At 70.2% G+C, this 53,647-nt stretch carries 66 protein-coding genes (2 of these 66 only partly in view); 59 read left to right on the top strand and 7 right to left on the bottom strand.

The annotated features are described in order from the left end of the window. On the bottom strand, window positions 1–544 hold the 5' portion of the coding sequence (locus ACZZ97_RS12580; protein ID WP_463473357.1) for a hypothetical protein. It extends 254 nt beyond the left edge of the window; only the first 544 of its 798 coding nucleotides appear in the window; its start codon is at window positions 542–544; its stop codon lies off the left edge, out of view. A 471-nt stretch (window positions 545–1,015) separates the two neighbouring features. Between ACZZ97_RS12580 and ACZZ97_RS12575 the strand changes: the two genes are divergently transcribed. From ACZZ97_RS12575 to map, 31 genes are all read left to right on the top strand, one after another. Beyond that, window positions 1,016–1,570 carry a DUF6121 family protein gene (locus ACZZ97_RS12575; protein WP_463473356.1) on the top strand — a complete coding sequence of 185 codons (555 nt, stop codon included), beginning with the start codon at window positions 1,016–1,018 and terminating at the stop codon, window positions 1,568–1,570. 334 nt (window positions 1,571–1,904) lie between these two features. Further along, entirely contained in the window at window positions 1,905–2,279 is a 375-nt protein-coding gene (gene rpsL, locus ACZZ97_RS12570; protein ID WP_043593380.1) for a 30S ribosomal protein S12, read from the top strand. After that, entirely contained in the window at window positions 2,279–2,749 is a 471-nt protein-coding gene (gene rpsG / locus ACZZ97_RS12565) for a 30S ribosomal protein S7 (RefSeq protein WP_123547680.1), read from the top strand. Before rpsL ends, rpsG begins: the two co-directional genes overlap by 1 nt. Before the next feature lie 84 nt (window positions 2,750–2,833). Continuing rightward, a complete protein-coding gene (gene fusA, locus ACZZ97_RS12560; protein WP_314104269.1) occupies window positions 2,834–4,948 on the top strand; it encodes an elongation factor G in 2,115 nt (704 codons plus the stop codon). Between the two features lie 126 nt (window positions 4,949–5,074). Beyond that, window positions 5,075–6,268, top strand: a complete 1,194-nt coding sequence (gene tuf, locus ACZZ97_RS12555) for an elongation factor Tu (RefSeq protein WP_209561712.1) — start codon at window positions 5,075–5,077, stop codon at window positions 6,266–6,268. A gap of 169 nt (window positions 6,269–6,437) precedes the next feature. Beyond that, window positions 6,438–6,650, top strand: a complete 213-nt coding sequence (locus ACZZ97_RS12550) for an Rv0909 family putative TA system antitoxin (RefSeq protein ID WP_314101689.1) — start codon at window positions 6,438–6,440, stop codon at window positions 6,648–6,650. A gap of 94 nt (window positions 6,651–6,744) precedes the next feature. Continuing rightward, the gene (locus tag ACZZ97_RS12545; RefSeq protein WP_314101687.1) at window positions 6,745–7,719 is read left to right on the top strand and encodes a DNA topoisomerase IB; all 975 of its coding nucleotides are present in this window, start codon (window positions 6,745–6,747) and stop codon (window positions 7,717–7,719) included. A gap of 115 nt (window positions 7,720–7,834) precedes the next feature. Next, a complete protein-coding gene (locus ACZZ97_RS12540) occupies window positions 7,835–8,665 on the top strand; it encodes a DarT ssDNA thymidine ADP-ribosyltransferase family protein (RefSeq protein WP_314101685.1) in 831 nt (276 codons plus the stop codon). A gap of 450 nt (window positions 8,666–9,115) precedes the next feature. Further along, a complete protein-coding gene (gene rpsJ, locus ACZZ97_RS12535; protein ID WP_043593369.1) occupies window positions 9,116–9,424 on the top strand; it encodes a 30S ribosomal protein S10 in 309 nt (102 codons plus the stop codon). A 17-nt stretch (window positions 9,425–9,441) separates the two neighbouring features. Then, window positions 9,442–10,092 (top strand): 50S ribosomal protein L3, encoded by a 651-nt coding sequence (gene rplC, locus ACZZ97_RS12530; protein ID WP_191330343.1) that lies wholly within the window; start codon window positions 9,442–9,444, stop codon window positions 10,090–10,092. Between the two features lie 3 nt (window positions 10,093–10,095). Next, window positions 10,096–10,758, top strand: coding sequence for a 50S ribosomal protein L4 (rplD, locus tag ACZZ97_RS12525; protein WP_123547686.1), 663 nt, complete (start codon window positions 10,096–10,098; stop codon window positions 10,756–10,758). Further along, window positions 10,755–11,054, top strand: coding sequence for a 50S ribosomal protein L23 (gene rplW, locus ACZZ97_RS12520; RefSeq protein ID WP_123547687.1), 300 nt, complete (start codon window positions 10,755–10,757; stop codon window positions 11,052–11,054). Before rplD ends, rplW begins: the two co-directional genes overlap by 4 nt. A 19-nt stretch (window positions 11,055–11,073) precedes the next feature. After that, window positions 11,074–11,913: a 50S ribosomal protein L2 gene (gene rplB, locus ACZZ97_RS12515; protein WP_123547688.1), complete on the top strand. Its 840-nt coding sequence runs from the start codon at window positions 11,074–11,076 to the stop codon at window positions 11,911–11,913. A gap of 12 nt (window positions 11,914–11,925) precedes the next feature. Continuing rightward, window positions 11,926–12,207: a 30S ribosomal protein S19 gene (gene rpsS / locus ACZZ97_RS12510; RefSeq protein ID WP_463473355.1), complete on the top strand. Its 282-nt coding sequence runs from the start codon at window positions 11,926–11,928 to the stop codon at window positions 12,205–12,207. A gap of 24 nt (window positions 12,208–12,231) precedes the next feature. Then, the gene (gene rplV / locus ACZZ97_RS12505; protein ID WP_123547690.1) at window positions 12,232–12,624 is read left to right on the top strand and encodes a 50S ribosomal protein L22; all 393 of its coding nucleotides are present in this window, start codon (window positions 12,232–12,234) and stop codon (window positions 12,622–12,624) included. Further along, entirely contained in the window at window positions 12,624–13,403 is a 780-nt protein-coding gene (gene rpsC / locus ACZZ97_RS12500; protein WP_123547691.1) for a 30S ribosomal protein S3, read from the top strand. The genes rplV and rpsC overlap by 1 nt, the downstream gene beginning before the upstream one ends. 2 nt (window positions 13,404–13,405) lie before the next feature. Further along, window positions 13,406–13,825 carry a 50S ribosomal protein L16 gene (gene rplP, locus ACZZ97_RS12495; protein WP_043593355.1) on the top strand — a complete coding sequence of 140 codons (420 nt, stop codon included), beginning with the start codon at window positions 13,406–13,408 and terminating at the stop codon, window positions 13,823–13,825. After that, window positions 13,825–14,157 (top strand): 50S ribosomal protein L29, encoded by a 333-nt coding sequence (rpmC, locus tag ACZZ97_RS12490; protein ID WP_123547692.1) that lies wholly within the window; start codon window positions 13,825–13,827, stop codon window positions 14,155–14,157. Before rplP ends, rpmC begins: the two co-directional genes overlap by 1 nt. Then, the gene (gene rpsQ, locus ACZZ97_RS12485) at window positions 14,157–14,453 is read left to right on the top strand and encodes a 30S ribosomal protein S17 (protein WP_133738229.1); all 297 of its coding nucleotides are present in this window, start codon (window positions 14,157–14,159) and stop codon (window positions 14,451–14,453) included. Before rpmC ends, rpsQ begins: the two co-directional genes overlap by 1 nt. Window positions 14,454–14,487: 34 nt before the next feature. Further along, the gene (gene rplN, locus ACZZ97_RS12480) at window positions 14,488–14,856 is read left to right on the top strand and encodes a 50S ribosomal protein L14 (RefSeq protein WP_043593350.1); all 369 of its coding nucleotides are present in this window, start codon (window positions 14,488–14,490) and stop codon (window positions 14,854–14,856) included. 3 nt (window positions 14,857–14,859) lie between these two features. Then, on the top strand, window positions 14,860–15,219 hold the full coding sequence (gene rplX, locus ACZZ97_RS12475) for a 50S ribosomal protein L24 (protein WP_123547694.1): 360 nt from the start codon (window positions 14,860–14,862) through the stop codon (window positions 15,217–15,219). Next, the gene (gene rplE, locus ACZZ97_RS12470; protein WP_123547695.1) at window positions 15,219–15,806 is read left to right on the top strand and encodes a 50S ribosomal protein L5; all 588 of its coding nucleotides are present in this window, start codon (window positions 15,219–15,221) and stop codon (window positions 15,804–15,806) included. Before rplX ends, rplE begins: the two co-directional genes overlap by 1 nt. A gap of 141 nt (window positions 15,807–15,947) precedes the next feature. After that, the gene (rpsH, locus tag ACZZ97_RS12465) at window positions 15,948–16,346 is read left to right on the top strand and encodes a 30S ribosomal protein S8 (protein ID WP_123547696.1); all 399 of its coding nucleotides are present in this window, start codon (window positions 15,948–15,950) and stop codon (window positions 16,344–16,346) included. Window positions 16,347–16,352: 6 nt separating this feature from the next. Next, entirely contained in the window at window positions 16,353–16,889 is a 537-nt protein-coding gene (rplF, locus tag ACZZ97_RS12460; protein ID WP_123547697.1) for a 50S ribosomal protein L6, read from the top strand. A gap of 2 nt (window positions 16,890–16,891) precedes the next feature. Then, window positions 16,892–17,263, top strand: a complete 372-nt coding sequence (gene rplR, locus ACZZ97_RS12455; protein WP_123355181.1) for a 50S ribosomal protein L18 — start codon at window positions 16,892–16,894, stop codon at window positions 17,261–17,263. Then, entirely contained in the window at window positions 17,260–18,015 is a 756-nt protein-coding gene (gene rpsE, locus ACZZ97_RS12450) for a 30S ribosomal protein S5 (protein ID WP_123547698.1), read from the top strand. Before rplR ends, rpsE begins: the two co-directional genes overlap by 4 nt. Continuing rightward, a complete protein-coding gene (gene rpmD / locus ACZZ97_RS12445; RefSeq protein WP_123547699.1) occupies window positions 18,015–18,200 on the top strand; it encodes a 50S ribosomal protein L30 in 186 nt (61 codons plus the stop codon). The genes rpsE and rpmD overlap by 1 nt, the downstream gene beginning before the upstream one ends. Further along, complete coding sequence (gene rplO / locus ACZZ97_RS12440; protein ID WP_314101673.1) at window positions 18,200–18,826, top strand: 50S ribosomal protein L15; 627 nt, start codon at window positions 18,200–18,202, stop codon at window positions 18,824–18,826. The genes rpmD and rplO overlap by 1 nt, the downstream gene beginning before the upstream one ends. A gap of 69 nt (window positions 18,827–18,895) precedes the next feature. Next, window positions 18,896–20,218 (top strand): preprotein translocase subunit SecY, encoded by a 1,323-nt coding sequence (secY, locus tag ACZZ97_RS12435; RefSeq protein ID WP_123547701.1) that lies wholly within the window; start codon window positions 18,896–18,898, stop codon window positions 20,216–20,218. Then, window positions 20,215–20,835, top strand: a complete 621-nt coding sequence (locus ACZZ97_RS12430) for an adenylate kinase (RefSeq protein ID WP_314101671.1) — start codon at window positions 20,215–20,217, stop codon at window positions 20,833–20,835. The genes secY and ACZZ97_RS12430 overlap by 4 nt, the downstream gene beginning before the upstream one ends. Window positions 20,836–20,840: 5 nt before the next feature. Continuing rightward, window positions 20,841–21,674: a type I methionyl aminopeptidase gene (gene map / locus ACZZ97_RS12425; protein WP_463473354.1), complete on the top strand. Its 834-nt coding sequence runs from the start codon at window positions 20,841–20,843 to the stop codon at window positions 21,672–21,674. A gap of 42 nt (window positions 21,675–21,716) precedes the next feature. Here the strand turns inward: map and ACZZ97_RS12420 are convergent, their stop codons facing one another. After that, window positions 21,717–22,973 carry an LCP family protein gene (locus ACZZ97_RS12420; RefSeq protein WP_463473353.1) on the bottom strand — a complete coding sequence of 419 codons (1,257 nt, stop codon included), beginning with the start codon at window positions 22,971–22,973 and terminating at the stop codon, window positions 21,717–21,719. A 178-nt stretch (window positions 22,974–23,151) separates the two neighbouring features. Between ACZZ97_RS12420 and infA the strand changes: the two genes are divergently transcribed. The 13 genes from infA (at window position 23,152) to ACZZ97_RS12355 (ending at window position 34,659) form a co-directional block, all read left to right on the top strand. Next, window positions 23,152–23,373 carry a translation initiation factor IF-1 gene (gene infA, locus ACZZ97_RS12415; protein WP_055857193.1) on the top strand — a complete coding sequence of 74 codons (222 nt, stop codon included), beginning with the start codon at window positions 23,152–23,154 and terminating at the stop codon, window positions 23,371–23,373. A 68-nt stretch (window positions 23,374–23,441) separates the two neighbouring features. Continuing rightward, window positions 23,442–23,558 (top strand): 50S ribosomal protein L36, encoded by a 117-nt coding sequence (rpmJ, locus tag ACZZ97_RS12410; RefSeq protein WP_043593327.1) that lies wholly within the window; start codon window positions 23,442–23,444, stop codon window positions 23,556–23,558. A gap of 194 nt (window positions 23,559–23,752) precedes the next feature. Beyond that, the gene (gene rpsM, locus ACZZ97_RS12405; RefSeq protein ID WP_056057338.1) at window positions 23,753–24,127 is read left to right on the top strand and encodes a 30S ribosomal protein S13; all 375 of its coding nucleotides are present in this window, start codon (window positions 23,753–23,755) and stop codon (window positions 24,125–24,127) included. Between the two features lie 44 nt (window positions 24,128–24,171). Further along, on the top strand, window positions 24,172–24,570 hold the full coding sequence (gene rpsK, locus ACZZ97_RS12400; protein WP_055799944.1) for a 30S ribosomal protein S11: 399 nt from the start codon (window positions 24,172–24,174) through the stop codon (window positions 24,568–24,570). 188 nt (window positions 24,571–24,758) lie between these two features. After that, window positions 24,759–25,751, top strand: a complete 993-nt coding sequence (locus tag ACZZ97_RS12395; protein ID WP_123547705.1) for a DNA-directed RNA polymerase subunit alpha — start codon at window positions 24,759–24,761, stop codon at window positions 25,749–25,751. 49 nt (window positions 25,752–25,800) lie between these two features. Continuing rightward, on the top strand, window positions 25,801–26,364 hold the full coding sequence (gene rplQ / locus ACZZ97_RS12390; RefSeq protein WP_314101656.1) for a 50S ribosomal protein L17: 564 nt from the start codon (window positions 25,801–25,803) through the stop codon (window positions 26,362–26,364). A gap of 264 nt (window positions 26,365–26,628) precedes the next feature. Continuing rightward, entirely contained in the window at window positions 26,629–29,382 is a 2,754-nt protein-coding gene (locus tag ACZZ97_RS12385) for an ExeM/NucH family extracellular endonuclease (RefSeq protein WP_463473352.1), read from the top strand. Between the two features lie 143 nt (window positions 29,383–29,525). Further along, window positions 29,526–30,476 (top strand): tRNA pseudouridine synthase A, encoded by a 951-nt coding sequence (locus ACZZ97_RS12380; protein WP_463473351.1) that lies wholly within the window; start codon window positions 29,526–29,528, stop codon window positions 30,474–30,476. Then, window positions 30,473–30,955: a GNAT family N-acetyltransferase gene (locus tag ACZZ97_RS12375; RefSeq protein ID WP_463473350.1), complete on the top strand. Its 483-nt coding sequence runs from the start codon at window positions 30,473–30,475 to the stop codon at window positions 30,953–30,955. Before ACZZ97_RS12380 ends, ACZZ97_RS12375 begins: the two co-directional genes overlap by 4 nt. A gap of 212 nt (window positions 30,956–31,167) precedes the next feature. Further along, entirely contained in the window at window positions 31,168–31,614 is a 447-nt protein-coding gene (rplM, locus tag ACZZ97_RS12370; protein WP_146902850.1) for a 50S ribosomal protein L13, read from the top strand. A gap of 32 nt (window positions 31,615–31,646) precedes the next feature. Then, window positions 31,647–32,132, top strand: coding sequence for a 30S ribosomal protein S9 (rpsI, locus tag ACZZ97_RS12365; protein ID WP_123547710.1), 486 nt, complete (start codon window positions 31,647–31,649; stop codon window positions 32,130–32,132). 23 nt (window positions 32,133–32,155) lie between these two features. After that, window positions 32,156–33,517, top strand: coding sequence for a phosphoglucosamine mutase (glmM, locus tag ACZZ97_RS12360; RefSeq protein WP_314102610.1), 1,362 nt, complete (start codon window positions 32,156–32,158; stop codon window positions 33,515–33,517). A gap of 104 nt (window positions 33,518–33,621) precedes the next feature. After that, window positions 33,622–34,659, top strand: a complete 1,038-nt coding sequence (locus ACZZ97_RS12355; protein WP_463473349.1) for a YdcF family protein — start codon at window positions 33,622–33,624, stop codon at window positions 34,657–34,659. Between the two features lie 43 nt (window positions 34,660–34,702). On the opposite strand, the gene coaA is transcribed toward ACZZ97_RS12355, so the two are convergent. Then, window positions 34,703–35,647 (bottom strand): type I pantothenate kinase, encoded by a 945-nt coding sequence (gene coaA, locus ACZZ97_RS12350; RefSeq protein ID WP_314102607.1) that lies wholly within the window; start codon window positions 35,645–35,647, stop codon window positions 34,703–34,705. Between the two features lie 159 nt (window positions 35,648–35,806). On the opposite strand from coaA, the gene glmS reads away from it, so the two are divergent. From glmS to tsaE, 5 genes are read left to right on the top strand one after another with little or no spacing between them, the layout of a single operon-like run. Further along, complete coding sequence (gene glmS, locus ACZZ97_RS12345; RefSeq protein ID WP_463473348.1) at window positions 35,807–37,666, top strand: glutamine--fructose-6-phosphate transaminase (isomerizing); 1,860 nt, start codon at window positions 35,807–35,809, stop codon at window positions 37,664–37,666. Window positions 37,667–37,696: 30 nt separating this feature from the next. After that, window positions 37,697–38,122 (top strand): holo-ACP synthase, encoded by a 426-nt coding sequence (locus ACZZ97_RS12340; protein WP_314102603.1) that lies wholly within the window; start codon window positions 37,697–37,699, stop codon window positions 38,120–38,122. After that, window positions 38,119–39,207, top strand: coding sequence for an alanine racemase (gene alr / locus ACZZ97_RS12335; RefSeq protein ID WP_463473347.1), 1,089 nt, complete (start codon window positions 38,119–38,121; stop codon window positions 39,205–39,207). The genes ACZZ97_RS12340 and alr (ACZZ97_RS12335) overlap by 4 nt, the downstream gene beginning before the upstream one ends. Beyond that, window positions 39,204–40,421 carry an alanine racemase gene (alr, locus tag ACZZ97_RS12330; protein ID WP_463473346.1) on the top strand — a complete coding sequence of 406 codons (1,218 nt, stop codon included), beginning with the start codon at window positions 39,204–39,206 and terminating at the stop codon, window positions 40,419–40,421. Before alr (ACZZ97_RS12335) ends, alr (ACZZ97_RS12330) begins: the two co-directional genes overlap by 4 nt. A 2-nt stretch (window positions 40,422–40,423) precedes the next feature. After that, entirely contained in the window at window positions 40,424–41,011 is a 588-nt protein-coding gene (gene tsaE / locus ACZZ97_RS12325) for a tRNA (adenosine(37)-N6)-threonylcarbamoyltransferase complex ATPase subunit type 1 TsaE (RefSeq protein ID WP_463473806.1), read from the top strand. Here tsaE and ACZZ97_RS12320 read toward each other — a convergent pair. After that, a complete protein-coding gene (locus tag ACZZ97_RS12320) occupies window positions 40,998–41,840 on the bottom strand; it encodes a helix-turn-helix transcriptional regulator (protein WP_192040743.1) in 843 nt (280 codons plus the stop codon). The two genes, tsaE and ACZZ97_RS12320, sit on opposite strands and share 14 nt — an antisense overlap. Before the next feature lie 164 nt (window positions 41,841–42,004). Between ACZZ97_RS12320 and ACZZ97_RS12315 the strand changes: the two genes are divergently transcribed. The 6 genes from ACZZ97_RS12315 (at window position 42,005) to ACZZ97_RS12290 (ending at window position 46,813) form a co-directional block, all read left to right on the top strand. Further along, a complete protein-coding gene (locus ACZZ97_RS12315) occupies window positions 42,005–42,751 on the top strand; it encodes an SDR family oxidoreductase (RefSeq protein WP_314103869.1) in 747 nt (248 codons plus the stop codon). Window positions 42,752–42,937: 186 nt separating this feature from the next. Further along, window positions 42,938–43,612 carry a tRNA (adenosine(37)-N6)-threonylcarbamoyltransferase complex dimerization subunit type 1 TsaB gene (tsaB, locus tag ACZZ97_RS12310; protein WP_463473345.1) on the top strand — a complete coding sequence of 225 codons (675 nt, stop codon included), beginning with the start codon at window positions 42,938–42,940 and terminating at the stop codon, window positions 43,610–43,612. Further along, window positions 43,609–44,130 (top strand): ribosomal protein S18-alanine N-acetyltransferase, encoded by a 522-nt coding sequence (gene rimI / locus ACZZ97_RS12305; RefSeq protein WP_463473344.1) that lies wholly within the window; start codon window positions 43,609–43,611, stop codon window positions 44,128–44,130. The genes tsaB and rimI overlap by 4 nt, the downstream gene beginning before the upstream one ends. Then, a complete protein-coding gene (gene tsaD / locus ACZZ97_RS12300) occupies window positions 44,127–45,206 on the top strand; it encodes a tRNA (adenosine(37)-N6)-threonylcarbamoyltransferase complex transferase subunit TsaD (protein ID WP_463473343.1) in 1,080 nt (359 codons plus the stop codon). Before rimI ends, tsaD begins: the two co-directional genes overlap by 4 nt. Window positions 45,207–45,307: 101 nt before the next feature. Next, on the top strand, window positions 45,308–45,682 hold the full coding sequence (locus tag ACZZ97_RS12295) for a DUF4190 domain-containing protein (protein ID WP_463473342.1): 375 nt from the start codon (window positions 45,308–45,310) through the stop codon (window positions 45,680–45,682). 165 nt (window positions 45,683–45,847) lie between these two features. Further along, window positions 45,848–46,813, top strand: a complete 966-nt coding sequence (locus ACZZ97_RS12290) for a DUF4190 domain-containing protein (protein ID WP_463473341.1) — start codon at window positions 45,848–45,850, stop codon at window positions 46,811–46,813. A 113-nt stretch (window positions 46,814–46,926) separates the two neighbouring features. On the opposite strand, the gene ACZZ97_RS12285 is transcribed toward ACZZ97_RS12290, so the two are convergent. Next, window positions 46,927–48,114, bottom strand: coding sequence for a THUMP-like domain-containing protein (locus tag ACZZ97_RS12285; RefSeq protein ID WP_463473340.1), 1,188 nt, complete (start codon window positions 48,112–48,114; stop codon window positions 46,927–46,929). A gap of 141 nt (window positions 48,115–48,255) precedes the next feature. On the opposite strand from ACZZ97_RS12285, the gene groES reads away from it, so the two are divergent. From groES to ACZZ97_RS12265, 4 genes are all read left to right on the top strand, one after another. Continuing rightward, window positions 48,256–48,552: a co-chaperone GroES gene (gene groES, locus ACZZ97_RS12280; RefSeq protein WP_123355202.1), complete on the top strand. Its 297-nt coding sequence runs from the start codon at window positions 48,256–48,258 to the stop codon at window positions 48,550–48,552. A 161-nt stretch (window positions 48,553–48,713) separates the two neighbouring features. Next, complete coding sequence (gene rarD, locus ACZZ97_RS12275) at window positions 48,714–49,754, top strand: EamA family transporter RarD (RefSeq protein ID WP_463473339.1); 1,041 nt, start codon at window positions 48,714–48,716, stop codon at window positions 49,752–49,754. A 108-nt stretch (window positions 49,755–49,862) separates the two neighbouring features. Beyond that, window positions 49,863–50,612, top strand: coding sequence for an ABC transporter substrate-binding protein (locus tag ACZZ97_RS12270; protein WP_463473338.1), 750 nt, complete (start codon window positions 49,863–49,865; stop codon window positions 50,610–50,612). After that, complete coding sequence (locus ACZZ97_RS12265) at window positions 50,609–51,196, top strand: hypothetical protein (protein ID WP_463473337.1); 588 nt, start codon at window positions 50,609–50,611, stop codon at window positions 51,194–51,196. The genes ACZZ97_RS12270 and ACZZ97_RS12265 overlap by 4 nt, the downstream gene beginning before the upstream one ends. 644 nt (window positions 51,197–51,840) lie before the next feature. Here the strand turns inward: ACZZ97_RS12265 and ACZZ97_RS12260 are convergent. Beyond that, a complete protein-coding gene (locus ACZZ97_RS12260) occupies window positions 51,841–52,602 on the bottom strand; it encodes an ABC transporter ATP-binding protein (RefSeq protein ID WP_123548291.1) in 762 nt (253 codons plus the stop codon). 17 nt (window positions 52,603–52,619) lie between these two features. After that, a protein-coding gene (locus ACZZ97_RS12255) for an ABC transporter ATP-binding protein (protein WP_314103128.1) crosses the window boundary here: on the bottom strand, window positions 52,620–53,647 show its 3' portion. Its footprint extends 40 nt past the window's final position; the window shows 1,028 of its 1,068 coding nt (coding positions 41–1,068); the start codon falls outside the window, past its right edge; it ends in the stop codon at window positions 52,620–52,622.

Below are 53,647 nucleotides of genomic sequence, written 5' to 3'. Positions count from 1 at the left end.
CGGAGAGCAACCGGGATTGCAAGGCCTCCATACCCAAGCGTCTAGCCTCACTCGCAGTGCCGAACACTCGGACGAACCAAGCCTTGATGCCTGTAGCCGCGTGCTTCTGTATCAGGTGCTGAGACGCCTCCGACAACTCAAACGCGCGTTTCGTGCGGAGATTGCTCGTCCGTTGCAAGTAGTAGAACAACTGCAGCTGATCCGACACAGCCTCCTGTAGAGCGTCATCTGCTTCGTCCACCGAGTCGAACATCGAGGTGTCGTAAGTGAACTCATAATTTTCATAGCCGTAAGTTCCAGTAACAGCAAACGATAACGGGCTGGGTGCACCTGATTGACTCGATGGTTTTAGACGGCCATCCATGTGGAATGGACTCGGACCAACCCGTGCCATACGAATCGGAGACTGCAGCTTCGCGAGTTCGTTGGAAATGAAGGTGTGAACTGTTGCGATAGCGGCAGAGGGATTCAATTTGTCCGCCGTAGCATTCGTTGCTAGGGAGACGAAGGTGCAGGGGCCGTAATAGCCGTAATGCGTCGTCACGCGGAAGTCCTCGGTCCCCGCGGCCCCCGTTGTTGCTCCAGTCTGCAGGCGTTTAGGGATATGGACGTTAAATCTGACCCGAGTAAATCCCGGCTCGGGCCAGAAAAATTGCCTGTAGTTATCCTCTGGGAGATCGATGTCGCCTAGAGGTTCGCTTGAAAGCTCGGCCGCGAACCCCTCAGAAGGAGTCCGGATCTCGATGTGACTGATGGCGGCGACTGACGACAAGGCACTTCGAAGCTCCGACGCCCAAGCAGTTGCTGGTAGCTGCGGTGTCAGTTCCAGGGGGAGACAGCCGATGGCAAACGAACGCTCTGTCTGTGTGGATCCCGATGGCATATCCAGACAATAGTCGAACAGGGCTCACTCTCAGTTAGTCATATTGGCTACCTCGTTCGACGGTCTTCGAAGCGGACAGTAGCGGGAACGTAAACCCGAGTCCCCCTGCGCGCCGCGGCGTACCCTCGCCTCATGACCCGTGCCGTCTACGCCCTGATGGCGAGCGTCCTCTTCGGCGCCCTGCTCGTGGCGACGGCCGGCTTCGAGAGCCTGCTGCTCGACCGCGACGTCATCGGCGAGCCCGACGCGGGTCCCTTCCTCGGCCCGGCCATGGGCGGCGCCGCCCTGCTGGTCGTCCTCCTGGCCCTGATGCGCTCGGCCGCGCTGGCCGACGCCCGCGACGGGGGAGCGCCGGAGGTGCGAGGCACGTTCCCCGCCCAGCCCCTGCCCGACGCCCGCCCGGCCCGCCCGGGCCCGCGCCCCGGAGACGAGGGCGGCGGCGTCCCCGGTCCCCGACCCGCGCCCCCGAGCCCCTGGCCCGCCGTCGTCTCCGCGGCCGCCGCCGTCTGGGCGGTCATGCTGCTCGTCGGCAGCGTCGGCTACGCCGTGGTCCGCGGCGAGGCCGTCTGGCTGGTGCTCTTCGCCGCGCGCTACGCGCTGTCGCCGTTCGTGCTCGGCGCGGTCGTCTGCGCCGCCCTCGTCGTGCTCGGCACGCTGCTGGTCTCGAGGGCCGAGCCCGCCCGCTGACCGGGCAGGGAGGCGCCTGGCCGTTCGCCGTCGGCGTCCCGTCGCAGCCCGGAGACATTTGATTAACCCCCTGGCCGAAGCTATGCTCTATCGGGTGTGCGCTTCATCGCGCGCCCGAAAATCCCGCTCGTACCACGGTCGACGACCCGGCACGAGCAGGGTCACACCGTCCCCCAGCTGCTCCGCGTGCTCGTCACGCGGCGGTCGCCGGGCGGGGCAGGGCCTCATCCGGCCCGGTCCCGACGAGACGAGGACGCCGACCATCCGGTCGGACAGAGCAGAGCACTGCACGGCGCAGCACCGGCCGAGAGCAGAGCGCAACCAAGGAGAACCAGTGCCAACCATCCAGCAGCTGGTCCGCAAGGGACGCACGCCGAAGGTCGTCAAGACCAAGGCCCCCGCCCTGCGGTCCAACCCCCAGCAGCGTGGCGTGTGCACCCGCGTGTACACCACCACCCCCAAGAAGCCGAACTCCGCGCTCCGCAAGGTCGCCCGTGTGAAGCTCTCCAACGGCACCGAGGTCACCGCCTACATCCCCGGCGAGGGCCACAACCTGCAGGAGCACTCGATGGTGCTCGTGCGCGGCGGTCGTGTGAAGGACCTCCCCGGCGTGCGCTACAAGATCGTCCGTGGCGCACTCGACACCCAGGCCGTGAAGAACCGCAAGCAGGCTCGTAGCCTCTACGGTGCGAAGAAGGACAAGAAGTAATGCCTCGTAAAGGACCCGCGCCCAAGCGCCCCGTCGTCGCCGACCCGGTCTACGGTGCGCCGATCGTCAGCCAGCTCGTCAACAAGATCCTCCTCGACGGCAAGAAGGGCCTCGCCGAGCGCATCGTCTACGGTGCTCTCGCCGGCGTCTCCGCCAAGAACGACCAGGATGCCGTCGTCACGCTGAAGAAGGCGCTCGACAACGTGCGCCCGACCCTCGAGGTGCGTTCGCGCCGCGTCGGCGGCTCGACCTACCAGGTCCCCGTCGAGGTCAAGCCGCACCGCGCGAACACGCTCGCGCTCCGCTGGCTCACCACCTACGCCAAGGCTCGTCGCGAGAAGACGATGACCGAGCGCCTCATGAACGAGATCCTCGACGCCTCCAACGGCCTCGGCGCCGCTGTCAAGCGCCGTGAGGACACTCACAAGATGGCCGAGGCGAACAAGGCCTTCGCGCACTACCGCTGGTAACAGCCACGGAGGCGCGGTGTGCGCACGACGTGCACCGCGCCTCCTCGGCTCCCGCTTTCCCCACCTACCCCTTCGGAGGAACCTGTGGCACAGGACGTGCTCACCGACCTGAACAAGGTCCGCAACATCGGCATCATGGCGCACATCGATGCTGGCAAGACGACGACGACCGAGCGCATCCTGTACTACACCGGCATCACCCACAAGATCGGTGAGGTCCACGACGGTGCGGCCACGATGGACTGGATGGCGCAGGAGCAGGAGCGCGGCATCACGATCACGTCCGCCGCGACGACGTGCTTCTGGAACAAGAACCAGATCAACATCATCGACACCCCCGGCCACGTCGACTTCACGGTCGAGGTCGAGCGTTCGCTCCGCGTGCTCGACGGCGCGGTCGCCGTCTTCGACGGCAAGGAGGGCGTCGAGCCCCAGTCCGAGACCGTCTGGCGTCAGGCCGACAAGTACGACGTGCCCCGCATCTGCTTCGTCAACAAGATGGACAAGCTCGGCGCCGACTTCTACTTCACGGTCGACACGATCATCAACCGCCTGGGCGCCAAGCCCCTCGTCATGCAGCTCCCGATCGGTTCGGAGTCCTCGTTCGAGGGCGTCGTCGACCTGGTCGAGATGCGTGCGCTGACGTGGCGCGGCGACTCCAAGGGAGACGTCGAGCTGGGTGCGAAGTACGAGATCGAGGAGATCCCGGACGACCTCAAGGAGAAGGCCGCGGAGTACCGCGCCAAGCTCCTCGAGACGGTCGCCGAGTCGGACGACGCGCTGCTCGAGAAGTACTTCGGCGGCGAAGAGCTGACGATCGCCGAGATCAAGGGCGCCGTCCGCAAGATGACGGTCAACAGCGAGCTGTACCCGATCTTCTGTGGTTCCGCGTTCAAGAACCGCGGCGTCCAGCCGATGCTCGACGCGGTCATCGACTACCTCCCCTCGCCGCTCGACGTGCCCCCCATGGAGGGCCACGACGTCCGCGACGCCGAGAAGGTCATCATCCGCAAGCCCGAGTCGACGGAGCCGTTCTCGGCCCTCGCCTTCAAGGTCGCGGTGCACCCCTTCTTCGGTCGCCTCACCTACGTCCGCGTGTACTCCGGCTCGATCGAGTCGGGTGCCCAGGTCATCAACTCGACCAAGGACAAGAAGGAGCGCATCGGCAAGATCTTCCAGATGCACTCCAACAAGGAGAACCCGGTCGACAGCGTCACCGCCGGCCACATCTACGCGGTCATCGGCCTGAAGTTCACCACCACCGGTGACACGCTGTGCGACCCGTCCGAGCAGATCGTGCTCGAGTCGATGACGTTCCCCGAGCCCGTCATCGAGGTCGCCATCGAGCCCAAGACGAAGGCCGACCAGGAGAAGCTCTCGCTGGCCATCCAGAAGCTCGCCGAAGAGGACCCGACGTTCCGCGTCGAGCTCAACGTCGAGACCGGCCAGACGGTCATCAAGGGCATGGGCGAGCTCCACCTCGACATCCTCGTCGACCGCATGAAGCGCGAGTTCAACGTCGAGGCGAACGTCGGCAAGCCCCAGGTGGCCTACCGCGAGACGCTCAAGAAGGGCATCGAGCGCTACGACTACACCCACAAGAAGCAGACCGGTGGGTCGGGCCAGTTCGCCAAGATCCAGATCGCCCTGGAGCCTTACGAGGTCACGGCCGAGTCGACCTACGAGTTCGTCAACAAGGTCACCGGCGGCCGCGTCCCGCGGGAGTACATCCCCTCGGTCGACGCCGGCATCCAGGACGCCATGCAGGTCGGAGTCCTCGCGGGCTACCCGACGGTGGGCGTCCGGGCGCTGCTCCTCGACGGCGCGGCGCACGACGTCGACTCGTCGGAGATGGCCTTCAAGATCGCTGGGTCGATCGCCTACAAAGAGGCGGCTCGCAAGGCCCAGCCCGTTCTCCTCGAGCCGCTCATGGCGGTCGAGGTGCGTACGCCCGAGGAGTACATGGGCGACGTCATCGGCGACCTCAGCTCGCGACGCGGGCAGATCTCGTCGATGGAAGACGCCAGTGGTGTGAAGGTCGTTCGGGCCAGCGTGCCGCTGTCGGAGATGTTCGGCTACGTCGGAGACCTGCGGTCGAAGACCTCGGGTCGTGCCGTCTACTCGATGACGTTCGAGTCGTACCAGGAAGTCCCCTCGGCCGTCGCCGAGGAGATCATCCAGAAGAACAAGGGCGAATAGTCCCGAATCTCGCGGCCGTTCCTCGACCGCGTAACATGTACACACACCAATCCGCAGTGTCCGGTAGGCCGGGTCATCGACCCGGCCCCCGGCCCCACTGCAACCGAGTCCTGAGGAGGACCCACAGTGGCTAAGGCCAAGTTCGAGCGGACCAAGCCGCACGTCAACATCGGAACCATCGGTCACGTCGACCACGGCAAGACCACGCTCACCGCGGCGATCACCAAGGTCCTGCACGACAAGTACCCGACCCTCAACGAGGCGTCGGCCTTCGACCAGATCGACAACGCGCCCGAAGAGAAGCAGCGCGGCATCACGATCAACATCTCGCACGTCGAGTACCAGACGGAGAAGCGTCACTACGCTCACGTCGACGCTCCCGGTCACGCCGACTACATCAAGAACATGATCACCGGCGCGGCTCAGATGGACGGCGCGATCCTCGTGGTCGCCGCCACCGACGGTCCGATGCCCCAGACGCGTGAGCACGTCCTGCTCGCCCGCCAGGTCGGCGTGCCCTACATCGTCGTGGCCCTCAACAAGTCCGACATGGTCGACGACGAGGAGATCCTCGAGCTCGTCGAGATCGAGGTGCGCGAGCTCCTCTCCAGCCAGGACTTCGACGGCGACAACGCCCCCGTCGTTCAGGTCTCCGCTCTCAAGGCCCTCGAGGGCGACGAGAAGTGGGCCGCCACGGTCGCCGACCTGATGGACCAGGTCGACGAGAACGTCCCCGAGCCCGTCCGTGCCACGGACCAGCCCTTCCTCATGCCCGTCGAGGACGTCTTCACGATCACCGGTCGTGGAACCGTCATCACCGGTCGTGTCGAGCGCGGCATCCTGAAGCCGAACGACGAGGTCGAGATCGTCGGCATCAAGGAGAAGTCGTCCAAGACGACCGTCACCGCCATCGAGATGTTCCGCAAGACCCTCGACGACGCGCGCGCCGGGGAGAACGTCGGACTCCTCCTCCGCGGCACCAAGCGCGAGGACGTCGAGCGCGGCCAGGTCGTGGTCAAGCCCGGCTCGATCACGCCCCACACCGAGTTCGAGGCGAACGTCTACATCCTCTCGAAGGACGAGGGCGGCCGTCACAACCCGTTCTACGCGAACTACCGCCCGCAGTTCTACTTCCGCACCACCGACGTCACGGGTGTCATCACGCTGCCCGAGGGCACCGAGATGGTCATGCCCGGCGACACGACTGAGATCACCGTCCAGCTGATCCAGCCCATCGCCATGGAAGAGGGCCTGCGCTTCGCCATCCGCGAGGGTGGCCGCACGGTCGGTGCCGGCACGGTCGTCAAGATCATCAAGTAGCACCAGCCGCACCAGCACCACCAGCACCACCTGAACACCCGAGAGGGGTCGGGCCCGGAAGGGCTCGGCCCCTCTCGTCGTGTCCCGGGGAGGAACGAAAGCGTGCGTCGATCGCTCTTTCGCGGCAGAGTGGTCGCGAGCCGGAGACGCCGGCCAGAGGAGGCGAACCATGGCAGGCTTCGACGACATCACCAAGAAGGCCCAGCAGTTCCTGAAGGACGGCAAGGTCCAGGACGCCCTGAAGAGCGAGAAGGCCGAGGGCGTCAGCGACAAGATCCTCGACGCCGTCGCCGGTGCTGCCGACAAGGCAACCGGGGGCAAGCACAGCGACAAGATCGCCCAGGCGAAGGAGCAGGCCGACAAGAGGATCGGCGACCAGTAGCCCCGTCGATGTGCGACGCCTCGTTCCCTCGGGACGGGGCGTCGCCTGTACCCCGGCCCACCGCGGACCAGGCCCACGGTGGTTCGATCGACGGATGCCGCGCCTCCGAAGGACGAACTCGAGCTCCCCGGGCCTCACCCGTGTCCCGAGCGGCGCCGGTTTCTCGTACCGTCACGCGGACGGCTCCACCGTGACCGATCCTGAGCTCCGTGAGCGGTGCGAGCACCTCGGCATCCCGCCTGCCTGGACGGACGTCTGGATCGCCCCCTACGCCAACGGGCACATCCAGGCGACGGGCGTCGACGGCGCCGGGCGGCGCCAGTACATCTACCACCCGACCTGGCGTGAGCAGAAGGACCGTCTCAAGTTCGACCGCGCCCTCGCCCTGGCCGAGTCCCTCCCCGCGGCGCGACGCCTCGTGACCCGCGACCTGCGCCTCGACGAGCCGGTGCGCGACCGAGCCCTCGCCGCAGCGTTCCGCATGCTCGACACCGGCTCCCTCCGGGTCGGGTCGGAGCGGTACGCCGAGCAGCACGGCAGCCACGGCCTCTCCACGTTGCTGTGCGCTCACGCCAAGGTGTCCGGCGACGTGGTCTCGCTCGCCTTCCCGGGCAAGAGCGGCCAGGACTGGGACTCCCAGATCCGCGACCCCGACCTCGCGACGGTGGTGCGCGGGTACAAGCAGCGCGGCGGACGGTCGCGGCTGCTCGCCTGGCGTCCCGAGGCGGGCTCGCCCTGGCGACCCCTGCACGCCTCCGAGATCAACGAGTACGTGAAGCTCCGCGCCGGGGACGACTTCACGGCCAAGGACTTCCGCACCCTGCACGGCACGGTCGCCGCCGCGGTCAGCCTCGCGAGGACGGGCCCGCAGGCGGGAGCCGGCAAGCGCAAGGCTGCGGTGTCGCAGGCCATGCGCGACGCGGCCGACGTCCTCGGCAACACCCCGTCCGTCGCCCGCTCGTCGTACGTCGACCCCCGTCTCGTCGACGCCTACCTGCACGGCGAGACCATCGATCCCGGCCGCCTGGGGTCGGCCGAGTCCGAGGTGCGGTCGCTGCTCTTCCGCTGACCCGGGGACGAGGAGGCGCCCCGCCGTCCCACGGGCGGTCGCGAGCGGGTGGCCCCATGACGTACCGTAGAGGGTTGCGTCCGTTCGAGTCGGGCGCTCGAGAGGACCAACTGCAGTGACTGACGAGTGCATCCACGGTTTCGAGCGAGAGCTGTGCGACATCTGCGCACCGCGCAAGCGGGAGCCCCTGCTCGACGCTGACGGGCAGGCACGGACGCTGGTCACCAAGCGCCGCGCGCCCTCGCGCAAGCCCGAGTCGCTGCGCAGCACGCCGGCCCTGGCCCGTGACTCCGCCGCCGTGGCCGTGGCGGCGCAGTCCGCCGCTCGCGTCGCGCCCGCGTTCGAGGCGCAGCGCGTCTACCACTGGACCCACGTGAGCAACCTGCCGGCCGTGTTCGCCGCCGGCGAGCTCGTCCCCGCCGCCGAGGCGGCCCCCGTCCTCGACGTGAGCTCCGAGGCGACGCGTGCCCTCCGCGCCTCCGTGACGACCGCCTCCGGTGCCGCCGTGGCCGCGCACGTGCCCTTCTCCCTCTCGCCGCACGCCTCCGCGTGGGAGGTCCTCCGCTCGGGCGCCGAGGGCTACGAGTGGTCCGACGCCGCCCGCAGCGCCAAGGCCACCGACTTCGTCATGCTCGTCGTGCCCGTGACCGCGCTGGAGGACGACTTCGTCGTCACCGAGCGCGACGCCGCCGTGCAGGGGGTCCGCTCGGCGGCCGGCGTCGACGCCGCCTCCTCGATGGTGCGCCGCTTCTCGCTCGCCGACCCCGACCTGCTCGAGCCCGAGGTGCTCGTCCCGCACGCCGTCCCGCTCGACTCCGTGATGCTGATCGGCGTCCCGAACGACAAGATGCGCGACCGGGTCAAGCAGCTGCTGGTCGAGGCCGGGGGCGCGGCCCCTCGCGTGGCGGTCTACCCGCCGTGGTTCCGCCCCGCCGAGACGGCCTGAGGCGGCCTGAAGATGAGTCGAGGGGGCCCGTACGGCCCCCTCGAGAACGCGGCCGACATCCGCGACACGCCCGGGTTGCAGCTTGTGCCCAGGTGTGGCAAAATCGTCTAGTTCAACATTCCGAGCTCGCCGTGCGCGAGTGCCGGATCACTGCCAGGCAGTGCACAGACGCAAGACGTCTGGGCCGCGGGTAGCAGGACACATCTCACACAGGAACACCGCCAGGGCCGAGCTCTGAGCGACGGTGGACACGATGATGACCTCCCCGAGGTCCTCTCGCGCGGAACCCGTCGAACGGCCGCCCGCATCGTTCCCGAGATGGCTTGACACCAGAACAGCGGTACGCGAGGGCGACAGCCCTCGGAGATCGTGTAGAGCCAGATGTTCGCCCAGCGAACAGCGTCAGGCGGCCCCCGAGGTGCGCGACGTCCGAACGAGAGAGAGTCACACATGGCGGGACAGAAGATCCGCATCCGGCTGAAGTCGTACGACCACGAGGTCATCGACACCTCCGCGCGAAAGATCGTCGACACGGTCACCCGCGCGGGCGCCACGGTGGTCGGCCCCGTGCCGCTGCCGACCGAGAAGAACGTGGTCGTCGTGATCCGTTCGCCCCACAAGTACAAGGACTCGCGCGAGCACTTCGAGAAGCGCACGCACAAGCGCCTCATCGACATCGTCGACCCGACGCCCAAGGCAGTCGACTCGCTCATGCGCCTCGACCTCCCGGCCGACGTCAACATCGAGATCAAGCTCTAGGGGAGGCGACCATGACCATCAGCAGCACCAAGAACGTCAAGGGCCTCCTGGGCAAGAAGCTCGGCATGACCCAGGTCTGGGACGAGAACAACAAGCTCGTCCCCGTCACCGTCGTGGAGATCGCTCCCAACGTCGTGACCCAGATCCGCTCGCTCGAGAAGGACGGCTACAGCGCCGTCCAGATCGCCGCCGGCCCCATCGACCCCCGCAAGTCGAACAAGCCCGCCACGGGCCACTTCGACGCCGCGGGCGTCACGCCCCGCCGCCACCTCACCGAGGTCCGCACCGCCGACGCCGCCGAGTACGCACTCGGCCAGGAGCTCACGGCCGCGACCTTCGAGGCCGGCCAGAAGGTCGACGTCGTCGGCACCTCCAAGGGCAAGGGCTTCGCCGGTGTCATGAAGCGTCACAACTTCAAGGGCGTCAGCGCCTCGCACGGTGCGCACCGCAACCACCGCAAGCCCGGCTCGATCGGTGCTTCGTCGACCCCCAGCCGTGTCTTCAAGGGCATGCGCATGGCCGGTCGCATGGGTGGGGACCGCGTCACCATCCTCAACCTCACGGTGCACGCCGTCGACGCCGAGAAGGGTCTGCTGCTCGTCAAGGGCGCCGTCCCCGGCGCTCGTGGCCGCATCGTCTTCGTCCGCACCGCCGTGAAGGGGAAGTAGCTCATGGCCACCATCAACGCAACGGCCACCTCGGTGGACGTCCTCGACGCCAAGGGCGTGAAGACCAGCACGGTCGAGCTGCCCGGCGAGATCTTCGACGTCGTCACGAACGTGCCGCTCATCCACCAGGTCGTCGTCGCCCAGCAGGCTGCCGCTCGCCAGGGCACGCACAAGACCAAGCGTCGCGGCGAGGTCTCCGGCGCCGGTCGCAAGCCGTTCAAGCAGAAGGGCACCGGCCGCGCTCGTCAGGGCTCGATCCGGGCTCCCCAGATGACCGGCGGTGGCATCGTCCACGGTCCGCAGCCGCGTGACTACTCGCAGCGCACCCCCAAGAAGATGATCGCCGCCGCTCTGCTCGGCGCTCTGTCCGACCGTGCCCGCGGTGCTCGCGTCCACGTCGTCGAGAGCTTCGTCGCCGACACGGTGTCGACCAAGGTCGCACTCGAGCTGCTGTCGACGATCTCGTCGAGCAAGCACGTCCTGGTCGTCATCGACCGCGACGACGCGCTCACCCGCAAGAGCGTCAACAACGTGCCCACGGTCCACGTGATCACGTTCGACCAGCTCAACGCCTACGACGTCCTCGTCAGCGACGACATCGTCTTCACGAAGAGCGCCTTCGACGGCTTCGTCGCCTCGAAGAGCAAGAAGGAGGCCACCGCATGAGCGGCTACGGCAAGGACCCCCGCGACGTCATCATCGCGCCCGTCGTCTCCGAGAAGAGCTACTCCCTGATCGATCAGGGCAAGTACACCTTCATCGTCGACCCGCGGTCGAACAAGACCGAGATCAAGCTCGCGATCGAGAAGATCTTCGACGTCAAGGTCGACAGCATCAACACGTTGAACCGCGTCGGCAAGACCCGTCGCACCCGCTTCGGCACCGGCAAGCGCAAGGACACCAAGCGCGCCATCGTGACGCTCAAGTCGGGCTCCATCGACATCTTCACGGCTGTCGGCTAGGGCCCGGAGGGAAAACAAAATGGCTATTCGTAAGTACAAGCCCACGACTCCTGGTCGTCGCGGTTCGTCGGTCGCCGACTTCGCGGAGATCACGCGTTCCACCCCCGAGAAGTCGCTGCTCCGTCCGCTCTCCAAGAGCGGCGGCCGCAACAACGCCGGTCGGATCACGACGCGTCACATCGGTGGTGGCCACAAGCGCCAGTACCGCGTGATCGACTTCCGTCGCAACGACAAGGACGGCGTCAACGCCAAGGTCGCTCACATCGAGTACGACCCCAACCGCACGGCGCGCATCGCGCTCCTGCACTTCGTCGACGGCTCGAAGCGCTACATCATCGCGCCGAACAAGCTGTCGCAGGGCGACATCGTCGAGTCGGGTCCCGGCGCCGACATCAAGCCCGGCAACAACCTGCCGCTCAAGAACATCCCGGTCGGAACCATCATCCACGCGATCGAGCTCAAGCCCGGCGGCGGCGCGAAGATGGCCCGCTCGGCGGGTGCCTCGGTGCGTCTCGTCGCCAAGGACGGCCCCTACGCGCAGCTCCGCCTGCCGTCGGGCGAGGTCCGCAACGTCGACGCACGCTGCCGCGCCACCATCGGCGAGGTCGGCAACGCCGAGCAGTCGAACATCAACTGGGGCAAGGCCGGCCGCATGCGCTGGAAGGGCGTCCGCCCGACCGTCCGTGGTGTCGCCATGAACCCCGTCGACCACCCGCACGGTGGTGGTGAGGGCAAGACCTCCGGTGGACGCCACCCGGTCAGCCCGTGGGGCCAGAAAGAAGGCCGCACGCGCCACCCCAACAAGGAGAGCGACAAGCTCATCGTCCGCCGTCGTAACGCTGGCAAGAAGCGTAAGTAGGAGTTGTAGAAGATGCCACGCAGTCTTCAGAAGGGCCCCTTCGTCGATGACCACCTGCTTCGCAAGGTCGTCACGCAGAACGAGGCCAACACCAAGAACGTCATCAAGACCTGGTCGCGCCGTTCGATGATCGTCCCCAACATGCTGGGACACACCATCGCCGTGCACGACGGGCGCAAGCACATCCCCGTGTTCGTGACCGAGAGCATGATCGGCCACAAGCTCGGCGAGTTCGCGCCCACCCGCACCTTCCGCGGCCACGTGAAGGACGACAAGAAGGGTCGTCGCCGCTAACGCGGCGACGTAAGGAGGAGAGAAATGGTGGAGTCGATCGCACGCGTGCGTCACATCCGCGTCACCCCCATGAAGGCCCGTCGCGTCGTCAACCTGATCCGCGGCAAGCAGGCCCTCGAGGCCCTGGCCATCCTGAAGTTCGCGCCCCAGGGCGCCAGCGAGCCCGTCTACAAGCTCGTCGCGTCGGCCATGGCCAACGCACGTGTCAAGGCGGACAAGGACAACAGCTACCTGGACGAGCAGGACCTCTACGTGAGCCGTGCATTCGTCGACCAGGGCGCGACCCTCAAGCGGTTCCAGCCGCGTGCCCAGGGGCGTGCCTTCCAGATCCTGAAGCGCACCAGCCACATCACGATCGTCCTCGCGACGCCGGATGAGGTCGAGGCTGCCGCTGCTACGAAGAAGGCGAGCAAGTAATGGGCCAGAAAGTCAACCCGTACGGCTTCCGTCTGGGCATCACCACCGACCACGTGTCGCGGTGGTTCACCGACAGCACCAAGGCCGGTCAGCGCTACAGCGACTACGTCGCCGAGGACATCAAGATCCGCACGCTGCTCAAGACCTCGCTCGACCGCGCCGGCGTGGCCAAGATCGAGATCGAGCGCACCCGTGACCGCGTCCGCGTCGACATCCACACGGCCCGTCCGGGCATCGTGATCGGGCGTCGCGGCGCCGAGGCCGAGCGCATCCGCGGCGACCTCGAGAAGCTCACGAGCAAGCAGATCCAGCTGAACATCCTCGAGGTCAAGAACCCCGAGGCCGAGGCTCAGCTCGTCGCGCAGGGCATCGCCGAGCAGCTCGCTGCTCGTGTGGCGTTCCGTCGTGCGATGCGCAAGGGCCTCCAGGGCGCCCAGCGCGCCGGCGCCAAGGGCGTCCGGATCCAGGTCTCGGGTCGCCTCGGCGGCGCCGAGATGAGCCGCTCGGAGTTCTACCGCGAGGGCCGCGTGCCCCTGCACACCCTCCGCGCCAACATCGACTACGGCTTCTACGAGGCCAAGACCACCTTCGGTCGCATCGGTGTCAAGGTCTGGATCTACAAGGGCGACATCACCAACAAGGAGCTCGCGCGCGAGCAGGCGAACCAGAAGTCGTCTCGCCCCGAGCGCCGCAACGACCGTGACGGTGCACGTCGCGGGGGCAGCGACCGCGCCCCCCGCGAGCAGAAGGCACCCGCCACCACAGGAGCTGAGGCGTAACCATGCTTATCCCCCGTCGTGTCAAGCACCGCAAGCAGCACCACCCCGGCCGTAGCGGCCAGGCCACTGGTGGCACCAAGGTCAGCTTCGGTGAGTACGGCATCCAGGCACTCACGCCCGCTTACGTGACCAACCGTCAGATCGAGTCCGCTCGTATCGCCATGACGCGTCACATCAAGCGTGGCGGCAAGGTCTGGATCAACATCTACCCCGACCGTCCCCTCACGAAGAAGCCCGCCGAGACCCGCATGGGTTCCGGCAAGGGCTCGCCCGAGTGGTGGGTCGCCAACGTCAAGCCGGGTCGCGTGCTCTTCGAGCTCAGCGGCGTCAGCGAGGAGATCGCCAAGGAGGCGCTCACTCGTGCAATCCACAAGCTGCCCCTCAAGGCACGCATCATCAAGCGCGAGGAGGGCGACGCATAATGGCGATCGGTTCCAAGGAGCTCCGTCCTGTCGAGCTCGACACATTCGAAGACGAGCGTCTCGTCGACGAGCTGAAGAAGGCCAAGGAAGAGCTGTTCAACCTGCGCTTCCAGTCGGCCACCGGCCAGCTCGAGAACCACGGCCGCGTGCGCGCCGTGAAGCGCGACATCGCTCGCATCTACACGGTCCTGCGTGAGCGCGAGCTCGGCATCCGTGCCACCCCCGCCCCGGTCGAGGCCGCCCCCAAGGCGACCAAGAAGTCGACCAAGAAGGCTGCCGCCGCCGACGAGGCGCCCGCCGCCGACACCGTCGAGACTGCCGAGGAGAAGTAATGGCCACCGAGAACAAGACCGAGGTCGACTCGGCAGCCGTCGAGGTCCGCGGCTACCGCAAGACCCGTCGCGGCTACGTGACCAGCGACAAGATGGACAAGACCATCGTCGTCGAGGTCGAGGACCGCGTGAAGCACCCCCTGTACGGCAAGGTCATCCGCCGCACCTCCAAGGTGAAGGTCCACGACGAGGCCAACGCGGCCGGCGTCGGCGACCTCGTCGTGATCAGCGAGACCCGTCCGCTCAGCGCCACCAAGCGCTGGCGCCTGGTCGAGATCCTCGAGAGGGCGAAGTAGGCCTCGCGGTCTGCTCGCGTAGAAGGAGACAGAAGTGATTCAGCAGGAATCCCGCCTCAAGATCGCCGACAACACCGGCGCCAAGGAGATCCTCACCATCCGCGTCCTCGGTGGCTCCGGCCGTCGTTACGCCGGACTCGGTGACGTGATCGTGGCGACCGTCAAGGACGCGATCCCCGGCGGCAACGTCAAGAAGGGTGACGTCGTCAAGGCCGTCATCGTTCGCACCAAGAAGGAGGTCCGTCGTCCGGACGGCTCCTACATCAAGTTCGACGAGAACGCCGCAGTGATCCTGAAGGCCGATGGCGACCCCCGTGGCACGCGCATCTTCGGACCGGTCGGTCGCGAGCTTCGCGACAAGAAGTTCATGAAGATCATCTCGCTGGCGCCGGAGGTTATCTAAGTCATGGCAAACATCAAGAAGGGTGACCTCGTGCAGGTCATCACCGGGGCGACCCAGGCCCGCGGCGGCGACCGCGGCAAGCAGGGCAAGGTCCTCGAGGTCCTCGTCGAGCGCAACCGCGTCGTGGTCGAGGGCATCAACCTCGTCACGAAGCACGTGCGCGTCGGCCAGACGCAGCGCGGCACCAAGACCGGTGGCATCGAGACGCACGAGGCCCCCCTCCACGTCTCGAACGTCGCCATCGTCGACCCCAAGACCAAGAAGCCGACCCGCGTCGGCTTCCGCGAAGAGACGGTCACGAAGAACGGCGTCACCAAGACCGTCCGCGTCCGCTACGCCAAGGCGTCGGGAGAGAACCTCTGATGACTGACACCACCACGAGCACGCCGGCCGCGCTGCCCCGCCTCAAGGCGAAGTACCGCGCCGAGATCCTGCCGCAGCTGAAGAGCGACTTCGGGTTCACGAACGTCCACCAGGTCCCCGGCCTGGTCAAGATCGTCGTGAACACCGGTGTCGGCGAGGCAGCTCGCGACAGCAAGATCATGGACGGCGCCATCAAGGACCTGACCGCCATCACGGGTCAGAAGCCGCAGGTCACCAAGGCCCGCAAGTCGATCGCGCAGTTCAAGCTGCGTGAGGGCCAGGCCATCGGCGCTCACGTCACGCTGCGTGGCGACCGTGCCTGGGAGTTCCTGGACCGTCTGCTGTCGCTGGCGCTGCCCCGCATCCGCGACTTCCGTGGTCTCAGCGACCGCCAGTTCGACGGCAACGGCAACTACACCTTCGGCCTCAACGAGCAGAGCATGTTCCACGAGATCGACCAGGACCGCATCGACCGTGTCCGTGGCTTCGACATCACCGTCGTCACCACGGCCCGTAACGACGACGAGGGCCGGGCTCTGCTCAAGGCTCTCGGCTTCCCGTTCCGCACGGCCGACCAGGCCAACTAAGATCGTCCGGTCGGCAACTCCTCATCGGAGTTGCCGACCGTTCCCCTGAGGTCACGGAGAATCGCTCCGTGACCGCCCGATCATCGAGGTCGGCACCCGGTGTACCGGATGTCGAAACCGGATGAGGAAGAGATCAACCGCATGACGATGACAGATCCGGTCGCAGACCTGCTGACCAGACTGCGCAACGCGAACTCGGCTCACCACGAGACCGTCTCGCTCCCCAGCAGCAAGCTCAAGTCCCACATCGCTGAGATCCTCAAGCGTGAGGGCTTCATCGAGTCGTGGAAGGTCGAGGACGCCCGTGTGGGCCAGACCCTCACCATCGACCTCAAGTACGGCCCCGACCGCCAGCGCTCCATCGTGGGCATCAAGCGCGTCTCCAAGCCCGGTCTCCGGGTGTACGCGAAGTCGACCGAGATCCCCCAGGTCTTCGGCGGCCTCGGCGTGGCGATCCTGTCCACCTCCTCCGGTCTGCTGACCGACCGTGAGGCCGAGAAGAAGGGCGTAGGCGGAGAAGTCCTCGCCTACGTGTGGTAACCCGCCATGTCTCGAATCGGAAGACTCCCCATCTCGATCCCTGCCGGGGTCGACGTGAAGATCGACGGCCAGGCCGTTTCGGTCAAGGGCCCGAAGGGCGAGCTCGCGCTCGTCGTCAAGAGCCCCATCGAAGCCAAGCTCGAAGAGGGCACCGTCGTCGTGACGCGTCCCGACGACGAGCGTGAGTCGCGTGCCCTGCACGGTCTGACCCGTACCCTCATCGCCAATCAGATCATCGGCGTGACCCAGGGCTACACCAAGGGCCTCGAGGTCGTCGGCACCGGTTACCGCGTGCAGGCGAAGGGCTCGAACGTCGAGTTCGCGCTCGGCTACTCGCACCCCATCACCGTCGAGCCGCCCGCGGGCATCAGCTTCACGGTCGAGGGCAACAACAAGCTCACGGTCGTCGGCATCGACAAGCAGGCCGTCGGCGAAGTCGCCGCCAACATCCGCAAGCTGCGCAAGCCCGAGCCCTACAAGGGCAAGGGTGTCCGCTACGCCGGCGAGGTCGTCCGCCGCAAGGCCGGAAAGTCAGGTAAGTAATCATGGGTCTCGGTACACGAGGAAAGTCCAAGTCGGCAGCCACCAAGCGCCGTCACACCCGCCTGCGCAAGAAGGTCGTGGGCACCGAAGAGCGCCCCCGTCTCGTCGTCACCCGCTCGGCCCGTCACGTCTTCGTGCAGGTCGTCGACGACAGCAAGGGCTTCACCGTCGCCAGCGCCTCGACCCTCGAGGCCGACATGCGCACGTTCGACGGTGACAAGACCGCTAAGTCCCGCAAGGTCGGCGCGCTCGTCGCCGAGCGTGCGAAGGCCGCGGGCATCGAGGCCGTCGTGTTCGATCGCGGCGGCAACAAGTACGCCGGACGCGTCGCGGCCATCGCCGAAGGCGCCCGAGAGGCTGGTTTGAACCTGTGAGCGACGCTACGAACACCACTCCCCCCGAGGCCCCGGCCGAGGCGACGACGGAGGCCGCGAAGGCTCCCGCCGAGGCCGTCGTCGAGCGCCCCGTCGAGACGGCTGCCGGCTCGGAGTCCAACAACCGCGAAGGCGGTCGCACCGACCGTCGCGGCGGTCAGGGCCGCGGAGACCGCAACGCCGGCGGCCGTGGCCGCGGCGACCGTGACGACAAGAGCCAGTTCCTGGAGCGCGTCGTCACCATCAACCGCGTGTCCAAGGTCGTCAAGGGCGGTCGTCGCTTCAGCTTCACGGCGCTCGTCGTCGTCGGCGACGGCAACGGACTCGTCGGCGTCGGCTACGGCAAGGCCCGCGAGGTCCCGACCGCCATCAGCAAGGGCGTCGAGGAGGCGAAGAAGAACTTCTTCCGCGTTCCCCGCATCGGCAACACCATCCCGCACCCCGTGCAGGGCGAGGCTGCTGCCGGCGTCGTGATGCTGCGTCCGGCCTCGGCCGGTACCGGTGTCATCGCCGGTGGTCCCGTCCGCGCCGTGCTCGAGTGCGCCGGCATCCACGACGTGCTCAGCAAGTCGCTCGGTTCGTCCAACACGATCAACATCGTGCACGCGACCGTCACGGCGCTGAAGCTCCTCGAGGAGCCTCGTGCCGTCGCGGCCCGTCGTGGCCTCGACATCGACCAGGTGATGCCGGCGTTCCTGCAGCGTGCAGAGGACGCAGCGCGCACCGCCGCGACCGAGAAGGCAGGTGCCTGATGGCCGCCAACCTCAAGGTGACCCAGATCAAGTCCGTAATCAGCGAGAAGCAGAACCAGCGTGACACGCTGCGGAGCCTGGGCCTCAAGCGCATCGGCCACTCGGTCGTTCGCGAGGACACCAAGCAGAACCGTGGCTACGTCAACGTGGTCGCTCACCTCGTGAAGGTCGAGGAGATTGACTAATGGCTGACGAGAAGAAGGAGCCGGCCGCGAAGGCCGCTCCCAAGAAGGCCGCCGCCCCCAAGGCGACGACCACCAAGGCTGCTGCCCCCAAGGCCGCCGCCAAGAAGCCGGCTGCCGACAAGGCTGCCGCGTCGACGGCGTCCAGCACGAAGTCGGCCCCGGCCGGCTCGTCGGACGTCGCGCGTCCGCAGGTGCTCAAGGTGCACCACCTCCGCCCGGCTCCCGGTGCCAAGAAGGCGAAGACCCGCGTCGGACGCGGTGAGGGCTCGAAGGGCAAGACGGCCGGACGTGGCACCAAGGGCCAGAAGGCCCGGTACCAGGTCAAGGTCGGCTTCGAGGGCGGCCAGATGCCGCTGCACATGCGTACTCCGAAGCTGCGCGGGTTCAAGAACCCGTTCCGCGTCGAGTACCAGGTCGTGAACCTCGAGAAGCTCGGCGAGCTCTACCCCCAGGGAGGCGACGTCACCATCGTCGACCTGGTCGCCAAGGGCGCCGTCCGCAAGAACGAGAAGGTCAAGGTCCTCGGCCAGGGCGACCTCAGCGTCGCGCTGACCGTCACGGTCGACAAGGTCTCCGGCTCTGCCGAAGAGAAGATCGTCGCCGCGGGCGGATCCGTCACCAAGTAATGCCCTGAGGGGGTGGTCCGTCAGGGCCACCCCCTTCAGTCGTCTATCCTTCACACCGGGAGGCCCACCATGTTCAGAGCTGTCGCGCGCATCATGCGCACGCCCGACCTTCGCCGCAAGATCGGGTTCACGCTCGGCATCATCGCGCTCTTCCGGCTGGGGTCCTTCATCCCTGCTCCGTTCGTGGACTACCAGAACGTGCAGCTCTGCCTCGCCGGCAGCCAGGGCACGTCGGGCCTCTACGAGCTCGTGAACCTCTTCAGCGGCGGCGCACTGCTGCAGTTGTCCGTGTTCGCGCTGGGCATCATGCCCTACATCACGTCGTCCATCATCGTGCAGCTGTTGCGCGTGGTGATCCCGCACTTCGACACCCTCTACAAGGAGGGCCAGTCCGGCCAGGCCAAGCTGACCCAGTACACGCGGTACCTCACCATCGCACTGGGCATCCTGCAGTCGACCACCCTCATCACCGTCGCCCGTTCCGGCACGCTCTTCGCGGGCTCCGGCGCCGCGGAGTGCCAGCAGCTCATCACGAACGACGCCTGGTACGCCGTGCTCCTCATGGTCATCACCATGACCGCCGGCACCGGCCTCATCATGTGGATGGGCGAGCTCATCACCGAGCGCGGCATCGGCAACGGCATGTCGCTCCTCATCTTCACGTCGATCGCGGCCCGCTTCCCCACCGCCCTGTGGAGCATCGCCCAGGCCCGTGGCTTCGAGATCTTCCTCATGGTCATCGCGGTCGGGCTGGTCATCATGGCCGCCGTCGTCTTCGTCGAGCAGTCGCAGCGACGAGTGCCCGTGCAGTACGCCAAGCGCATGGTCGGCAGGCGGACCTACGGGGGCAACAACACGTACATCCCGATCAAGGTCAACATGGCCGGCGTCGTGCCCGTCATCTTCGCCTCGTCGCTGCTGTACCTGCCGGCCCTGGTCGCCCAGTTCAACCGGCCGACCGACGGCACCGCCCCCGCGGCGTGGGTCTCGTGGGTCGAAGCGAACCTCACCTCGGGCGACAACCCGCTCTACATGGCCGTGTACTTCGCGCTCATCGTCGGGTTCACCTACTTCTACGTCGCGATCACCTTCAACCCCGAAGAGGTCGCGGACAACATGAAGAAGTACGGCGGGTTCATCCCCGGCATCCGTGCGGGCCGTCCGACGGCCGAGTACCTCGACTACGTCCTGACCCGGGTCACCCTGCCCGGCTCCCTGTACCTCGGCATCGTGGCGCTCATCCCGCTGATCGCCCTCGCCACCGTCGGCGCCAACCAGAACTTCCCCTTCGGCGGCGCGAGCATCCTGATCATCGTCGGAGTCGGCCTCGAGACGGTCAAGCAGATCGACTCGCAGCTCCAGCAGCGGCACTACGAGGGGCTCCTCCGATGACCAGTGCACAGTCGATCCCGGCACCGCGCCTCCTGATCGTCGGTCCGCCCGGCGCGGGCAAGGGCACCCAGGCGGTGCGCATCGCCGAGTCGTTCGGCATCCCCGCGATCTCGACGGGCGACATCTTCCGGGCCAACGTCGCAGGCGAGACCGATCTCGGCCTCAAGGTCAAGGCGATCCTCGACGCGGGCGACTACGTCCCGGACAGCCTGACCAACGAACTCATCAGCGACCGCCTGGCCGAGGCGGACGCCGAGCAGGGGTTCCTGCTCGACGGCTACCCGCGCACCGTGCAGCAGGTCGAGTTCCTCGACGAGTTCCTCGCGGGACGCGGCGAGGCCCTCGCCGCCGTCGTGCAGCTCGTCGCCGACCGTGACGAGATCGTCGAGCGCCTTCGCCGACGCGCTCTCGACCAGGGGCGCTCCGACGACACGGAGGAGGCGATCCGCCACCGACAGGACGTCTACCTCCGCGAGACCGCTCCTCTGATCGAGACGTACCGCGACCGCGGCCTGCTCGTCGAGGTCGACGGGCTCGGCACCATCGACGAGGTCGCCACGCGCATCGACGGCGCTCTCGTGAGCGCCGGTTTCCGGCCCACCGCCTCCGCCTCCTGAACGACGTGGCGCTCCGCAGACCCGGGATCTACAAGAGCCCCGACGAGCTCCGGCTCATGGTGCGCCCTGGCGTCCTGACTGCGGAGGCGCTGGACGCCGTCGCTGCCGTCATCCGACCCGGGGTCACCACCGGCGACCTCGACGCCGTGGCAGAGCGCACGATCCGCGAAGGCGGCGGCGTGCCCAACTTCATGCTCGTGCCGAGCTACCGGCACACGATCTGCGCTTCCGTGAACGACGAGGTCGTCCACGGGATCCCCGGTGATCGCGTGCTGCGGTCCGGCGACCTCGTCTCCGTCGACTGCGGCGCCGAGGTCGACGGCTGGAACGGCGACAGCGCCCGCACCTTCGTGCTCGACGATCCTGACCGTCCCGAGATCGTGGCCGATCGCCGGTTCCTCGCCGAGGTGACCGAGGAGGCGCTCTGGCGCGGCATCGCAGCCCTGGCCGGTGCGCGGGGCCTCAACGAGGTCGGCGACGCCGTCGAGGACCACGTGGAGTCCCGTGGGGACTTCGGCATCGTCGAGGACTACACGGGCCACGGGATCGGCAGGTCGATGCACGAGGAGCCCCCCGTCTTCAACTACCGGGTACGGGGCCGCGGTCCCGCGGTGCGCCCCGGGCTCGTCGTGGCCATTGAGCCGATGGTCACCCTCGGCCGTGCGGACACGGTCACCCGCGACGACGACTGGACGGTCGCCACCGTCGACGGCTCGGACGCGGCCCACTGGGAGCACTCGGTCGCCGTCCACGCCGGCGGCATCTGGGTGACGACCGCGCACGACGGGGGAGCGGCGGGACTGGCCGCTCTCGGGGTCGTGCCCGTCCCGATCGCCTGACCCGCTGCGGCGCGCCAGCTCCGGCGGGCGCGGCCGGGCGCGTCAGCCCCGGGACGAACCGACCGAGCAGGTGGCCTCGGCGGCGGTCTGGCCGGTGATGGTCGACGGCAGCGTGGTGGTCACCGGTGCCGGCTCGACCGGCGCTGTGGTCTCGGGCGCTGCCGGTCCGGTCGTCGCGGCCGGCGCCGGCGTCTCCGGAGCGGGCACGGCCGACTCGTCCACGGTGGATCCGCGACCCTCGGACTGGTCGCCGAGGGTGAACTTCTGGTCCGTCTGCAGGGCCGTCTCCAGCACCCCGGCGTCCGACTCGGCGGGGACCACCCGACCGGCCTGGTCGGGGTCGTCCACCACCGGGTACTGCACGAACACGATGTCGGCCGGGGTCAGGTTCCTCAGCGCGAGCGCGAGCGAGACCAACGTGTCGGGCGAGCTCAGGGACGACGAGAGCGTCATGTTGCCGAGCGCCGCCGAGGCTAGCTTGTAGAGGGTCGTCGGGCTGCCGAGGGTGCCGCCCGAGATGATCGTGCGCATCATCGACGACAGGAACACCTGCTGCGAGCTGATGCGGGCGAGGTCGCTCCCGTCGCCGACGCCGTGGCGCGTCCGGAGGAACTCGAGGGCGTCCTTGCCCTGCAGGGAGTGGGTGCCGGCCGAGAGGTCGAGCCCGGTGTCGGTGTCGCGGATCCGCTGCGTCACGCAGACGTCGACCCCGCCCAGGGCGTTCGACATCTCGATGACGCCGTCGAAGGTGATCATGCCCGCGTAGTAGACGCTGAGCCCCGTCATGCTCTCGACGGCGGCGACCGTGCAGCTGATGCCCCCGTCGCCGTAGAGGGTGTTGAACTGCTGGTACGAGGCGGCCGGATGCGCTGCCCCGTCGTCGCCGGTGCACGCGGGGCGGTCGATCATCAGGTCGCGCGGGAAGCTCACGGCCGTGAGCTGGGTCTGGTCCTCGGACAGGTGCACGAGGATGTTGACGTCGTTCCGCACCCCGTCGACCACGCCGGCGTCCACCGCGCTGCCGGGATCACGCTGATCGCTGCCGATCAGGAGGATGTTCGCGCCGCCGGGGATGGCCGAGATCTCCTTCGGGGCGGCCGTCTCGTTGTCCAGGGCGACCGACGTCACCGAGGAGGTGAGCTGCTGGGCGGTGATGGCGGCCAGGGAGGCGCCGCTCACGAGCAGCACGGCCAGTGCGCTGGCCACGAGGGTCACCAGGGCCCGGAACGGCCCTCGCGGTCGGAGGCGACCGTGACGGGCGGCGCCTCGGCGGCCGGGCGTGCGTGTCTGCTGGGGCATTCGGAGCTCCTGGTCGGCGTCTCGTCGTCGACTCGGCGTGTCGGGTCGACGGGCGGGTTGCTGAAGTGTAGCGGCATCACCTAGGATCGATCTTTGGTGTTCCCAGGCCACATCTGTATGCCCGGGGCGCCGACTGCCCGCACGACCAACACCCCCAACTCTGAGCGACTGTGAGTCCATGGCCAAAAAAGACGGTGTCATCGAAATCGAAGGAGCTGTGATCGAAGCTCTGCCCAACGCGATGTTCCGCGTCGAGCTGACCAACGGTCACAAGGTTCTCGCCCACATCTCGGGAAAGATGCGTCAGCACTACATCCGCATCCTCCCCGAAGACCGTGTGATCGTCGAGCTGAGCCCCTACGACCTGACCCGCGGCCGGATCGTCTACCGCTACAAGTAGGGCGTGCTGGAAAGGAACGGCCCCGCGCACCCGCGGGGCACGAAGCCAGCGAGATCAAGGAAACAACGATGAAGGTCAACCCCAGCGTCAAGCCCATCTGCGAGCACTGCAAGGTGATTCGCCGCAAGGGCAACGTCATGGTCATCTGCAAGAGCAACCCGCGTCACAAGCAGCGTCAGGGCTAGTCAGCGGCCACGCTCCGACCGCGACAGCGGTCAGCAGCAGCCGGGGCTCTCGAGCCCCTCAGCACCACCCCACGAGCAGCACCAGAACTCGTCGACACGTCGCCCCGCGCGGCGGCCGACGGGGGACACCCCGGGCGGAGGCCCGGGCACCGGTGCTGCGTCACACCTCCACCACTCTCTGAGGAGAAGCCACCATGGCACGTCTAGCAGGCGTTGACATCCCGCGTGACAAGCGCGTCGAAGTCGCACTGACCTACATCTACGGAGTCGGCCGCACCCGCGCGCTCAAGACTCTCGCCGAGACCGAGATCGACGGCAACATCCGCGTCAAGGACCTCACGGACGACCAGCTCGTCCTGCTCCGCGACCACATCGAGGGCAACTTCAAGGTAGAGGGAGACCTCCGCCGTGAGGTCGCCGCCGACATCCGCCGCAAGGTCGAGATCGGCAGCTACGAGGGCATCCGCCACCGCCGCGGCCTGCCTGTGCGCGGCCAGCGCACCAAGACGAACGCGCGTACCCGCAAGGGCCCGAAGCGCACCGTCGCCGGCAAGAAGAAGGCTCGCTAGGCCCCGGCTCCCGCCGTACGCCTCTAGGTTCGTAGGAGATCAAAATGGCAGCACCGAAGTCGGCCGCGCGCAAGCCCCGCCGCAAAGAGAAGAAGAACGTCGCCGTGGGCCAGGCCCACATCAAGAGCACGTTCAACAACACCATCGTGTCGATCACCGATCCCTCGGGTGCCGTGCTGAGCTGGGCTTCGTCCGGCGCCGTCGGCTTCAAGGGCTCGCGCAAGTCGACCCCGTTCGCCGCGCAGCTCGCGGCCGAGTCGGCTGCGCGTCAGGCGCAGGAGCACGGCGTCAAGAAGGTCGACGTCTTCGTCAAGGGCCCGGGCTCGGGTCGTGAGACCGCGATCCGCTCGCTCCAGGCCGCAGGCCTCGAGGTCGGCTCGATCAACGACGTCACCCCGCAGGCGCACAACGGCTGCCGCCCGCCGAAGCGTCGTCGCGTCTAACTGAGTTGCCGCCCGTCGTGCCTCCTCTTCCCCTCGTGGGGCGAGGAGGCGCGGCGGGCTCGACCGCGTCACCACCGCCTCCTGCGTTCCTCGCACGGGGCGCCCACAACTCAAGAGACCGACGGGCCAGCCACCCTGTCGTACCGCCGAGAGTCATATAGCGGACTCTCCGCCGAAAGGAACCCACAGTGCTCATTGCACAGCGCCCCACCCTCACCGAGGAGAACATCTCGGAGTTCCGCTCGCGTTTCGCGATCGAGCCCCTCGAGCCCGGCTTCGGCTACACCCTCGGCAACTCGCTGCGTCGCACGCTCCTGTCGTCGATCCCCGGCGCGGCCGTCACCAGCATCCGCATCGACGGCGTGCTGCACGAGTTCACGACCGTCCCGGGCGTGAAGGAGGACGTGACCGAGGTCATCCTCAACATCAAGCAGCTCGTCGTCTCGAGCGAGCACGACGAGCCCATCACGGCTTACCTGCGCAAGCAGGGCGCCGGCCAGGTCACGGCCGCCGACATCTCGGCTCCGGCCGGCGTCGAGATCCACAACCCCGAGCTCGTCATCGCCACGCTCAACGACAAGGCGAAGTTCGAGCTCGAGCTGACGATCGAGCGTGGCCGTGGCTACGTCTCGGCCGTGCAGAACCGCGCCGAGTTCAGCGAGGCCGGTCAGATCCCGATCGACTCGATCTACTCGCCCGTCCTCAAGGTCACGTACCGCGTCGAGGCGACTCGTGCCGGTGAGCGCACCGACTTCGACCGTCTCGTCGTCGACGTCGAGACGAAGCCGGCGATCACGCCGCGCGACGCCATCGCGTCGGCCGGTCGCACGCTGACCGAGCTGTTCGGCCTGGCACGCGAGCTCAACACCGCTGCCGAGGGCATCGAGATCGGCCCCGCGCCGGTCGACGCCGTCCTCTCCAGCGAGCTGCAGACGCCGATCGAGGATCTCGATCTGTCGGTGCGCAGCTACAACTGCCTGAAGCGCGAGGGCATCAACACGGTGTCCGAGCTCGTCGCCCTCTCGGAGACGCAGCTCATGAACATCCGCAACTTCGGTCAGAAGTCGGTCGACGAGGTGAAGGACAAGCTCGTCGAGCTGGGTCTCTCGCTCAAGGACACGGTCCCCGGGTTCGACGGAGCCCACTTCTACAGCGGCTACGACGAGGAAGAGACCAACTAGGTCTCGTCTCCCGACGCCCTCCATCTTCGACAGCTAGGAACCAACGATCATGCCCAAGCCCACCAAGGGTCCCCGCCTCGGAGGCGGCCCGGCTCACGAGCGTCTGATGCTCGCGAACCTCGCCGCATCGCTCTTCGAGCACAAGAGCATCAAGACGACCGAGACGAAGGCCAAGCGCCTCCGTCCCGTCGCCGAGCGCCTCGTCACCTTCGCGAAGCGGGGCGACCTCGCGTCGCGTCGTCGTGCGATGCAGACGCTGCGCAACAACAAGGACGCCGCGCACATCCTCTTCACCGAGATCGCGCCGCTCGTCGAGAACCGTGAGGGCGGCTACACCCGCATCACGAAGCTCGGCTTCCGCAAGGGCGACAACGCCTCGATGGTGTCGATCGAACTCGTGCTCGAGCCCGTCACCCCCAAGGTGAAGTCGTCGTCGAGCTCGAAGGCCACGCCGGCCGCCGCGCCCGTGGACGTGCCCGCCGAGGAGGCCGACGCGGCCCCCGTCGACGAGACCGAGACGGTCGAGCAGAGCGAGCCCGTCGAGGCCGAGACCGAGACGGCTGCCGCCGACGAGGTCGAGACCGACGCCGCTGCGAAGTCGGACGACAAGTAGTCACGAGCACCACCGGCAGAGGGCCCGTCACCGCGAGGTGACGGGCCCTCCGTCGTCGAGACGAGGCGAGGCGAGGCGGGGCGGGGCGGACGGCTGGCGACGGGCCTCCGGCTACGCGACGACCGTCGTGTGGGTGATCATGCCGACACGCGGCGTCCCCCGAACGGGTGTCGTTCACCTGCTCGAAACCTGTGGGCCTTCGCGGCCCCGTAGCGTGACGGTGTCCCGCCGGATCAGCGGGCCCGAACCGTCACGAAGGACGTCATGCACCCCCGACCCCGTACCGTCAGGACGGTCGCGCTCGCGACCGGTCTCGGCGTCGCTCTCGCCCTCGCGCCGCTGGTGCCCGCGACAGCCGCCTCCTCCTCGCCCTCCCTCGGCACCGCCGCCGTGGACGGCTCGGGCCTCGTCATCGACGAGGCCTACCTGAAGGGCGGCAGTGCGAACGCGCCCTTCACGAACAAGTTCGTCGAGCTGTACAACCCGACCGACGCCGCCGTCCCCCTGGCGGGCTGGTCGCTCCAGTACCGGGCGGCGACCTCGTCGGCCGTCTCAGGGGTCGGCGCCCTCGCCGGCACCGTTCCCGCGGGCGGCAGCTTCCTCGTGCAGCTCGGCAGCAACGGCACGGCCGGGGCGTCGCTGCCCGCGGCCGACGCCGTGCTCGGGCTGAACCCCAGCGGCACGACGGGCACCCTCGTGCTCGCCGACCAGCCCACGGCGGTGACGCTCCCCGTCGGCGCGTCGTCCGTCGGAGTCGACGGCGTCGTCGACCTGCTGGGCTACGGCACGTCCAACACCTCCGAGACGGCCGTCGCCGCGACGTCGGGCTCGAACTCCGTGCCGAACTCGCTCGTGCGCACCGACCACGTCGACACCGACGACAACTCGGCCGACTTCACGGTCAGCGACGTCGTCACGCCGGTGAACAGCGCAGGAGGCGCCCCCGCCGACCCCGAGGAGCCCACCGAACCCGAGCCCACCGAGCCGCCCGCGCCCGCGGTCGACGCGACCATCGCCGAGATCCAGGGCACGGGCGACGCCAGCCCCTTCGCCGGGCAGGTCGTCCGGACGCGCGGCGTCGTCACGGCGACCTACCCGACGGGCGGCCTCGACGGCTACGTCGTGCAGACGCCGGGCACCGGAGGTGCGCTCGACCTCGCGACGCACGCCGCGTCCGACGCGGTCTTCGTCTACAGCTCAGCCACCGCCTCCTCGGTCTTCGTGGGCGACCACGTCGAGCTCACCGGCGAGGTCACCGAGTACTTCGGCCTGACCGAGCTCACGGTCGCCGACGCCTCAGGCCTCGTGCGGCTCGACGCGAGCACCGTCGAGGCACCGCTGGCGGCGACCGTCGCCTGGCCCACGACGGACCTCGAGCGCGAGTCGCTCGAGAGCATGCTCATCGCGCCGCAGGGCGACTTCACGGTCTCCGACGTCTACACGACGAACCAGTACGGCGAGGTCGCGCTGGCGGCAGGCACCGGCCCGCTCCTGCAGCCGACCGAGGTGGGCCGTCCCGGCAGCGCCGAGGCGGCAGCCGTCGCCGCGGACAACGCCGCCCGCGCCGTCACGCTCGACGACGGCTCGAGCGTGAACTTCTTCACCGCGGCCAACCAGTCGATCCCGTTGCCGTGGCTCTCGCCCGAGACCCCCGTCACGGTCGGTGCCCCGGTCGACTTCTCCCAGCCCGTCGTGGTCGACTTCCGCAACGGCACCTGGAAGCTCCAGCCCACGGGCCGCGTGACCGGCGACACCCCCGCCGCCGAGCTGCCGGCCTCGTTCGGCGTCGTGCGCGAGTCGACCCCCGTCGACGTCGGCGGCGACGTGTCGATCGCCAGCTTCAACGTGCTGAACTACTTCCCGACCACGGGCGACCAGCTCTCCGGCTGCACCTACTACCGGGATCGCGCGGGAGAGCCGCTGACCGTGAACAGCGGCTGCGACGCCCGCGGCGCCGCCACGCAGGTCAGCTTCGAGCGTCAGCAGTCGAAGATCGTCGCGGCGATCAACGGCCTCGACGCCGACGTCGTCTCGCTCGAGGAGATCGAGAACTCGGCCCGCTTCGGGCAGGACCGCGACGCGGCCGTGTCGACCCTGGTCGACGCCCTCAACGCCGACCTCGGCGCCGACGAGTGGAGCTACGTCCCCTCGCCCGCGACGGTGCCGTCGAACGAGGACGTCATCCGCCTCGCCTTCATCTACAAGGCCGGCACGATCGAGACGGTCGGCGGGTCGACGATCCTCACCGACGCCCCGGCCTTCAGCAACGCGCGTCAGCCGCTCGCCCAGGCGTTCCGCCCGGTCGCCGCGGCCGACTCCGACGACGCCACGTTCGTCGCGATCGCGAACCACTTCAAGTCGAAGGGGAGCGGATCGGGTGCCGACGCCGACCTCGGCGACGGCCAGGGCGCCTCCAACGCCTCGCGCGTCAACCAGGCGGAGGCGCTCGTCGCCTTCTCGGACCGCGTGCAGGCGGCTTCGGGCACGGACCTGGCGTTCCTGCTCGGCGACTTCAACGCCTACTCGCAGGAGGACCCGATCGAGGTGCTGCGCGACGCGGGCTACGCCGACCTCGGCTCGACCGAGACCGACGAGTACAGCTACGTCTTCGGCGGCCTCAGCGGCTCGCTCGACCACGTGCTCGCGTCGCCGGCCGCCGCCGAGGCCGTCACCGCGGTGGACATCTGGAACATCAACTCGGGAGAGTCGGTGGGGCTCGAGTACAGCCGCTACAACTACAACGTCGTCCCGCTGTTCGAGGAGGGGCCGTTCCGTGCGAGCGACCACGACCCCGTCCACGTCGGCCTCTCCCTCGTCGCCGACGAGGACCCGACCGACCCGACCGACCCGACGGACCCGACGGACCCGACGGACCCGGGCACGGGCCCCACGGACCCGACCGATCCCGGGCACGGCGGGGGCGCGCACCCGCTGCCGCCCGTGGTGCAGGTCATCGTCGCCGTCGTCACCGCCGTGGTGTCGTGGCTGACGAAGCTGTTCGGGTGGCGCTGGCGCTGAGCCGCTGAGTCGCTGAGCCGCTGAGTCGCTGAGCCGCTGAGTCGCTGAGCCGCTGATCCAGCTGGCCCGTGCGGGGCGGCTGCGCGAGGAGGCCCGAGGGGCGGACGGGCACGAGCCCGTCCGCCCCTCGCGTCGCCCGTAGCATGGACGGCGTGACGAGCGACGCCCCTCCTGCAGCCCCGGCCGTCGACGACCCGGCCTTCGTGCCGGCGGGCCTGACCCGGGTGCGGCTGACCGTGGCCTACGACGGCACCTCGTTCTCGGGCTGGAGCGAGCAGCCCGGCCGCCGGACGGTGCAGGGCGAGATGGAGGCGGCGCTCCGCACGCTCTTCGGCCGGCACGAGCACGTCCCGACCGTCACGGTCGCCGGCCGCACGGACGCCGGCGTGCACGCGCGCGGCCAAGTGGTGCACCTCGACCTCACGGACGAGCAGATCGCCCAGCTGCAGCGGCCGCACCGCGGCATGGTCGACCGGTCGCCCCTCGACGCGCCGACCGTCCTCGCCCGGCGCCTGAACGGGCTGGCCGGCTCCTCGGACGAGATCGTCGTCTCGGGGGCGCGGCTCGCGCCTCCCGGGTTCCACGCGCGCTTCGGCGCGCTGTGGCGGCGCTACGAGTACCGCATCGCCGACCGCGGGGCCGAGCGCGACCCGACGAGGCGCAGCCACACGCTCTGGTACGACCACCTCCTCGACCTCGACCTGATGAGCGCGACGGCCGCGGGCCTCGTCGGGCTGCACGACTGGGCCGCCTACTGCCGCCACCGCGACTTCGCGACCACCATCCGCGAGCTCCAGCACTTCACCTGGAGGCGCGACGCCGACGGCGTGCTCGTCGCGACCGTGCAGGCCGACGCCTTCTGCCACAACCTCGTGCGCAACCTCGTCGGCGCCTGCGTCGCGGTGGGGGAGGGCGCGATGCCCGAGCACCGGGCCGTCGGCGTGCGCCGCGAGGCCGCGCGCAACGGCGAGTTCCGCGTGGTCCCGGCGACGGGCCTGACCATGGTCGAGGTGGGCTACCCGCCCGACGACGAGGTCGCGGCGCGCGTCGTGCTCACGCAGGTGAAGAGGTCGGCCGCTAGCCTCGACGGATGAGCGCTCCCCGCCCCGCTGCCCCGTCCGACGTCCCCGAGCTGCTGCGCCTGATCGTCGAGCTCGCGGTCTACGAGAAGGAGCCGGACGCCGTGAGGACGACCGAGGCCGACCTCGAGCGCGCGCTCTTCGGCGAGGCGCCCGCCGTCTTCGCCTTCGTGGTCGACGGTGACGAGCCGGGCGAGCTGGCGGGCCTCGCGATCTGGTTCCTCACCTTCTCGACCTGGGAGGGCGTCCACGGCATCCACCTCGAAGACCTGTACGTCGCGCCGCAGCACCGGGGCGCCGGCCACGGCCGGGCCCTGCTGGCGCGGCTGGCGCAGGAGGCGGTGGCCAGGGGACTCGCCAGGGTCGAGTGGGCGGTCCTCGACTGGAACGAGCCCTCGATCGGCTTCTACCGGTCGCTCGGCGCCTCGTCGATGGACGAGTGGACCACCTTCCGGCTCGACGGCGGTGCGCTCACCGCCCTCGGCGCCTCCTGACCGACGGCTGACGGGGGAGGGCCTGGTCGTCCGCCGGCGACCGTTTGACGCCTCCGGGCGTGTCGGGTATCGTCGACCCTTGGTGTCTGCGCAACTGCGCGCGACGCCCGAAGTTGAGCCCTCCACCTGACTCGTTCTCGCGACATCGTCGCGACAACGGCAACGGAGCGGGATTCACGGACACCTCACCTCGACCAGGAAGCAGCACTACTGTGACGCGCACTTTCTCCCCCAAGCCGGCTGACGTCCAGCCGCAGTGGCTGATCATCGACGCGAACGACGTCGTCCTCGGCCGTCTGGCCTCGCACGTGGCAGCCCTGCTGCGCGGCAAGCACAAGGCGACCTTCGCCCCCCACATGGACATGGGCGACTTCGTCATCGTCATCAACGCCGACAAAGTGGCCCTCACCGGCTCCAAGCTGGCCGAGAAGCTCTACTACCGCCACTCGGGCTACCCGGGCGGCCTGACGGCGACGACCTACTCCGAGATGGTCGAGAAGCACCCGACGCGTGCCGTCGAGAAGGCCATCCGCGGCATGCTGCCGAAGAACTCGCTGGGCCGTGCCCAGATCAAGAAGCTGAAGGTGTACGCGGGTGCCGAGCACCCCCACGCTGCTCAGCAGCCCACGGTTTACACCCTCGACCAGGTCGCCCAGTAGCGTCCGCCTTCAGACTTAAGGACCCCCACACAGTGGCTCAGATCGCAGATTCCATCGACCAGGCTCCCGAGAGCTTCACCACCGAGAGCTCGGCTCCCGAGGCCCAGGCGACGCCCCGCGCCGTCCTGAACGTCTCCGGCTCGGCCGTCGGCCGCCGCAAGGAGGCCATCGCCCGCGCGCGCCTCGTGCCCGGCACCGGCACCTTCGTGGTAAACGGCCGCACCCTCGAGGAGTACTTCCCGAACAAGCTGCACCAGCAGCTGATCAACGACCCGTTCAAGGTGCTCGACCTGCTCGGCGCCTACGACGTGACCGTCAAGGTCACCGGCGGCGGCCCCTCGGGCCAGGCGGGCGCCCTGCGTCTCGCCATCGCCCGCACGCTGAACGAGATCGACCGCGAGAACAACCGCGCCACGCTCAAGAAGGCCGGCTTCCTCACGCGCGACGCCCGCGTCATCGAGCGCAAGAAGGCCGGTCTGAAGAAGGCCCGCAAGGCCTCGCAGTTCTCGAAGCGCTAAGAACACACGAAGGCAGGCCCGCGATGTCGCGACTCTTCGGTACCGACGGTGTTCGGGGCCTCGCCAACCGTGAGCTGACCGCCGCGCTCGCCCTGGGCCTCGCCCAGGCGAGCGCGGTGGTGCTCACGAAGGGGCACCACGCGGAGGCGCGTCGTGCCGAGGGCCGGCGGCCGGTGGCCGTCGTCGCCCGCGACCCCCGCATCTCGGGGGAGTTCATCACCGCCGCCGTCTCGGCGGGCCTGGCCAGCTCCGGCGTCGACGTGCTCGACGCCGGGGTCATCCCGACCCCCGCGGCGGCGTTCCTCGTCGACGACATCGGCGCCGACTTCGGCGTCATGATCAGCGCCTCGCACAACCCCGCGCCCGACAACGGGATCAAGTTCTTCGCGTTCGGCGGCACGAAGCTGCCCGACGAGGTCGAGGACCGCATCGAGGCCGCGATGAGCGAGCCGCAGCTGATGCCCGTCGGGGGCGACGTCGGTCGCATCCGGCGGTTCGCCGACGCTGAGGACCGCTACGTCCTCCACCTCCTCGGCGCCCTGCCGAACCGGCTCGACGGCATCCACGTCGTGCTCGACTGCGCCCACGGCGCGGCGTCGGCCGTGTCGCCCGAGGTCTTCACCGACGCCGGCGCGACCATCACCCTGATCGGGGCCGACCCCGACGGCATGAACATCAACGACGGCGTCGGCTCGACCCACCTCGACAACTTGGCCGCCGCCGTGCTCGAGCACGGCGCCGACGTCGGCATCGCCCACGACGGCGACTCGGACCGCTGTCTCGCGGTCGACGCCACCGGCGCGGTCGTCGACGGCGACCAGATCATGGCGATCATCGCCGTCGCCCAGAAAGAACACGGCAAGCTGGCGAAGGACACGCTCGTCGCCACGGTCATGAGCAACCTCGGGCTCATCCGGGCCATGGCCGACCACGGCATCACCGTCCGCCAGACCCGCGTCGGCGACCGCTACGTGCTCGAGGACATGAACGAGCACGGCTTCACGCTCGGAGGCGAGCAGTCCGGCCACATCGTCTTCAGCGACTACGCGACGACCGGCGACGGCATCCTCACCGGCTTGTCCCTCGTGGCGCGCATGGCCGAGACCGGCAAGACCCTCGCCGAGCTGGCCCAGGTCATGACGGTGTTCCCCCAGATCCTGATCAACGTGAAGGGCGTCGACCGCGAGCGCCTGGCGGGCGACGAAGGCGTCGCCGAGGCCGTCGCCGCCTTCGAGCGCGAGCTCGGCGACTCGGGTCGCGTGCTGCTCCGCCCGTCGGGCACGGAGCCCGTCGTCCGGGTCATGGTCGAGGCCGCCGACCAGGAGACCGCCGACCGCGTCGCGCACGCGCTCGCCGACGTCGTGCGCGAGCGCCTCGCCCTGTAGCGATCCGCTGCGTCGAGGGAGCGACCGGGCCCACGTCTCGAGCGTGTCGAGGTCCTGACCGAGTCGCGGTCCCATCGTGCCTGCGGTGCGGGCACGATGGGCACATGACCCTCTTCGTGCCGGCTGTCGTCTTCGCCGTCCTCTACGTCGTGAGCCGGCGCCGCGATGCTCGTCGGCTCCGTAACGGGGTGTTCCTGGTGGGCGCACTGGGCTCGCTGTTGCTCGCGGGGGTGCTCGAGCTCGCCGCGGCCAGCGCGCTCCTCCAGCTCCTCGTCTTCGCCGGGGCCGGGCTCGCCGGCGTGCTGGTGCTGGTGCTCGCCGGGTTCCTGGTCGGCAACGGCGTCACGATGTCCCGCCGGGAGGGACGCAGCCTCGGGAACCTGCTGTCGCTCCTCGCCGGGCTCGCCCTCCTGGTGCTGCCCCCGGCCTCCGTGGCGCTGATCTTCGTCCCGGCCGGCACCGAGCTGCCCTCGGGCGTCGTCACCATGTCGATCGCGCTCGGAGTGCTGATCGTGTTCGCCTGCCTCTACGCCGCGGCCACCTTCGCCGCCTTCGGCCTCTACTCGATCGTGTACAGCCGGTACCGCCACACCGACAGTCCCGACGCGCTGGTCGTGCTCGGCTCGGGGCTCGTCCGCGGCGAGGTGCCCCCGCTCCTCCGCAGCAGGCTGGACAAGGCCCTCGCGATCTACCGTGCCGTCCCCGAGGGCGCGGCGCGGCCGCTGCTCGTGCCGTCGGGAGGTCAGGGCGCCGACGAGCCGCGGCCCGAGGGCACGGCCATGGCCGAGTACCTGCTGGCACACGGGGCCGACCCGGCCGACGTGCACCCCGAGACCGCCTCGACGAGCACCCGCGAGAACCTCGTGCTCTCCCGCGAGGTGCAGCGGGCGGCTGGTCTGGAGGGCAGCACGCTCGTCGTCACCAACGACTACCACGTGCTCCGCGCGGCCCTGCTGGCACGGGCTGTCGGCAGCGACGCGCAGGTGGTCGGGTCCCCGACCGCGGCGTACTACGTGCCGAGCGCGTTCCTCAGGGAGTACGTCGCCATCATGGTCGAGCACCGGCGGCTGAACGGCGTGGCCGTCGCGTCGATCGCGGTGTTCGTCGCCCTGTTGGCCGTGGCGTCGTTCCTGCCGGTGTGACGACCGGCGGCGGCCCAGGGTGTCGGCCCGCGCCTCCTCGGGCCTAGATCTTGCGGAGCAGGACCGAGCTGACCTTGTGGTCGGCGGCCTTGCGCAGCACCAGGGTGGCGCGTGACCGCGTCGGGAGGACGTTCTCGATCAGGTTCGGCTCGTTCACCGAGCGCCACACGGTCGAGGCGAAGGCCCGGGCCTCGGGCTCGTCCATGTCGGCGAAGCGGTGGAAGAACGAGCGCTCCTGCGTGAAGGCGCTCTTCTGCAGCGCGAGGAACCGGTCGACGAACCAGCTCTCGATGTCGCTCGTGCGGGCGTCGACGTAGACGGTGAAGTCGAAGAGGTCGCTCAGCGCGAGCCGCCCCGCGACGGGGGGCTGCAGCACGTTGAGGCCCTCGACGATCAGGATGTCGGGACGCCGGACGACCACCTCGGCCCCCGGCATGATGTCGTAGCTCGTGTGCGAGTAGAAGGGCGCCCGCACCTCCTCCGCGCCGCTCTTCACCTGGGAGACGAAGCGCAGCAGGTGCCGGCGGTCGTACGACTCCGGGAACCCCTTGCGGTCCATGATGCCGCGGCGCTCGAGCTCGGCGTTCGGGTAGAGGAACCCGTCGGTGGTGACCAGCTCGACGCGGGGCGTGTCGTCCCAGCGGCTGAGCAGCTCGCGCAGGAGGCGCGCGACGGTCGACTTGCCGACGGCCACCGAGCCCGCGACGCCGATCACGAACGGGGTGCGCTGCGCCCGCTCGCCCAGGAAGTCGCTGGTGGCCCGGTGCAGGTTGCGCGCGCCGGCGGCGTAGAGGTTGAGGAGGCGGCTGAGCGGCACGTAGACGTCCTGCACCTCGCGCATGTCCAGCCGGTCGCCGAGGCCGCGGAGCTGGACGATCTCCGTCTCGGTCAGCGGGAGGCGCGTCGCCGGGGCGAGGTCGGCCCACGCGTCGCGGTGGATCTCGACGAACGGCGTCGCGTGGGTCGTCGGGGAGCTCGCGTCGGCCATGGCCCGAGGCTACCCGGTCGGCCGCTCGGCGCACCCGGGCGTGCCGCGGGGCCGGCCGGGCCGCCTCGCGAGGGCTCGTCGGGCGTCTCCCCGGGCTCCGCCGGGCCACGCCCGGGGGCCTCGCCGACCGACCGGCGCCGACGCCCTAGGATCGTCTGCATGTGTGGAATCGTGGGATACGTGGGCTCTGCCGGAGCCGGTGAGAAGAGCGTCGAGGTGCTGCTCGGCGGCCTGAAGCGGCTCGAGTACCGCGGCTACGACTCGGCCGGGGTCGCCGTCATCGGCGCGGACGGTGCGCTCGACAGCCGCAAGAAGGCCGGCAAGCTCCAGGTGCTGGTCGACGACCTCGAGGCCGACCCCCTGCGCGACGGCCAGACCGGCATCGGCCACACCCGCTGGGCGACGCACGGCGGACCGACCGACGAGAACGCGCACCCGCACCTCGCCGACGACGGCAAGCTGGCCCTCATCCACAACGGCATCATCGAGAACTTCTCCGAGCTCAAGGCCGAGCTGCTCGCCGAAGGCGTCGAATTCCTCAGCGAGACCGACTCCGAGGTCGCGGCGCACCTCGTGGCCCGGGCCTACCGTGCCACCGGCGATCTCGCCGAGGCGCTGCGCACCGTCGTCGCCACCCTCGACGGCGCCTTCACCCTCCTCGTCGTGCACGCGGACCAGCCCGGGGTCGTCGTCGGCGCCCGCCGCAACTCGCCGCTCGTGATCGGGCTCGGCGACGGCGAGAACTTCCTCGGCAGCGACGTCGCGGCGTTCGTCGCGCACACCCGCCGTGCCATGTCGATCGGCCAGGACCAGCTGGTCACCATCCGCCCCGACTCGGTCGAGGTCGTCGACTTCGACGGCGCCCCCGTCGAGACGAGCGAGTTCGAGATCGACTGGGACGCCTCGGCCGCCGACAAGGGCGGCTGGTCCAGCTTCATGGCGAAGGAGATCAGCGAGGAGCCCGAGGCCGTCGCGAAGACCCTGCTCGGCCGCGTGTCGGGCGGCGTCGTCTCGCTCCGCGAGCTGGACGCCGTCGCCGACCGCCTCGCGACGGTGGACCGCGTCATCGTCATCGCCTGCGGCACCGCCGCCTACGCCGGCATCCTCGGCAAGTACGCCATCGAGCAGTGGGCCCGCGTGCCCGTCGAGGTCGAGCTCGCCCACGAGTTCCGCTACCGCGACCCCGTGCTCGACGAGAAGACGCTGGTCGTCTCGATCAGCCAGTCCGGCGAGACCATGGACACGCTCATGGCCGTCAAGTACGCCCGTGAGCAGGGCGCGCAGGTCCTGTCGATCTGCAACACGCAGGGCTCGACCATCCCGCGCGAGTCCGACGCGGTCATCTACACGCACGCCGGCCCCGAGGTCGCCGTCGCGTCGACCAAGGCGTTCGTCGCGCAGGGCACGGCCTTGTTCCTGCTCGGGCTGCACCTCGCGAAGCTGCGCGGCACGCTCAGCACCGACGAGATCGCCGCGCAGGTCACGGACCTGCAGGCCATCCCGGAGAAGATCGAGCGCGTGCTCGAGTCGTCCGAGCGCATCCGCACCCTGGCGGGCTGGATGGCCGACACGCGGTCGGTGCTGTTCCTCGGCCGCCACGTGGGCTACCCGATCGCCCTCGAGGGCGCCCTCAAGCTCAAGGAGCTCGCGTACATCCACGCCGAGGGCTTCGCCGCCGGCGAGCTGAAGCACGGCCCGATCGCGCTGATCGAGCCCGGCCAGATCGTCTTCGTGATCGTGCCGTCGCCCCGCGACCCGCGCTCGCTGCACCCGAAGGTCGTCTCGAACATCCAGGAGATCCGCGCCCGAGGTGCTCGCGTCATCGCGATCGCCGAGGAGGGCGACGCCGCGGTGCTGCCGTTCGCCGACGAGGTGCTGCACATCCCGCTGGCCGCGCCGCTCTTCGAGTCGCTGCTCGCCGTCGTGCCGCTGCACGTCTTCGGGATGGAGCTCGCCGCGGCCAAGGGCCTCGACGTCGACCAGCCGCGCAACCTCGCCAAGTCGGTCACCGTCGAGTAGCGGGCCGCCGATGACACACCCCCGCAGATCGTGATCGTGGGCATCGGGGTCGACGTGGTCGACCTGGGGCGCTTCCAGGGCTCGCTCGACCGCACGCCGGCTCTTCGCTCCCGCCTGTTCGGCGAGGCAGAGCAGGTGCTGCGCGACGGCTCGCCCCGTCGCGTCGAGTCGCTGGCCGCCCGCTTCGCCGCCAAGGAGGCGCTGATCAAGGCCCTGGGCGGCTCGGCCGGGGTGCGCTGGCACGACGTCGTCGTCGAGTCGGACCCCGACGGGGCGCCGAGCCTCGTGCTCGCCGGGGGAGCGCGGTCGCTGGCCGACTCGCGGGGCGTGACGCGCCTCCACCTGTCGCTCAGCCACGACGGCGGCGTCGCCGTCGCGTACGTCGTCGCCGAGGGGCCGGAGCCCGGCAGGGCGCCGTCGGCACGGTCGTCCGACGAGGAGGCGGTGGGCGCGTGACGCAGGACGTCCGGCTGACCGTCGACACGGCGGCCCTCGCCCACAACGTCGGCGTGCTCCGCGAGAGGGCGGGCTCCGCCCTCGTGATGGTCGTCGTGAAGGCGAACGCCTACGGGCACGGGGCGGTCGAGAGCGCCCGTGCCTTCGCCGCCGCCGGTGTCGACTGGCTCGGCGTAGCCGACCTCGACGAGGCCCTCGAGCTCCGCCGCGCGGGCATCACGACGCCGGTGCTCGCCTGGCTGCACGCGCCCGGCGAGACGTTCGAGCAGGCGGCCCGGCACGACGTGACGCCCGCGGTCTCCGACCTCGCGCAGCTCGAGGCGGCCGCGGCGGCAGGCGTCCGCGCCGTCCACCTCTGCGTCGACACCGGGCTCAGCCGCAACGGGGCCGTCGAGTCCGAGTGGCCTGCCCTGTTCGACCGGGCCGCCGAGCTGCGCGACGTGCTGCCCGTCGAGGGGCTGATGAGCCACCTCTCGAACACGTCGCCCGAGGAGGACGGGCTGCAGCTCGCCTCCTTCTTCCGTGCCTCCGCCGCCCTCGGCGAGCGGGGGATCGAGCCGCCGCTGCGGCACCTCGCGGCGTCGGCGGCCGCCCTGCACTACGAGGGCTCGCACGGCACGATGGTGCGCTTCGGGCTCGCCGCCTACGGGCTGAGCCCGTTCCCCGACCGCACGTCGGCCGACCTCGGGCTGCGACCGGCCCTGACGATGACCGCCCCGGTGACCTCGACCAAGCGCGTCCCGGCCGGCGAGGGAGTCTCGTACGGCTACCTCTTCCGGCCCGAGCGCGACACCACCATCGCCGTCGTCCCTGTCGGCTACTCGGACGGGATCGACCGCGCCGCGAGCGACCGCGCGTCGGTGACGATCGGGCAGCGGACCTACCGCGTGCGCGGTCGCATCGCCATGAACGCCCTCGTGATCGACGTCGGCGACGACCCGGTCGAGGTCGGCGACGAGGTCGTCGTGTTCGGCGACCCGGCGCTCGGGCGACAGGGCGCCGACGACTGGGCCCGCGCCTCCGGCAGCATCACCTGGGACGTCGTCGCCTCGCTGTCCGCACGACTCCCGAGGAGCACCGCATGACGGCCTGGATGCGCCGCGCGACGATCGACCTGGCCGCCTACCGGGCGAACCTGACCTCGCTGATCGAGCGCATGGCGCCGGTCGAGGTGCTCGCGATCGTCAAGGCCGACGCCTACTCGCTGGGCGCCGAGGTGATCGTGCCCGAGGCGCTCGCCGCCGGGATCCGCTGGTTCGGCACGGTCGAGCCGCAGCCCGCGTACGAGATGCGCCGGGCGGGCGTCGGCGACGAGGCGTCGTTCTTCGCGTGGCAGCTCGGACCCGACGAGGACTGGGACGCCGCCGTGCGGCTCCGGGTCGACCTCGGGGTCTCGACCCTCGAGCAGCTCGAGGCGTTCGCCGCCGCCGCCCGGGCGGCGGGCCCCGACCACGAGGCGCTCGTCCACCTCACGATCGACACCGGGCTGCACCGCGAGGGCTGCCTGCCCGCCGACTGGCCCGCCTTCGTCGCGCGCGCCGTCGAGCTGCGCGACGAGGGCACGGTGCGGCTGCGCGGCGCGTTCTCGCACGTGTCCGAGACGAGCGAGGCCGACGACCACGCCGCCTCCCTCGTGTTCCGCAAGGCGCTCGAGGACGCGGAGGCGCTGGGCGCGACGTTCGAGAAGCGCCACATGTCGTCCAGCTCGGCGGGCATGGAGCACCCCGAGCGGCGCTTCGACATGGTCCGCATGGGCTCGAACGGCTACGGCAACCCCGTCACGGAGGGCGTGACCGCCGCCGACCGCGGGCTCCGCCCCGTGCTGACCCTCGGCGCCCGCGTGGTGCGCGTCAAGCGCGTCACGGCCGGCACCGGCGTCTCGTACGACTACACCTGGCGGGCCGAGCGCGACACCACTCTCGCCCTCGTGCCCCTCGGCTACGCCGACGGTGTGAGTCGGCGTGCGCAGCAGCGGGCCCAGGTGACGATCCACGGCCGACGGCACCCGATCGTGGGCCGCGTCGCGATGGACCAGTTCCTCGTCGACGTCGGCGACGACGTGGTCGAAGTCGGCGACGAGGTGCTGCTCTTCGGCCCCGGCGACGACGGCGAGCTCACCATCGGCGAGTGGGCTGACCTGACCGACAGCATCCCTGAAGAGGTCTCGTGCCGCATCGGCGCGCGCGTGCCGCGGCACTACCTCGGCAGGACCGGCGGGGGAGTCGACCCCCGCGCGACCGCGCCCGCGACGGCGCCCGCGACCGCGCCCGGCGGGACGGCTGCCGGGGCGTCCTCGTGACCGTGCCCCCGCCTCCTGCGGGCCGGGTGCTGTTCGCCGGCGACCTCGTCGACACCGAGGCGACGGAGGCGCTCGGCCGCCGGCTCGCCGGGCTGCTGCGTGCCGGCGACCTGCTGGTGCTGACGGGGCCGCTGGGCGCCGGCAAGACCACGCTGACCCGCGGCCTCGGCGCCGGGCTGCAGGTTCGCGGCCAGGTGGCGAGCCCCACGTTCGTCCTCGCGCGCACGCACCCGACGGCCTCGGGCGTGCCGCTGGTGCACGTCGACGCGTACCGGCTGGGCGGCGCCGACGAGCTCGACGACCTCGACCTCGACTACGAGGGGTCGGTCGTCGTGGTCGAGTGGGGCGCCGGACTGCTCGACGGCGTGGCGGAGTCGTGGCTCGACGTCGTGATCGAGCGCCCGACCGGAGCGGGAGGCGGGCTCGGCGACGACGGCAGCGACCCCGAGGGCCTCCCCGGCCCCGACGGCCTCGTCGACCCCGACACCCTCGCCGACACCGATCCCGACGACGTCGCCGACGAGCCGCGCCGCCTGACGATCACGGCGCACGGCCCGCGCTGGGAGGGCGTCCGGCTCACGACCGGCTGAAGCGCTGCTCTCCCACGACGCCGAGCAGCCCGAGCGCCTCGGCGGCGCCCGACCCGGGCACGGGGGTGAGCACGAGCAGCACCTGCGACTGGTCCTCGGTGAAGAGCGCCTGGCAGTGCACCTCGATCTCGCCGACCTCGGGGTGCCGCAGGGTCTTGTGCTCGTCGAAGCGGCTGCCCACCTCCTGCAGGTCCCAGTAGCGACGGAACTCGTCGCTCGACGCGAGGAGGCTCGCCACGACGCGCGCCGCCAGCGGATCGGGATCGGGCATCGACGCGGCCACGCGCAGCTGCGCGACCTGGAGCCGGCCCTGGTGCTCGTGGTCGTGCTCCGGGTACTGGCCGCGCGCCTCCGGGTGGGCGAACCAGCGGTGGATGCCGCTGCGGTCGAGGCCGGTCCAGCCGAGCCCGTCGCCGAAGACGGCGGCGGCGAGCCTGTTCTGCGCCAGCGTCTCGCCGAGCTCGGTGATGACGAGGGCCGGGGTGTCGTCGAGGCGGTCGAGCACGCGCATCAGGCCGGGGCTGACGTGCGGCGAGCGGCGTGCGCGGCGGGGAGCCTCGTGGCCGGCGAGGCGGAACAGGTGGTCGCGCTCGTCGAGGTCGAGGCGCAGCCCGCGGGCGATGGCCGTGAGCATCTGGTCGGAGGGCTGCGGCCCCCGGCGCTGCTCGAGGCGGGCCCAGTAGTCGGACGACATGCCGACGACCGCGGCGATCTCCTCCCGTCGCAGGCCGGCGGTGCGACGACGGGCGCCGGCGGGCAGGCCGACGTCGGAGGGCTGCAGCGCCTCGCGGCGTGCGCGGAGGAACTCGGCGAGTCCGGGACGGTCCATGGGCCCATCCTCGCCCTTGGCGGCGGCGCGGACCAGGGACCGGCGCTCCCCCGATCGGCGCTCCCTTCCCGGGCAGGGAGGCGCGGCGCAGGCTGGACGGCGACGGGCCCCTGGCCCCGACGCCGCCGGACGACACCGGCGGGCCACACGACCGAGGAGACACCATGAAGACCACCGGGAACACCGTCCTGATCACCGGCGCCACGTCGGGCATCGGCCTCGGCCTCGCCGAGCGCCTGAGCGCCCGCGGCGACACCGTGGTCGTCGCCGGACGCCGCCGCGCGCTGCTCGACGAGATCGTCGCGACGCACCCCGGCGTGCACGCGGTCGAGCTCGACGTGGCCGACCCCGAGTCGATCCGCGCGGCGTTCGAGACCGTCACCCGCGAGCACCCCGACCTCGACGTCGTCGTCACGATGGCGGGCATCATGCTCCCCGAGGACCTGCGCGACCCCGCCCACCTCGACGTCGCCGAGTCGATCGTCACGACGAACCTGCTCGGCACGATCCGCACCGCCGCCGCGTTCGGCCCCTGGCTCGCGGCCAAGCCGGACGGCGTGCTGATGACCGTGTCGTCGGGCCTGGCGTTCGTGCCCCTGCCCGTGACTCCGACCTACTCCGCCACGAAGGCCGCCGTGCACTCGTTCACCCAGAGCCTCCGCGTGCAGTGGGCCGACACGCCCCTCCAGGTCGTCGAGCTCGTGCCGCCGGCCGTGCAGACGACGCTGATGGGCCAGCAGGACGACGAGTCGGCCATGCCGCTCGAGGAGTTCCTCGACGAGACCGTACGGATCCTCGAGCAGCAGCCCGACGTCGAGGAGGTGCTCGTCCAGCGCGTGCGGTTCCTCCGCGACGCCGAGGCCGAGGGGCGCCACGCGGACGTGCTCGCCCTCCTCTCGCAGCACCGCTGACCTCGCCGTCCCCCTCCTCATTCAGGAACATCCGTCCTGATCCGCGCAGGGGAGGGACTCGCGGTCCTGAGCCGTGCACGGTTCAGGAACCGTCGTGGTCGTCGTCCTGAGTCCTGCTGCGCGGGGCGTCCGATCCGAGGCGAGGAGGCGCGGGCCGCGTCGGCGGCACCGCCTACGATTGACCTCGTGATCCTGGCCATCGACACCTCCGCCGGCACGGCCGTCGCCGTCGTCGACCGCGACGGCGGGGTCCTCGCCGAGCGGTCCGTCGCCGACACCCGTCGGCACGCCGAGGTGATCGGCACGCTGATCGAGGCCGTCACGGCCGAGGCCGGCGTCGCCGCGCGCGACCTCAGCGCGGTCGTCGCGGGCGTCGGGCCCGGCCCGTTCACCGGTCTCCGGGTCGGCATCGTCGCCGCCCGTGCCTACGCGTTCGGCGCCGGGGTGCCCTGCCTCGCCGTCGGCAGCCACGACGCGGTCGCGTTCGAGCGCCTCAGCGCGCAGGCCGGCAGGTCCGTCTCCGACGCCGGCGGTCGTCTCGACTCCCCGCTCGTGGTCGTGACCGACGCGCGCCGCCGCGAGCTGGCCTGGACGGCGTGGTCGGGCCTCGACGACGACGGCCTCCCCGTGTCCGTCGGGGGGCCGGCGCTCGTGGTGCCGGCGCTCCTCGACGAGGCGACCGGCGCCTCCTCGACCTGGCCCCGCACCGACCCCGACGACACCGTCGTCTCGGCCGGCGCGCTCGGCATGCTGGCCGAGCGCCTGTTCGAGCACGGCCGTCCGTTCGCCGACGCGGCTCCCCTGTACCTGCGTGAGCCCGACGTCACGCCGGCGGCCCGGCCGAAGACGGTCAGCCAGTGAGCTTCCGGCTGCGACGCGCCTCCGTCGACGACCTCGACGCCGTCATGGCGATCGAGACGTCGGTCTTCGTGAACGACGCCTGGTCGAGCGAGGGGATGGCGCACGAGCTCGCCTCCCGCGACGGCTTCTACCTCGTCGCCACGCCCGATGCCGATGACGCCCGCATCGTGGGCTACAGCGGGCTCATGGTGCTGCCCGGCGCTCCCGACGCCGACGTGCAGACCATCGCCGTGCTGCCCGAGGCTCGGCGCTCGGGGCTCGGACGCGCGCTGATGGGCCAGATGATCGCCGAGGCCCGGCGTCGCGGCGTCCGCGAGGTGTTCCTCGAGGTGCGTGCCGACAACCCCGGGGCGCAGAGCCTCTACGAGTCGCTCGGCTTCGAGGCGATCGCGGTGCGCCCCCGCTACTACATGCCCGACGCCGTCGACGCGGTCGTCATGCGGCTGCGGGTGCCGGCGACGACGACCGAGCTCGCGGGCACGACGAGCCAGACGACCGAGAGCGAGAAGCTGCCGTGACCGAGACCACCGCCTCCTCGGCTCCGCTCCGCGCCCCCGTCGTGCTCGGCATCGAGACGAGCTGCGACGAGACCGGGGTCGGCATCGTGCGCGGCACCGAGCTGCTCGCCAACGTCATCTCGTCGTCGATGGACGAGCACGCCCGCTACGGAGGCGTCGTGCCCGAGGTCGCCGCCCGCGCCCACCTCGACGCGATGGAGCCCGCCCTGCGAGCGGCGCTCGCCGAGGCCGGGCTGACGCTCGACGAGGTCGACGCGATCGCCGTCACGAGCGGCCCCGGGCTGGCCGGCGCCCTCATGGTCGGGGTCGGCGCGGCCAAGGCGCTCGCGCTCGCCACCGGCAAGCCCCTCTACGCCGTGAACCACCTCGTCGGACACGTCGGCGCCGACGTGCTGCGCGACGACGGCAGCGACCTCGAGCTGCCGACCGTCGCCCTCCTCGTCTCGGGCGGCCACACCTCGCTGCTGCACGTGCGCGACCTCGTCGACGACGTCGAGCTGCTCGGCGAGACGATCGACGACGCTGCGGGCGAGGCATTCGACAAGGTCGCCCGACTGCTCGGCCTGCCCTACCCCGGCGGGCCGCACATCGACCGCGTCGCCGTCGGGGGAGACCCGGCCGCGATCCGGTTCCCCCGCGGGCTCACCCTGCCGAAGGACAGGGCGGCCCACCGCTGGGACTTCTCGTTCTCGGGGCTCAAGACCGCCGTCGCCCGGTGGGTCGAACGCCGCCGCGACGAGGGGCAGGAGGTGCCGGTCGCCGACGTGGCCGCCAGCTTCCGCGAGGCGGTCGCCGACGTCCTGCTCACGAAGGCGCTCGACGCCTGTGTCGAGCTCGGCGTGCCCCGTCTTCTGCTCGGCGGGGGCGTCGTCGCCAACGCGCGCGTGCGGCAGCTCGCGGAGGAGCGCTGTGCGGCAGCCGGGGTCGAGCTGCGCGTGCCGCCCCTGTCGCTCTGCACCGACAACGGCGCGATGATCGCGGCCCTCGGCGCACAGCTCGTCTCCCGGGGGCGGGCGCCGTCGCCGCTCGACTTCGGGGCGGACTCCACGCTGCCGGTGACGGTCGTCCAGGTCTGACGCGCGCCGCGCCTCCGCCGTCCACAGCCCCCGTGCGCTGCCGAGCCGTCGTTGGCCCCTCGCGCTAAGGTGGGGGCCTCACGACCAAGGAGACCCCGGACATGACCGATCAGAACCCGGCCCCCCAGGGCCAGCCGTACCAGCAGGACGCCTACCAGCAGAACCCGTACCAGGCACCCCCGGCGCCGAACGGCGGCTACGGCGCCCCGGCCCAGCGCAACTCGCTCGCCCTCGTCGCCCTGATCCTCGGCATCGCCGGCTTCTTCACGGGCATCGCGAGCATCGGCGCCATCGTCGTCGGCCACATCTCGCTGAGCCAGATCAAGAAGACCGGCGAAGAGGGCCGCAGCATGGCGCTGTGGGGCACGATCCTCGGCTACGCCGCGATCGCGCTGGGCATCATCCTCGTGATCATCTTCGTCGTCTTCTTCGCGGCGGCCGCCTCGGCAGGTCTCGGCGAGTACGAGACCTACTGAGACATCCGTGGGCCTCGTGCCCGCGATCCGGGTCCTGGATCGGCTCCTCGACTCGGTGGATAGCATGACGGGGTCCGCGCCCACCGGCGCGGGCCCCGTTCCCGCATCCTGAGCGTGCCGACCGCACGACTCGTCCGCAGCAGCCCCGCACGCGAAAGGCTCCCCATGGCCACCGACGACCCGAACACCGAGCAGCCGGCACCCGGCTCGGCTCCTGCGCCCGCCCCGTCGCGCGAGCACGCGCCTGCCTCGTCGGGCGACCACGACCGACCTGCCTCGTCGCCGCCGCTGCCGCCCACCGCCTTCCCCGGCGCCGCCTCGCAGCCGCCCGCGCCCCAGCCCTCGCACCACCCGTTCGTCGCGCCTGGCGCAGCGTCCTCGGCGCCGCAGGCTCCGGCGTCGGCTCCGTACGGTGCGCCGCAGGCCCCGGCGTCGGCTCCGTACGGTGCGCCGCAGGCTCCGGCGTCGGCTCCGTACGGTGCGCCGCAGGCTCCGGCGTCGGCTCCGTATGGCGCGCCGCAGCCTCCGGCGTCGGCTCCGTATGGCGCGCCGCAGCCTCCGGCGTCGGCTCCGTACGGTGCGCCGCAGGCTCCTCCCCGGCCCGTCTACGGGCAGCCGGGCCAGCAGGGGCAGCAGCCCTACGGCGGCCCGCCGCAGCAGCAGTACGGCGTGCCCCCGCAGCCGTACGGCGCTCCCGCACCACAGCAGTACGGAGCTCCGCAGCAGCCCTACGGCGCGCCCCCGCAGCAGCAGCCCTACGGAGCCCCGCCGCAGCAGTACGGCGCCCCCCAGCAGCCCTACGGGGCGGCGTACTCGCCGTACGCCTCGGCGGGTGCCACGAAGCCCTCGAGCGTCCTCAGCATCCTGTCGCTCGTCGCGTCGATCGTGGGGTTCCTCGGGGTCATCGTCACCGTCGGCGTCGGCGTCGTGTTCTCGATCGCGGCGGTCGTGCTCGGCCACATCGCCGGTCGGCGTGAGCGGCAGTCGCGCAAGCTGTGGCTGCCGGGCCTCATCGTCGGCTACGCGGGCATCGCCCTCGCGGTCATCATCTGGATCGGGCTGATCGTCTTCTTCGCGAGCATGCCCGGCGGGTCGTCCGGCACCTTCGACGGCGGCTACGGGCAGTCCTGACCCCTGCCTCCTCGGACGGGTCCTGACCCGCGCCTCCTGGGGCAGGTCCTCAGAGGGGCAGGTCGTCCGGCAGGCGGGCCGTCAGGACGGTCGGCTGCCGGGACGGCCTGACGTCAGATGCGCTCGCAGAGCAGCGCCGTGTGGCGGCCGGCCACCCGGGTCAGCACCAGGGTCGCGGCGTGGGTGCCCTGCAGCGACAACCGCTTGCGGAACGCGGCAGGGTCGACGTCGACGCCGCGCTTCTTGATCTCGAGCCGGCCGATGCCGCGGGTGCGCAGCTCGCGCTTGAGGGTCTTCTCGTCGAGCGGGAACGTCTCGACCACGCGGAACACCTGGGCGAACGGCGTCTCGACCGCCTCGTCCGAGGTGAGCCAGGCGATGTCGCGACTGAGCGTCCTCGCCCCGAGCCGCCGAGCCAGGTCGCCGATCAGCCGGGCGCGGATGACGGCTCCGTCCGGCTCGTAGAGGTACTCGCCGAGCTCCCCGACCTCGACGTCGTCGGAGTCGGCGGGAGCGGTCAGCTCGGCCGTGCCGCGCGCGCCCACGACGAGCGCTGCCCTGCCCACGCCGCGGCGGGCGAGCGGCCCGAACCAGACGCCGACCTCGACCACCTCTCGGTCGACCGAGATCCACTGGCACTCGGCGTCGGCGGGCAGCAGCTCGCGGTCGACGCCGGGGCCGAGCTTGACCCCGGTGGGCAGGCGCTCGGCCCAGCCGAACGCGACGTCGAGCGAGGGCGACCAGTCGGCCGGGTCGGCCAGGCGCCTCGTCGCGGCGTGGCCGGCCGTGCGGCGGGCCGGGTCGAGGAACACGCCCTCGACGTCGCCGACGTCCACCGTCGCGGCGTCGCCGTGCACGACGCGGGACGAAGCCCAGGGCGCGAGGTTGTAGGAGGCGACGGCCGCGGTGACCTCGTCGCGGTCGACCGCCAGCACGTCGAGCTCGAGGGCGGCCAGCGCGAGCGCGTCGCCGCCGATGCCGCAGCCGAGGTCGGCGACGCTGCCGAGCCCGGCGGCCCGGTAGCGGCCGGCGTGACGGGCGGCGACGGGGAGGCGCGTGGCCTGCTCGAGACCGGCCTCGGTGAAGAGCATGCGGCTGGCGAAGTCGCCGAACTTCGCGACGGCCTTGGCCCGGAGCCGCGACTGGCTCAGCACGGCGGCGACCAGGGAGGGCGAGTGGCCCTGCCGGCGGAGCGCCGCGACGGCGCCGACGACGTCGTCGGACGCGCTCCAGGGGGGCAGCGAGTCGAGCAGTCGGAGCCCCTCGGGCGAGAGCACGTCGAGGAGCTCAGCAGTGTCCATGACACCAGTCTCGCCCATCGCCGACCGACTCTGGCACTCGGATTGACCGAGTGCCAGTTCGGCTCTACAGTTGTTCTGGCACTCGCACGTGGCAAGTGCCAGCCCACGTTCTACGAAGTTCCGAGAAAGCAGAGGTCAACCGTGTCGGTCTCCATCAAGCCGCTCGAAGATCGCATCGTCATCCAGCAGGTCGAAGCCGAGCAGACCACGGCTTCCGGCCTCGTGATCCCCGACACCGCCAAGGAGAAGCCCCAGGAGGGCGAGGTCGTGGCGGTCGGACCGGGTCGCATCGACGACAACGGCAACCGCGTGCCGCTCGACGTCGCCGTCGGCGACAAGGTCATCTACAGCAAGTACGGCGGCACCGAGGTCAAGTACGCCGGCGAGGACTACCTCGTCCTGTCGGCGCGCGACGTCCTCGCCGTCATCGTCCGCTAGGCAGACGACGCACCTGCTCCACCCGGAGGCCCCCGCCCAGGCGGGGGCCTTCGTCGTCCCCGGCCGGGAACGGCAGCGGAGCGAGCCAGCGTGGCAGGAGTGGCCGTGTCCGACGACGGCGGCCCGCCCTAGAGTCGACCCGTGAACCGCAGAGCGCTCTCGTGACCCGCACCCGCACCTCCTCGTCGGGCGGCCTCGCCTACGCCGTCAGCGCGTACGGCCTCTGGGGCGTGCTGCCGGTGTTCTTCCTGCTCATGTCGCCCTCGGGGCCGTTCGAGATCGTCTCGTGGCGCATCCTGTTCTCCCTCGCCTTCTGCGTCGTGCTGCTCGCCGTCACCCGCGGGTTCCCGGCGTTCCTCGCGCTGCTGCGTCAAGGCCGGGTCGTGGGCACCATGGCGCTGGCGGGCGTGCTCATCGTCGTCAACTGGACGACCTTCATCGTCGCGACCCTGGCCGGGCACGTCGTCGAGGCGGCCCTCGGGTACTTCATCAACCCGATCGTCACGGTGCTGCTCGCGGTGCTGGTGCTGCGGGAGCGTCTCCGGCCGGTGCAGTGGATCGCGATCGGCCTGAGCGCCGTTGCCGTCGTCGTCATCACGGTGGGCACGGGCGGGGTGCCGTGGCCGTCGCTGATCATGGCCTTCTCGTTCGGGGCCTACGGGCTCGTCAAGAAGCAGATGGGCGGCAAGGTCGACGCCGTCAGCGGGCTGACCCTCGAGACGATGGCGGTCGCGCCGTTCGCGGCGGTCGCGCTCGTCGTGCTGGCCGTCACGGGCATCGGCGGGGGCGTCGTGTTCGGCTCCGTCAGCCTGGTGCACACGCTGACGGTGATCAGCTCGGGGATCGTCACGGCGGTGCCGCTGCTGCTCTTCGCCGCCGCCGCACGTCGGCTGCCGCTGGCGACCATCGGGCTGACGCAGTACCTCGCGCCCGTGCTGCAGTTCGTCGTCGGGGTCGTCCTGCTGCACGAGGAGATGCCGACGAGCCGGTGGATCGGGTTCGCCATCGTCTGGGTCGCGCTGATCGTGCTGACGACCGACATGGTCGTGACGAGCCGGCGGAGTCGTGCGCGAGGCCGCGAGGCCGACCGTGCGGCGGCACTGGCCCCCGACCCTGAGGGCGGACGTGACGCCGGCCCCGGGGGCGACCGCTCGGCAGGTGCTGAGTCGATGTCACGAATTGCTAACGAAACGGCAGGGTGACCGGGAGAACACACGCAGGAAACATTCCGCCCCTAGTTTCTTCTCAATCGCGGGGACCGTCCACCTAGTGTCGGTCCGGCTGTACGCGCTTCATGAAAGGGACCACGGATGATCCGATCCACCAAAGGGCTGAGGGCCCTGGCGCTCGCAGGAGCCGCCTCCGTTCTGCTCGCAGCCTGTTCCACCACTTCTTCCTCGACCGACGACCCGTCGTCGTCCGCGTCGTCGACGACCAAGGCCGACCCCGCGGCCTCCTGCGAGGCGCCCAGCAGCCCCGGCCAGGACGCCCTCCGCATCGGCACGATCCTGCCGAACACGGGCACGCTCGCCTACCTGGCCCCGCCCGCCGAGGCCGGCGTCGGCCTCGCCGTCGAGGACATCAACGCCGCCGGCGGCGTGCTCGGCCAGGACGTCACGATCGACCCCGCGACCGACTCCGGCGACAGCAACGACCTCACCGTCTCGAGCGCCGCAGCGACGCAGCTGATCGACGCGAAGGTGCCGGTCGCGATCGGCGCCGAGTCGTCGAGCGTCACGCTCAACGTCATCGACCAGCTCACCGCCGCCTGCATCGTCGAGATCTCGCCCGCCAACACGGCGACCTCGCTCAGCGGCTACTCGTCGTACTACTTCCGCACCGCTCCGCCGGACTCGGTCCAGGGCAGCGCGCTCGGCACGCAGATCGTCAACGACGGCCGTGCCAACGTCGCGTTCCTCGTCTTCAACGACACCTACGGCACCGGCCTGCGCGACTCCGTCCAGGAGTCGATCGAGGCCTCGGGCGGCACCGTCGTCTACGGCGCGTCCGGCGAGGGCCAGGAGTTCCCCCCGGCCAGACCACGTTCTCGTCCGAGGTGACGGCCGCGCTGGCCACGAACCCCGACGCGATCGTCATCCTCGCCTTCGACGAGACCAAGTCGATCGTCCCCGAGCTCATCTCGCAGGGCGCCGACATCAGCACGGTCTACATGTCGGACGGCAACACGGCCGACTACAGCGAGGACTTCGACCCGGGCACCCTCGCCGGCGCCCAGGGCACCATCCCCGGTGCGTTCCCGTCGACCGACCTGCAGTCGCGCTTCGCCGAGTTCTACCAGCGCACCGCGGGCTCGGCCCTGGCCGACTACTCGTACGCGCAGGAGTCCTACGACGCCGTCATCCTCGCCGCGCTCGCCGCGGTGAAGGGCGGAGGCACGGACTCGGGCACCATCCAGGCCAACATGGCTGCGGTGTCCGGTGCTGACGAGGGCACCGAGTGCACCACGTTCGCGGAGTGCGTCACGGCCATCGAGGCCGGCGACGACATCCACTACACCGGCCCCTCGGGCATCGGTGCGTTCGACGACAACAACGACCCGTCGAGCGCCTTCATCGGCATCTACAAGTTCGACGACAACAACGTCCCCGTCTACCAGACGGCGGTCGAGGGCCAGGTCGAGTAACACGGCCCCTGCCTGACGGAGAGGCCCCGGTGCTGCGGCACCGGGGCCTCTCTGCGTGCCCGGGGATGCGGCCCGTGCTCAGGCGTCCGCCTCGGCACACAGGCCCGGTCTGCGCGCCCGGGGGACCCTGCGCGCCCGAGGATGCTGCCCGTGCTCAGGCGTCCGCCTCGGCACACAGGCCCGGTCTGCGCGCCCGTGGGACCCTGCGCGCCCAGGGGGACCCTGCGTGCCCAGGGGGACCCTGCGTGCCCAGGGGGACCCTGCGTGCCCAGGGGGACCCTGCGTGCCCGGGGGGGACCCTGCGTGCCCCGGACGCGCCTCCTCGACGCTGCCCCGCTCCTCCCTCCGGGCTCTGCCCCCCCCCCCGTAATTTGAGAGTGATGCGAGCTGCACGAGGCCGCGGAGCCAGCACCTGCAGGGCTGGCCGCGAGCATCTCTCTCGCTCTGGTGCCTGTGCCGGTGCGGTCAGCCGGCCTCAGGCAGCGAAGGAGGCGCCGTGCAGCCCAGGCGCGCCGGGTCCCGTCACGGGCACGCCCGCCTGCGCCCCCGTCCACGCACGACGAAGGCCCCACACGACGAAGGCCCCGCACGACGAAGGCCCCGCACGAGATCGTGCGGGGCCTTCGACGGTGCTCAGATCGATCTCAGGAGTCCATGTCCTTGGCCAGGGTGCCGAGGTAGAGCTCGATCACCTTGGGGTCGTCGGCCAGCTCGCGTCCGGTGCCCGAGTAGGCGTTGCGGCCCTGGTCGAGCACGTAGCCGCGGTCGCAGATCTGCAGGCACCGACGGGCGTTCTGCTCGACCATGATGACCGAGACGCCGGCCTTGTTGATGCGGCGGGTGCGGATGAAGGTCTCGTCCTGTCGCACCGGCGAGAGGCCGGCCGACGGCTCGTCGAGCAGCAGCACCTTGGGGTCCATCATCAGCGCGCGGGCCATCGCGACCGACTGGCGCTCACCGCCCGAGAGCGACCCGGCACGCTGGCCGCGGCGGTCGCCGAGCACGGGGAACAGGTCGTAGATGTACTCGAGCCGCTCGGCGAACAGCTTGGGGCGGAGGAACATCCCCATCTGCAGGTTCTCCTCGATGGTGAGCGAGGGGAACACGTTGTTCGTCTGCGGCACGAAGCCGACGCCGGCCTGCACGAGCTTGTTGGCCTTGAGGTTCGTGATGTCCTCGCCGCCGAGCGTGACGCTGCCCGAGTGGATCTTGACGAGGCCGAACAGGGCCTTGAGCAGCGTCGACTTGCCGGCGCCGTTCGGGCCGATGATGCCGATCAGCTCGCCGGGGTAGCAGACCAGGTCGCACCCGTTGAGGATGTTCACCCCGGGCAGGTAGCCCGCCGTGAGGTCGCTGGCGTTCATGATCGGCTCGATGCCGGCGAACTTCTCGGTGCCGGGGTGCATCTCGGTCGTCGAGGCGCTCATCGCTTGTCTCCGCTCTGCTGGTCGGCGGCCGCGTTCGTGGCCGCCGGGGTCGACGGGTCGGGGGAGCCGGGCAGGTCGCGCCCCGGCGTGCCGCCTGAGCCGGTCGTCGAGGAGGCGCCCGTCGCGTCGCCCTCGCGGGCCGCGTCCTCGGCCGCCACCTCCTGCTCGAGCTCCTCGAGCACCGAGTCCGTCAGCAGCGAGTCGTCTCCGAGGTCGGTGTCGTGGTGGGCGCCGAGGTAGGCGTCGATGACGGCCTGGTCGTCCATGACGGTGTCGGCCGGGCCCTCGGCCACGACCTTGCCCTCGGCCATGACGATCACCCAGTCCGAGATGTGCCGCACCATGTGCATGTCGTGCTCGACGAACAGCACCGTGGTGCCCTCGTCGCGCAGGCTCTGGATGTGGCCGAGCAGCGACTGCGTCAGGGCCGGGTTCACGCCGGCCATCGGCTCGTCGAGCATGATCATCTCGGGGTCGCTCATGAGGGCGCGGGCCATCTCGAGCAGCTTGCGCTGGCCGCCGGAGAGGCTGCCCGCGTAGTCGTCCTTCTTCTCGTGCAGCTTGAAGCGGTGCAGCAGGTCCTCGGCCTTGATGGTGATCTCGCGCTCGCGCGCCCGCCAGAGCGGCGGCACGATGCCGACGAAGAAGTTCTCGCCGGGCTGGTCGCGGGCACCGAGCAGCATGTTCTGCATGACCGTGAGGCGCGAGAGCGCCTTCGTCAGCTGGAACGTGCGCACCATGCCGGCTCGGGCGACCTTGGCGGCGCCGACGTTGCCCATCGGCTTGCCGTCGAAGACCCACTTGGCCGTGTCGGCCCCGCGCTTGAACGTGGTCGGTGCCGACGACGCCTTGTCGAACCCGGTGAGCAGGTTGAAGAAGGTCGTCTTGCCGGCGCCGTTCGGGCCGATCAGCGCGGTGATGGCTCCGCGCTGCACCTCGACGTGCTGCACGTCGACGGCGGTCATGCCGCCGAAGCGACGCACGACGTTGTCGACGGTGAGTATCGAGTCGGGCTTGGCCGAGC

This window comes from Frigoribacterium sp. AC512, from assembly GCF_979258295.1.
The sequence above is the reverse complement of the archived record's forward strand: the minus strand, read 5'-3'. Positions and strand labels throughout refer to the sequence as shown.

Excerpts from the sequence above, each read along its gene's own strand:
- ACZZ97_RS12285 (WP_463473340.1), bottom strand. The coding sequence starts at position 48,114 with ATGGACACTGCTGAGCTCCTCGACGTGCTCTCGCCCGAGGGGCTCCGA.
- glmS (WP_463473348.1), top strand. The coding sequence starts at position 35,807 with ATGTGTGGAATCGTGGGATACGTGGGCTCTGCCGGAGCCGGTGAGAAG.
- ACZZ97_RS12315 (WP_314103869.1), top strand. The coding sequence starts at position 42,005 with ATGAAGACCACCGGGAACACCGTCCTGATCACCGGCGCCACGTCGGGC.
- glmM (WP_314102610.1), top strand. The coding sequence starts at position 32,156 with ATGTCGCGACTCTTCGGTACCGACGGTGTTCGGGGCCTCGCCAACCGT.
- ACZZ97_RS12290 (WP_463473341.1), top strand. The coding sequence starts at position 45,848 with ATGGCCACCGACGACCCGAACACCGAGCAGCCGGCACCCGGCTCGGCT.
- ACZZ97_RS12420 (WP_463473353.1), bottom strand. The coding sequence starts at position 22,973 with ATGCCCCAGCAGACACGCACGCCCGGCCGCCGAGGCGCCGCCCGTCAC.
- infA (WP_055857193.1), top strand. The coding sequence starts at position 23,152 with ATGGCCAAAAAAGACGGTGTCATCGAAATCGAAGGAGCTGTGATCGAA.
- ACZZ97_RS12355 (WP_463473349.1), top strand. The coding sequence starts at position 33,622 with ATGACCCTCTTCGTGCCGGCTGTCGTCTTCGCCGTCCTCTACGTCGTG.
- rplE (WP_123547695.1), top strand. The coding sequence starts at position 15,219 with ATGACTGACACCACCACGAGCACGCCGGCCGCGCTGCCCCGCCTCAAG.
- alr (WP_463473346.1), top strand. The coding sequence starts at position 39,204 with ATGACGGCCTGGATGCGCCGCGCGACGATCGACCTGGCCGCCTACCGG.
- rpsK (WP_055799944.1), top strand. The coding sequence starts at position 24,172 with ATGGCAGCACCGAAGTCGGCCGCGCGCAAGCCCCGCCGCAAAGAGAAG.
- rpsC (WP_123547691.1), top strand. The coding sequence starts at position 12,624 with ATGGGCCAGAAAGTCAACCCGTACGGCTTCCGTCTGGGCATCACCACC.
- rplF (WP_123547697.1), top strand. The coding sequence starts at position 16,353 with ATGTCTCGAATCGGAAGACTCCCCATCTCGATCCCTGCCGGGGTCGAC.
- ACZZ97_RS12320 (WP_192040743.1), bottom strand. The coding sequence starts at position 41,840 with ATGGACCGTCCCGGACTCGCCGAGTTCCTCCGCGCACGCCGCGAGGCG.
- rplD (WP_123547686.1), top strand. The coding sequence starts at position 10,096 with ATGGCCACCATCAACGCAACGGCCACCTCGGTGGACGTCCTCGACGCC.
- rpsG (WP_123547680.1), top strand. The coding sequence starts at position 2,279 with ATGCCTCGTAAAGGACCCGCGCCCAAGCGCCCCGTCGTCGCCGACCCG.
- rplR (WP_123355181.1), top strand. The coding sequence starts at position 16,892 with ATGGGTCTCGGTACACGAGGAAAGTCCAAGTCGGCAGCCACCAAGCGC.
- rplB (WP_123547688.1), top strand. The coding sequence starts at position 11,074 with ATGGCTATTCGTAAGTACAAGCCCACGACTCCTGGTCGTCGCGGTTCG.
- rpsS (WP_463473355.1), top strand. The coding sequence starts at position 11,926 with ATGCCACGCAGTCTTCAGAAGGGCCCCTTCGTCGATGACCACCTGCTT.
- rpsH (WP_123547696.1), top strand. The coding sequence starts at position 15,948 with ATGACGATGACAGATCCGGTCGCAGACCTGCTGACCAGACTGCGCAAC.
- rplX (WP_123547694.1), top strand. The coding sequence starts at position 14,860 with ATGGCAAACATCAAGAAGGGTGACCTCGTGCAGGTCATCACCGGGGCG.
- rpmJ (WP_043593327.1), top strand. The coding sequence starts at position 23,442 with ATGAAGGTCAACCCCAGCGTCAAGCCCATCTGCGAGCACTGCAAGGTG.
- rplO (WP_314101673.1), top strand. The coding sequence starts at position 18,200 with ATGGCTGACGAGAAGAAGGAGCCGGCCGCGAAGGCCGCTCCCAAGAAG.
- rpsM (WP_056057338.1), top strand. The coding sequence starts at position 23,753 with ATGGCACGTCTAGCAGGCGTTGACATCCCGCGTGACAAGCGCGTCGAA.
- secY (WP_123547701.1), top strand. The coding sequence starts at position 18,896 with ATGTTCAGAGCTGTCGCGCGCATCATGCGCACGCCCGACCTTCGCCGC.
- ACZZ97_RS12260 (WP_123548291.1), bottom strand. The coding sequence starts at position 52,602 with ATGCACCCCGGCACCGAGAAGTTCGCCGGCATCGAGCCGATCATGAAC.
- rplV (WP_123547690.1), top strand. The coding sequence starts at position 12,232 with ATGGTGGAGTCGATCGCACGCGTGCGTCACATCCGCGTCACCCCCATG.
- ACZZ97_RS12550 (WP_314101689.1), top strand. The coding sequence starts at position 6,438 with ATGGCAGGCTTCGACGACATCACCAAGAAGGCCCAGCAGTTCCTGAAG.
- rpsQ (WP_133738229.1), top strand. The coding sequence starts at position 14,157 with ATGGCCACCGAGAACAAGACCGAGGTCGACTCGGCAGCCGTCGAGGTC.
- rplQ (WP_314101656.1), top strand. The coding sequence starts at position 25,801 with ATGCCCAAGCCCACCAAGGGTCCCCGCCTCGGAGGCGGCCCGGCTCAC.
- rplP (WP_043593355.1), top strand. The coding sequence starts at position 13,406 with ATGCTTATCCCCCGTCGTGTCAAGCACCGCAAGCAGCACCACCCCGGC.
- coaA (WP_314102607.1), bottom strand. The coding sequence starts at position 35,647 with ATGGCCGACGCGAGCTCCCCGACGACCCACGCGACGCCGTTCGTCGAG.
- ACZZ97_RS12380 (WP_463473351.1), top strand. The coding sequence starts at position 29,526 with ATGGACGGCGTGACGAGCGACGCCCCTCCTGCAGCCCCGGCCGTCGAC.
- ACZZ97_RS12385 (WP_463473352.1), top strand. The coding sequence starts at position 26,629 with ATGCACCCCCGACCCCGTACCGTCAGGACGGTCGCGCTCGCGACCGGT.
- ACZZ97_RS12575 (WP_463473356.1), top strand. The coding sequence starts at position 1,016 with ATGACCCGTGCCGTCTACGCCCTGATGGCGAGCGTCCTCTTCGGCGCC.
- ACZZ97_RS12545 (WP_314101687.1), top strand. The coding sequence starts at position 6,745 with ATGCCGCGCCTCCGAAGGACGAACTCGAGCTCCCCGGGCCTCACCCGT.
- ACZZ97_RS12430 (WP_314101671.1), top strand. The coding sequence starts at position 20,215 with ATGACCAGTGCACAGTCGATCCCGGCACCGCGCCTCCTGATCGTCGGT.
- rpmC (WP_123547692.1), top strand. The coding sequence starts at position 13,825 with ATGGCGATCGGTTCCAAGGAGCTCCGTCCTGTCGAGCTCGACACATTC.
- ACZZ97_RS12295 (WP_463473342.1), top strand. The coding sequence starts at position 45,308 with ATGACCGATCAGAACCCGGCCCCCCAGGGCCAGCCGTACCAGCAGGAC.
- rpmD (WP_123547699.1), top strand. The coding sequence starts at position 18,015 with ATGGCCGCCAACCTCAAGGTGACCCAGATCAAGTCCGTAATCAGCGAG.
- rplW (WP_123547687.1), top strand. The coding sequence starts at position 10,755 with ATGAGCGGCTACGGCAAGGACCCCCGCGACGTCATCATCGCGCCCGTC.
- ACZZ97_RS12270 (WP_463473338.1), top strand. The coding sequence starts at position 49,863 with ATGATCCGATCCACCAAAGGGCTGAGGGCCCTGGCGCTCGCAGGAGCC.
- ACZZ97_RS12375 (WP_463473350.1), top strand. The coding sequence starts at position 30,473 with ATGAGCGCTCCCCGCCCCGCTGCCCCGTCCGACGTCCCCGAGCTGCTG.
- rpsJ (WP_043593369.1), top strand. The coding sequence starts at position 9,116 with ATGGCGGGACAGAAGATCCGCATCCGGCTGAAGTCGTACGACCACGAG.